Below are 57,671 nucleotides of genomic sequence, written 5' to 3'. Positions count from 1 at the left end.
CCCCCACTGCTCATTCCAGCAAAAACAGCTTCTTCACGGGCCAGACGCCGGGTCATTCCCACGGCATCATCCTGACTGACCTCAATAACCTTGTCCACCCTACTTGCATCAAAAATCTTAGGAAGATAGGCCTGGGGCCATTTTCTAATACCGGGGATACTGGACCCATCCGTGGGCTGACAGCCAACGATCTGAACGTGAGCATTCTGCTCTTTCAAATAGCGGGAAACACCCATAATGGTTCCGGTAGTCCCCATAGAGGACACGAAATGAGTAATCTTCCCCTTGGTGTCTTTCCATATTTCGGGTCCGGTAGTTCCATAATGTGCTTTCCAGTTGTCCTCATTAGCAAACTGATTGAGCATAAAATATCCAGACTCTTCTGCCTTTTGATCGGCATAATCCCGGGATGCTTCTATGGATTCTTTCAAGGTAACTTTGGCGCCAAAAGCCTCCATGGTCAAAACCCGCTCCCGGGTAGAATTTTCTGGCATAACCAGTTCTATGGGGATACGGAAAAGACTGGCGATCATCGCTAGGGCAATCCCTGTATTGCCACTGGTAGCCTCGATAAGGGTAACGCCGGGCTGAAGATCTCCCCGCTCCATAGCTCCTTTGATCATTGCGTAAGCCGCTCTGTCCTTTACACTTCCCCCCGGATTATTCCCCTCCAGCTTACCGTAAATTTTAACATTTGGATTGGGATTGATATGATCCAGATCTACTAAGGGGGTATTGCCTACTAACTGAAGAAGGGATGACATAATGCAGAAATAAATAGAATAAAATTAAAATAATAGTTTAAATAATCAGATTGATCATTTACCAGTAAAAAATAGTAAGGTCCCCAAGAGGAAATCACTGATTGAACTTCCATGGTCACCTTTGGCGATTGGCACTAATTGTACATCCGGTGCACCTAGTTTCACCATGGCGTCATATGCATTTTGAGAATTAAAGAAAAACACCAGTTGATCATTTGTACCATGGTATAGTCTCGTTGGTGTTTTGGGCCTCCAGTTGTAAACGTCATTATCCTGCGTAGCCGCAAAGAAGCCTGTCTCCGTCCCATCTGCAACCGCTTTACGAAAGGATTCTGTTAATATAGAATTGAAACTTACGGAGATAGGATAAGCCACTCCGGAAGCCTTAATACCCGCTGCATAAGGTTCTTTAAAATAGTATTCCATAGGCTTGTTAAGCTTATAAATTCTATCATAAGTGAGCATTACCCAAAGGTAAAGTTTGTTGGAAGAGGCCATTCCGTGAGTATCCTGGTTTACAACATACTTCATAAAGGACGTTTTATCGTAGGCTCCTGCTCCGCAACTGGACGCTACCAAATTAAACTCTCCCGGCGCATTTTCCTCTAGCTCCTTTTGAAGCGACATGGTGGCAAATCCCCCTTCCGAGTAACCCGCCAGAAAAAGTTTCTGATTCCATTTTACGGCCGACTGCTTGGCAATCATTTCTTTTACGGCTCGGAGCATATCGGCAGAAGCAGATGCCAGGCTTGCCCGATGCTCGTATGGGTGGGGCAGGCTGGAAGAAGCTCCATATCCTATATAATCGGGATAGGAAATGATATAGCCTAAGGAGCCAAATAAGGTTCCGAAGGTGGCTGCTTCTGAACCTTCATTAAAGTTAGACGGTGCCTGATCGTCGGACTCTATGGTTCCATGCTGAACACTGAGCATAGAAACATCTTCCGTCGTTTCAGGCAATATCACGGCTCCGGAGGCTGTAATATCCTCTCCATCGGTATTCTTGGTATGATAGGTTAGCCTATATACCTTCACGCCATTTTTGACATAAGCCGCTATCAGCGGTGATAGTTTAGATGCCTCTGCTACGAGTTCTGCCTTGGTAAAACTTTTTATTTCGGTACTTGTTACCAGATACTGATCGCTATCCGGATCGGGCTCATTGCCCTCATTCTTACAAGATTGGAAAATAATTAAGAACCAGAGTACTAAAAAAGAATACTTCAGGATGAAGCGTTTACCCGATCCAAATGGATTCATATCTGACATATTTTCAACTATTTGATTTTAAGGTGATCTGTTAAATAAGTCAAAGATTATATCTTTTGGTTTTGTGACCTGCCATATCTTAAACCTTGCTCATATACCAACGGATCATTCGTGCCGTTGCATCCGGACGCTCGATCATACCCATATGGCCGGCTTCCGCCAAGATAAACGGATAGCATTGTGCGGGGAGGGTTGACAGATCCATACCCGACTCAAAGGGAACAAAATTATCTTCCATACCCAAAATGATGAGCACCGGAACATTTATTGTTTTTAATACTTCCTGCTGATCACTCCGCTCCCGCATTGCGTGAATGCCCGAGACAAGGGCTTCCTCGGGAAGTTTGGCAAAGAAATCAACATGTTCCTGCACCTTATCAGGATGCAAAGACCTATAACGCGTTCCAAATAGATTTGGTGCCGTGTTTTTCATAAATGAAGCCGTACCATAGGTTCTTAATAAGGACACCATTTGGTTTCGTTGATGCTTCTTAGCCTCATCGTCGGCCAAAGCTGTAGAATGAAATAATCCAAATCCCTGCAGCATTTCAGGATATTTTTTGGCAAAGGCAAGGCCTATATAACCTCCCATGGAATGGCCAATTAAGGTGCAGCGTTGAATATTTGCATTGGTAAGTAGCCTATACAGTTCATCCGCATAGTCTTCAACAGTCTGGCAGGAAGTAAGTAAAGATATATTTGGTCTTATAATGGTAAAGGAATCATTTAAAATAGCATCCAGCTGATCCCAGATGCTGTCATCCATTCCATGACCGTGCAACAGAACCAAAGTTTTGCGTTGAAATATCATAGCGTCGAAAAATTAAGTTGAGATATATTTTGAATAAATATACAGAAAGCCCTCCGATTCACGACGAGAACTGGGTTATTCTTAATAAAAAATGCTCAATTTCCAGTACTCAGTTTCATTAGTTCACACAATTACCAATCCTTGAAAAGTGAAATTTCTAACCCAGACTTATTTCCTTCTGTCCTAGATCGGCGCCATGGCTGGGTCTAAAGACGTAGAATATATCCATTCCAAAAAATGGAGCGAATGGTGAAAAGAACAGAAAAAAACCATATTTCTTTTTAAGGAAATATGGTTTGTCTTATGGGCTGGAGCAAGCAATTTTCTTCCACAGCCTATTCAGTAGTTAACTGATTAAGCCTTTCCTCCCCTCAAAAATTGAGAACCAGAACTTATGTCAGGCCTTATTTTCGGATATATCTTTCAGGGCTTCATCCCTTAAACTCCTCCTTAATATTTTCCCTACATTACTTTTGGGTAATTCTTCCCTAAATTCGATTTGTTTAGGACGCTTATAGCCCGTAAAATTCACTTTGCAATAATCATTGATTGCCTGTTCAGTCAACCCATCATCCTTTTTAACAATAAATAACTTTACCGACTCACCGGAATGCTCATCGGGCACACCCACACAGGCCACTTCTAATACACCTGGGCATTGCGCCATGATCTCCTCTATTTCGTTTGGGTATACATTAAACCCTGAAACGAGGATCATATCTTTCTTACGGTCTACTATTTTGAAGAAACCATCGGAATCCTGGATTCCAATATCTCCTGTTTTAAACCATTTTCCCGATTCATCCACATGAAAAACCTTAGCCGTTTCTCCTGGGCGGTTGTAATATCCATCCATAACCTGCGGCCCCTGAGCACAAATTTCACCCCTTTCTCCCACCTCGGCCCAGGTATTGTCATCACGAAGTATCTTCATGTCGGTACTTGGGATAGGTACTCCTATCGTACCAATCCGCTCCTGACCGTTAAGCAGGTTCACCGATAGCACCGGAGAGGTTTCAGATAGACCATAACCTTCTACCAAGTGACAGCCTGTAGTTTTTAACCAGTTTTCGGCGACCACTCTTTGAAGGGCCATCCCCCCGGCAATGGTAATCTTCAGGGAATCGAAGTTCTGTTTTCTAAAGGCTTCATTATTAAGCATGCCATTGAAAAGGGTGTTTAACCCAGGAAATATATGAATCTTATATTTCCCCCACTCTTTCACAAAGGCGGGCATATCTCGTGGATTTGTGATTAATACATTATGTCCGCCCCATTTCAGTGCACATAGTGCATTGACTGTCATGGCAAATACATGATATAATGGCAGCGGGGCTATGAGGGTAATTTGTTCCTTCATTTTTGACAAGCCCTCCGACGACATCATCCACTCATTAATTCCCTCTACATTAGCCAGCAGATTCCGGTGCGTTAGCATAGCCCCTTTAGACACTCCAGTGGTCCCTCCTGTATACTGGATAAAAGCCAGGTCGGAACCCGCCACTTTGGGGCGCTGATAGGGCAAATGAGCTCCCTCTGAAAGGACCTTATTGAAGGATATGGTGTTAGCAATGTGGTAAGCAGGCACCATTTTCTTTATATACTTCACTACTGCATTGACCAGCAGACGCTTCGGAAAACCCAGCAAGTCACCAATCTCAGTGATAATAACATGTTTGATTTGAGTTTGGCCCAGAATTTTCTCGAGATTCACCGCAAAATTAGCGAGAATAACCACGGCCGAAGCCCCGGAATCCTTGAACTGGTGGAGCATCTCCCTGCTAGTGTACAGGGGATTAGTATTTACGATGACCAGACCCGCCCTAATAGCTCCCAGCATGGCCACAGGAAACTGGAGCAAATTGGGCATTTGTATGGCAATCCGATCTCCGGGCACCAACCCTAAGGACTGCAAATAAGCGGCAAAATGCAGACTCAGCCGGTCCAAATCAGCGTAGCTGAGGCTTTTGTCCATATTTGTATAGGCCTTTTTATCGGGATGAGTGGCCACGCTCGTTTCTATCAGCTCTATTAATGAGACGTATGCATCTGGATTAATTTGATGGGGGACACCCGGTGCATAGAATTTATACCATGGGTGCTCTTGCGATTTATTGTCATTCATTTCAATACAAGGTTGGGTGGTAAGATTTCTCGGATTAATTTAATAATATAAATTAATTTTTTGATTATTCCGATCTATTTTGTTTTTAAACCCGTTCGCCTGGCTCAACTACCCTGTACTTTTTTCTGCCATTCTTTTCGGGGAAGTTCCCATAACCACAGTGCTCCTTCATCGGTATCATTCACATCCTGAGTTTGCTGAAACCCCAAATTGTGTAAAAGTTTGGTAGAAGCATTTTCTTCAGCCAGCGTGTGGGCAATAACTTTGTGAACACCTTTACTACCAAAAGCGTGATCCACTAATCCCCGCGCGGTTTCCGTGGCCAACCCCTTCCCCCTTAAGGAGGGCATGATCTCATAGCCTATCTCGACAATACCGCTAGAATCTGGCTCCCCCTTATATCCGCAACTGCCAATAAGCTGGTTGTGTTCCTTGTGGATGGTAAGATATACCCACCATTCACGTACCGGTGGATGTGCTTTCCATCGGTCATAAGAAGGGGAAAAAGTATCTCTAAATTCTGTCCACCTTTTAGGAACATTTGCGCCAATTACCCTGGCCAACACATTATTTCCCATTTTAATGGCATCGAAGAGCGTGTCATCACAGGGCACCAGCCTTAACTTTGGGGTTTCAATCATACCTTTCTATAATTTATATCGTATCTGCTATTAGACTATGTCTTCATCAAAACGGTCGCTAATTATTTTCCGTATGGCCTGATGGGGTCTTAGTCTAGGAGACTTATTAGATCGGGCAAAGACACGATCAGTATCGGTATTGGAGCGGGCCTTGATAGCTAAATTAGCGGAAGAAAGATGCTGGCGGCGCCACTGGGCATACTCCTCCTCCGTCATCACATCTCGGGCCACCTTACCACGGGCATACCCGTCCGCATATTGATTCCCACGGCTATCGCTCCAGGCGATGCGCTGCTCTTTCTCCAAGTACTCAAGCTCTTTTTTTAAGTCAATTTCTTCCGTTCTGATATCCCATAAGGGTTCCAGCATTTTTAATTCATTTTCACAAATACTTTTTTCTGCTCCATGACGTGCCACCATTAAGCGAATCGGTTCGGCCAGTCGTAATAACTTTTTCCTTCGGCGCTGCAACACCCATAAGCGAGGATCTATTTGACACCAACGGAGCCAAAACGCCTGCAGGACAGGCAATGCCATACCCAAAGAAACGGCACCAGCCACAGCGAACAAAACTCCACTTAGCACAAATGATAGCAAAGCCCAAGGACTATTAACCAAAGTGAGGCTCAACTGATCGGACTCCCTTAAAGCGGATTCAATTTTATCGGTAATCTCAGGGCTGTCTATAGGAGTTCCTGTAAGTGGATCTATAGCATTAAGCTGAAGATTCTTAACAGACTTATTAATAGCCTCTTTCAATTTATCTGTCCGATAGGCTTCATATCGAAACCAACCTAAAACGGTAAGTGTCAGAATGGCGAAAATCGACAAAATCAGTTTGAATCGCGCATAACGTTTTTGGGTACCATCGGAACTGATGGCATGATAAGGCCCTTCAATCAGCCGATCGTAAGCAGGCTTCAGTAATACTGATAGCATGGCCAAACCAATCGCAAATGCCCAGGCTTCATTAGGATTTCGGATATTGAGCGCATAGGCAACAATTTCATGGGAGATGATCAGATCGCCAGCTATAAAGGAAATCCCCGCTACTAAGAAGATTAATCCAGCAACCAGGGAATAATGCGGCGCATTTTTTTCTCTACGTTTTTTTAAAATTTCCTGCTCAGCCAGTCCATTATCGAGTGCTAACTCAATTTCGGTAAGTTTTGTTTTATGCGCAAGCAGTGCCGTCTGCTCGCCTTGCAACCGATCGAAGGCTTGCTTCTGTCTGACAGAATTTTCCTGCATGCGCGCCTGCACCTGAGTGAGCCTAATTTTTCTATCAGCAATCTGAGAAGTCAACCATTCATAGTCAGACTGGCTTTTCAGGTACGCTTCATAGGTATGCCGTTCGAGCCCCTCCAACCCATTGGTATATCCCTGACTATAATCGTTATGCTGTAGTTCTGAGTTTGGTTCCATTTACTATTTCATTGCTATTTGATACGGAAGAAAGACTGCCTTCTATTGAAGGGATTCTTACTCCCGACTGTCCTGAATAAAATTCAACTCTTTTCCTGACAACTGCCCTTTCAAACCGCGGGCGAGATAATATTCGCTCTCAAAAATTTTGATCAACATATCGCGTTGGGCCAACAACTCTTCTCTTTGCGCTTCGGCAACACCTTGCTCGCGCAGGGCTTGCCAACGCTTTACTCTCAGCTGACTCATCTCTTCTTCCAAAATCCTTAATTCGTCTATCCACGCTTGCCGAAGCCCTTTAGCCTTCCTTTGCTCCGTCTTCTGTTTTAGCCAGGATTGAATATTCTTATGTATCAGTGTAACGTTGCTTAAAAGGAGTTTCCCTGAGAACAAGAATAGGAAAAGAACAAAGACGAATTGACCCCAGGCCTGCCACACCTGTTGATATTGCAGACTATGCACCAGCACAAAACTGGCTGCGGCAAGAGGTAAGCCTAGTTCTTCGATCAGAACCCGCCATGAAACTTTTTTTTCGGTATCGTGAAAAAATGAAAGGGGACTAAACAAATTGAACATGCCTGCACAAAAAACGCCAAGGGCGATCAGTGGAGTACCCGGATACGATGGCAGCAAAGCATTGTAGATCAAAAAATAATTACTAAAGCACACAACAGTACTCAACAGCAAGCCAAGCAGGGTTCTGGGTAGATAATGATCCTGAGAGAGGCTAGAATGAACCTCCTGTCCTATACATTTTTTCAGATCCTGTATACCTTCGTCCTTTTGTCCGATAAAAAGATTATACTCCTGAATTTCTTCATTCTTCTGTTCAATCTGCCCTCTTAGACCAGCGGAAATTTGGTAAAAATAATGCTGGATAATTTCAGTCTTTTCAGTAGGATCGGACCCCGACAGGCCAAATAAGATACCCTCATCTCTCAGGGTATCCTCATCTGTCAACCAGGTAGGAGCCTGCACAGTTTCCCTGACCCGCTGCATTGGATCTACTGGTTGGCCGGCAACGGAGGGTGTAATCTCCCCCTCTTCGCCCGGTATCGAAAGATCCTGGGATGCTGATGGAGACGCCGAATATGGTTCTTCGGCCTTTGTCGCATTCCGAGTGAACCATGCCAATAATTTATTTTTTATTGCAGTCATACTAATTTAGAGCGTTGAGCTACTATCCATCAAAACAAGTATAGGAGCACCAATATTGTGATGGCGATTGATTAAAAATTGCTATCGGATGGGGGAGCTTAAAGGAATATTCTTTGGAGGGCTTCCCAAAGCTTCCTTTTATTTTCCTTATTTGACTCAATGGCTGGCAGGGGATCGGCGAGCAGAAACCAGACCCCGTCGATAAATTTAGGAATGTATGGAGTAAGCACCACATCGATCTGAAGCCTTATCAGCGGCACCCCAAAGCTAATGAGGTGACTCACTTTATGACCAGAGAGAACCAGACGGGCATCTTTGTTTTGCAAATAGCTATAATTGATGACATCAGACATTTCCTTGGATCGCCCTACCGCCTTTAAAATATTGGTCAGTAAGGTCGTCTCCGAAGCGGACAAGTCCGGACGCTCGGCTACATCTGTCAAAATCAAAAGCGGATGCTTGATCTCAGGAAAGGGCACCTCGGGCGTAACGGGAGCAGAGGATACCCTTTGCTGCGGAGCAGTAGTGGCTGGGCGCGCCGCCACCTGTCCACGGTCTGCATCTGGCTCCTGCGGCTTACCAGTAGTTACAGACCCTGCCGGTTCCTCCATGCGGAAAAGAATTTCATTTTCGTACAAAATCTGATACAGACTCATGGCAGACGCTTAATTTAACCCAATTATTTACCCAAATTTACGGGTTCTAAACTCCATATTCCAATTTTTTGAGACTGGGCCTTCTGTTCTAGCCTATCGTAGTTTTTATCGGACGAGTATTTTTTAAAATGTACCGCCAGTCCCTTTTGAACTAATGTTTTATTTAGAACTTCCCCATTACTGAGAACTACCTCTCCTAAAAGTCGGCCATATCGGTCAAATTTGTTTTCATGTCGGATTTCAACTTTCTGCCGAAAACAACGGTCCGACACATATTGTTTGGCGACTTTGTAATAAGGTTTCCCTCTTTCTGGACAGTTGATATGCAAAAACCGAATGCGCAGAGGTTTTCCCGTTCTCTGTCCGGCACCCTTGCCTGTATACAGAAGTTTGAGTTCAATCGTGTCCCCATCCTGAATGGCGATCACTTCGGCTATCAGCGGTTGAGGCAGCCTGGAGGTGCTGGAAATGGATTGTCCGCAACTGCCGGATGCAAACAAAAAAACGAGAATAATACTGTAAAAAGAAGATTTAAGCAAAGGAGGTAAATGCACTGATAAAAATAGCTTTTATTTAACGAATAAGAAGTTACAGAAATAGCACTTGAAGCATTTCTGGTACGAAGGTAAGACCGTTTGGGCAATTTCTCCTAAAAACAACAGGAATATGGATTTAGCCCTTCACAGCCAGGAGGGAAGTCATTCAATAAACCTACCGGTCCATTCGGGGCGTGGCATTGCACAACTGCCAGATTGCCCCATTAAATGCTGCCGGTTGCGAGCCACCCAATCATAAATACGGTCGCGAAGGCAACGGGGGAGTAATTCCAGCAAAGAAAGTATACGCCAACCTCCTCCAAAATATCGAAATACCCTGAGAATGCCCGTTGATTTTTCAAATAAGACTCCATTTTCCAGATATAGGAAAGTTTCGAAATCTTGGAGCGCCCTACCCTGCGACCTTAGCATCTCCTGTCCAAATGCGGACTGAAGTGAGCTAAAACGGAGGGCGCCTTTACGATCCCACCGAAGTAGCAAAAGCACGAAACGATTACACAGAGCACAATCTCCATCATAAAAAATGATATGATCTGTTGACATAGTTGGTTCGATCATCACGCGTATGTAAAAAATATACAACCAAATTTACGAACTAAAAAATCCCTTCTTTTCTGGCACTTTTATTTTCCTATACCTAAAAAAGAAAACTCCCTCGCGCAGATGGCAGGGAGTTTTTTGTATTTTGGTTTAGTGGTATGCATCAGGAGCCGCAGGCTTCGCATCCTTCGGGATCATCGAGCGAGCACTGCATATCGGCACGGGAATCGCGCACGGGTAAGGGCTTGGCATGTGACTCTGCATAGGCAGCGTAGTTGAGCTCTTTCTCGGCTATTGCTGTGGTAGCGGGTTCCAATTGCCTTTCCGACTGCTTGCCCAGGGTAAACTGTACCGGATCGGAAGCCGCACGGGTACGCAGATAATACATTCCTGTTTTCAGACCTTTCTTCCAAGCATAAAAATGCATGGAGGTAAGCTTGCCAAAATTAGCCTCTTCCATAAATATATTTAAGGACTGGGACTGACAAATAAATGCTCCCCGGTCGGCAGACATATCCAGTAGGCTACGTTGCTTTATTTCCCAGGCGGTTTTATAAAGATCCTTGATATTTTGAGGGATATTAGGAATGGCCTGTACCGACCCACTCGTCCGCACCAGGTTGTTTTTCATTTCTTCATTCCACAATCCTTGCTTCACCAGATCCTTCAGAAGATATTTATTTACTACTACGAACTCTCCCGACAAAACCCTTCTGACATAAATATTGGACGTAAAAGGCTCAAAGCACTCATTATTACCGAGTATCTGACTGGTAGAAGCGGTAGGCATAGGAGCCAACAATAAGGAGTTACGGACCCCATTCTGAATGACTTCCTTGCGGAGTTTTTCCCAATCCCAACGATTGCTGTCAGGGGTAACACCCCACATATCGAACTGGAAAATACCTTGAGAAATAGGGCTTCCTTCCCAGGTCTGATAAGGTCCCTCCTCCTTGGCCAGTTCCATAGAGGCTTCCATCGCGCCAAAATAAATAGTTTCGAAAATATCTTTATTGAGCTGGCGAGCCTCTTCGGAATCAAAGGGCATACGCAACATACAGAAAGAATCCGCTAGTCCCTGAACACCAATTCCGATGGGCCGATGGCGCTTGTTACTACGCTCAGCCTCCGGGATTGGATAGTAATTCAGATCAATAATCCTGTTCAAGTTCCGGGTAATCACCTTCGTGATTTGGTATAACTTTTGGTGATCGAAATGCAAGAATCCATCTGTCCCCTCCTGCACAAACTTAGGCAAAGCAATAGATGCCAGGTTACATACCGCTGTTTCGTCTGGGGCAGTATATTCTATAATTTCCGTACATAGGTTCGATGATTTGATCGTCCCCAAATTTTTCTGGTTAGACTTACTATTGGCGTGGTCCTTATATAGCATATAAGGAGTTCCTGTTTCGATCTGCGACTCCATGATGGCGAACCATAGATCTTGGGCCTTAATAGTCTTACGAGCCTTACCCTCTAGTTCATATTGATGGTAGAGCTTTTCGAAGGCTTCACTATGGCAATCGGAGAGTCCCGGGCATTCATGTGGGTCGAATAGGGACCAGGTATCGTTACTTTCAACCCTTTTCATGAAAAGATCAGGAATCCAAAGGGCGTAAAATAAGTCCCTTGCACGCTGCTCTTCCTTACCATGATTTTTCTTCAGGTCAAGAAAATCGAAGATATCGGCATGCCAAGGTTCCATATAAATAGCAAATGAGCCTTTCCGCTTTCCACCTCCCTGATCCACGTATCTCGCCGTATCATTAAATACCCTTAACATAGGCACGATTCCATTGGAAACTCCATTTGTGCCTTTGATATAGGACCCGGTGGCGCGAATGTCGTGGATACTTAATCCAATGCCACCTGCCGACTGGGATATCATTGCACAATCTTTCAGTGTATCATAAATTCCGCTGATGCTATCCTCTTTGACCGTCAGTAAGAAACAGGAGGACATCTGTGGCTTAGGTGTACCTGCATTAAATAAGGTTGGGGTGGCATGAGTAAACCATTTTTCCGACAACAAATGATAGGTTTCTATGGCCGACTGTACATCAGTCTGGTGGATGCCCACGGCTACCCGCATCAACATATGCTGGGGGCGTTCTACAATTTTGCCTTCCACCTTAAGGAGATAGGATTTCTCCAGGGTCTTATAACCAAAATAGTCGTATCCATAATCCCGGTCATAAATGATAGTAGAGTCGAGTAAGGAGGCGTTTTTCCTGATTACCTCATAAACTTCTTTTGATATAAGGGAGGCATTCTCTCCTGTTTTTTCGTCTATATAAGTATAAAGTCTTTTCATGGTAGCAGAAAAAGACTTTAAGGTATTTTTATGTAAGTTAGATATTGCCACCCGGGCCGCCAGAATGGCATAATCGGGGTGTTTGGTTGTCATAGAAGCAGCCGTTTCCGCCGCCAGATTATCGAGTTCAGCCGTGGTCACGCCATCGTAAATACCGGAAACAACTTTCTTCGCTACTTCTACCGGCTGAACAAAGTTAGGATCCAATCCGTAGCTCAATTTTTCAATCCGAGCCGTCACCTTGTCGAATTTGACAGACTCACGGCGTCCATCACGCTTTATGACATACATTGACATGGTAAAATATTGTTTTATAAGATGTTAGAAATTTCTTTAATACTCAAGCAGGGTCTTTGGCAACGCCAAAAAACATTTGAAATAACAGTAATTTAACGTAAAAACCAATCCATATCAGGTCTCCCCAAAATGGGAATCCGCCAACAAATGTGTTAAGAAATTGTTAAAAATCTAATTTCAAGAAGGTTACCGGCATATTAAGTCATCGGGACTGCCCAAAAAAAAATAAAAAAAAATTATTTACCGGATAGAAAAATAAAAAGTCCACAAAATGGGAAACTTTTTCCCACTACAAAATTTAATAATAGTTGATTTACAAATACTTAAATAGATTTATTTGTAAACTTTTAAAAATCTCGACCATCCAATATGCAATAATATGGAAACACAAACACATTTAATAACCTATTTTTATTCAGGCAAAATTCCCATTCTAACGCTTTTAACCCTGACTACCCTATGGAATCAAATCAGATGAACCGAAGGACTTTTCTTGAGTCGGTAAGCGGAGCAGCCACATATATGGCCTCTCTCCCCTTATTAGCCTCCTTACCCACTTCAAAAATAAATGCCCCTTTTCAAATACCCCTAGGCGTGTTTGCTGCCTACCGCCATGCGGAGTATCTCAGGGGGCTGGGCTGCACCTACATTGAAGAGGCCGTAGGCCGATTCCTGGTTCCGGGCCCCAACGACCCTGACTTTACGATGAATAAGGCTCAGCTAGAAAATTTAAAATTCCCCATCTGGTCTTATGTAGTACTATTACCTGCAGAAATGAAAACGGTGGGCTCCGACCTCAAACATGAAGAAGCTCTGCTCCGAACAGAACTGGCCCTAAAACGCGCTAAAGAATGCGGATCGTCTTACATCGTATTTGGAAGTGGTGGAGCCAGGAATATTCCAGAAGGTTTTGACAGAGCCACGGCACTCAGGCAGCATATAGCCTTATGCCGCCGCATGGCTCCATTGGCCGAAAAGTATGGTGTTACCATCGCTATAGAACCCTTAAACAAAGGAGAAACAAATTTCATCAATAGCCTTGCCGAAGGTGTAGAGATTGTAAAAGCCGTCAATAGCCCCAAAGTAAAGCTACTTTGCGACATTTACCATATGCTTGTTGAGGAAGAGCCGGCCTCGGAAATTATCCGTTTTGGCCAACATATTGTGCACTGCCATATCGCCGAAAAAGAGGCCCGGACCCCTCCAGGAGAGAAAGGCGATAATTTCCGCCCTTACTTGAGCGCCTTAAAACAAATTGGCTATCAGGGAGGTTTGTCAATAGAATGTTTCCATTATGATAATTTCGACAGCCAGATTCGAAAAGGAATATTGGAATTACAAAAGCAGATCAGCGAAGTCTAAAAATAACTGACGCTCAATTTATTAAAATATAACGCAGTATTATTTGCGGAGTCAAATATTAATTTTTACTTTTGCATTCCTTTTTGAGAATTGTATAGAACACAAAATACCATATAACAATGAAAAAAGATATTCATCCCAATTATAGAGAAGTGATTTTCTGGGATCTATCAAGCGATTTCAAATTCATCACTCGCTCGACTATTGAAACGAACGAAACATTGGATTGGGAAGACGGTAAAACATACCCTGTGTACAAGGTCGAGGTTTCATCTAAATCACACCCCTTCTACACCGGTAAAAATGTACTGGTTGATACCGCAGGTCGTGTGGATAAATTCAGAAAACGCTATAACAAATAATAGTTACGGCTATTTTTTTGGTAAAGTATATAAGCAGTCTCTTTGGTTCAGCCAAAAGAGGCTGCTTTCTTATTGGTGGGTAAAAAAAAATCAGCGACCTTTGGCGTATTATTTTCACTACGACCTATGCCAGATATAGTTTTTTTTGACGACCACACACTTCGCTTACAACTTCGTCCCTTTACTTTTACCCGGCCAATAGCTGCCCTGAGATGTGGCATACAAACCATTGCTGAAAAATGGGCGCTACGCATCCAGGGATCTGTTTTTTATCTTACAGAAGACTACCTTCAGGATAAATTTAAGGCCGCCCCCGCTGGGCTCCAGTTGCATATCAATGGCGCCCTCTGCCCCAATGAGGCTTTGGTAGAGGCTATTATCAACCTATCTGCAGGTCAGAAGCTCCATTCTAATGAAGGAGAACTACTCGCTTATTATGCGGATGGGCGGAACGACCTGGCCAACCTAAAAATGATTCCCTATCCTGGACCTTTCACTATGATCAGGCATCCCTGGGAGTTATTTCTCTATAATGGAGCACAAATCGTGGAGGATTATCGATTTCTGATTACCGGACGGCAAAGTTCAGAGATCAATGATCCGTTTACGAGGTGCTATGCGCCTGAGAACATATTCGTTGAGCCAGGGGCCGATATTAAAGCGGCGATATTGAATGCTGAAAACGGACCCATTTATATTGGACGTAACACGCTGGTACAGGAAGGCGCCAGCATCCAGGGCCCTTTTGCCATGGGAGAAGGCAGCACCGTCGCTCAAGGGGCCAAAATCCGCCCTAATACCACGATTGGCCCTTACTGTAAGGTAGGAGGCGAAGTGAGCAATTCGGTAATTTTAGGCTATAGTAACAAGGGCCACGATGGCTATCTGGGCAATTCTGTTTTGGGAGAATGGTGTAATCTAGGGGCCAATACGAATAATTCGAATCTGAAAAATGACCATAGCACTGTCAGTATTTACAGCTACAAATCAGGAGGCCTGGCAGACACAGGTCTGGTCAATTGTGGCCTTATGATGGGCGATTACTCTAAGTCTGGCATTTCGACCATGTTTAATACAGGCACGGTAGTCGGGGTTAATGTGAATGTATTTGGAGCAGGCTTTCAGCCGAAGTATATTCCCTCATTTAGCTGGGGAGGAGGGGCCGAAGGCTTTGCACTTTACCGCCTGCACAAGGCCTTAATTGTTGCCAAGGATACCTGTCAGCGACGAAATGTCATATTTGGGGAACAGGAAGAACAAATATTAACCCGTATATTTGAAATGGCAAGGAGCGAACAGGAGTTAGCTCAGTCGTAAAACCTGTAAATAAAAGCAGAAAGTGCTATTTAATGACATTCCTGGCCTTGATCCCATCAAAGCCACTCTGAAAAGATCGGTAGCCACGAGCCATTTGGCACATGCACTACTCTTCGACAGCACCGTGGGCGGAGCAGGCCTAGCTATGGGACTGGCTTTTGCCACCTACATCAATTGCGAAAATAGATCCGCGGAAGATGCTTGTGGTGTTTGCCCATCCTGCATTAAGATGCAGAAATTGATCCATCCGGACTTTCATTTTATTTTCCCTATTGCTAGCTCAAAAAAAATTGGGGGTAATACCTCAGAAGCGTTTTTACCACTCTGGAGGAGCTTTCTTAGCGAAGGCCCCTACCGTACCCTACCCCAGTGGCTGGATTATATGGGCGCAGAAAATAAGCAGGGCAATATTTCAGTAGAAGAATCGCGGGGAGTGTTGCGTAAATTATCGGTAAAGGCTTATGAAGGAGAATATAAAATCCTAATGATATGGAAGGCCGATATCATGAACGCTTCTTCGGCAAATGCCCTGCTAAAAATATTGGAGGAACCCCCTGAGAAGACTTTATTTCTGATCATTAGTGATCAGTCTGACCGCTTGCTAACGACCATTCTATCCCGGACGCAGCGCATCCACATCCCAGCATTTTCCGACCGCCAAGTAATGGAATATCTGGTACAGCGAGGTTATCCTGAGCCCCTCAGCAAGCAAGCTACCTTTCTTTCTGACGGAAACTTATCGGAGGCACTAACTCTGGTGAAGGAGCAACAAGACGATACTTACGCCCTGTTCGCCGACTGGATGCGGTCATGCTATAAATATGATTTAGCGCGATTGATAGAACTCGCCGACCATTTTGACACCATGAACAAAGAAAGACAGAAGGCCCTGCTAGAATACTCTCTGCGTTTATATAGAGACATGCTGCTGTGGGGACAAGGGGCTGGCGAATTGTTGAGGGTACCAGAAGAAGTACTTACCTTCGTACAAAACTTTTCGAAAGCCGTCTCCTTTGATGCGCTTGGGAAAATGATAGATGAAATAAATAAGGCATATTTGCATATTGAACGAAACGTGCGGGCAAAAATGGTATTTCTGGATTTATCCTTAACCATGGCTCCTTATTTCAAAATTAAATGAAACCAACTCCTGTATTAGAAACCATTGGTGCAACAGACTATGTAGACTTCCCCGAACTGGGTTGGTACTATGCTTCAGCTCGTATTGATTCAGGAGCCACCAGCTCCTCTATTCATTGTTCGAGTGTAAAACTGATTCAGGAAGGTGAAATCACACTACTACGGGTAAAGTTAGATGCCAAACGAGGGGCTCCGGAACATGTATTTACTACCTCCAATTTTAAGGAGACTGTAGTTAAAAACTCCTCCGGCCTGGCCGAGAAGCGTTATGTAATCAAAACGGTGATTGAATTGTTTGGAAAAAAGATAAAAACTGAGTTCTCACTTGCTAACCGTAAAAAAATGCGATTCCCCATCTTATTGGGACGCAAGTTGCTTAAAAACCGCTTTCTGATCGATGTTTCTCAAAAAGACCTTTCTGTAAAAAGAAAGCTTCAACACCATGCCGCTAACCCCTTAACTGGGCAGCAAACCGAATCCTTGCCGCATTCTCTTAAATAGAACTATAAAATGAAAATCGCCGTACTATCTACCAACCCAGAGCTTTACTCAACAAGGAGACTGGTAGAGGCAATTAAACAAAAAGGCCATCAGGCTGTCGTGATCGATCATCTCAAATGTTTTGTTATGATCGAAGGCGGCAACCCTTCCATTATCTATAAGGGAAACCCTGTAGAAGAGCTCGACGCGATCATCCCGCGAATCGGCACCTCAGTCAATACCTTTGGTTGCGCCGTCGTTCGCCAGTTTGAGCTGATGAAGGTTTTCTCGACGGTCAAATCTCAGGCGATACTACGGTCTAGAGATAAGTTGCGCAGCATGCAGGTGTTAGCCAAAGCTGGTATTGATGTACCGAAAACGGTTTTTGCAAAGAATCCTTCACAGGTCAATGAATTGATCAAGCAGGTAGGAGGACCACCCGTCATTATCAAACTGCTGGAAGGTACCCAAGGGGTCGGCGTTGTCTTGGCGGAAAGCACAAAGGCGGCCAAATCCACCATCGAGGCCTTTTATGGTTTGAAGGCAAACTTTCTTATTCAGGAATTTATTGCCGAGTCCAAAGGGGCCGACATCCGTGCACTGGTAATTGGCAACAGAGTAGTAGCAGCCATGAAACGCCAGGGGCATGAAGGCGACTTCCGCTCCAATCTGCATCGGGGGGGTGAAGGCTTAGCCATTACACTAACGCCGGAAGAGGAAGAGGCCGCTGTCTCCGCTGCTCGAGCTTTAGGCATCAAAATAGCGGGGGTAGACCTATTACAATCGGCTAGAGGCCCTCTGGTAATGGAAGTCAATTCTTCTCCCGGATTAAAAGGAATTGAAACCATATCGAACATCGATGTGGCTTCATTAATTATTGAGTACATAGAAGATAAAATTATTACCGACGAAGGTGATACCGTTGGAGTATAAAGTTGGATTAAAATCATGAAGGATATTAAAATCGGAACTAGGGGGAGCAAACTGGCCCTTTGGCAAGCCTATTATATACAAGACCGCCTGCAGGAAAACGGAATTACTTCCGAAATTATAGTGATAGAAACCAAGGGAGATAAAATCCTGGACCGGTCGCTATCGAAAATTGGGAGTAAGGGGGTCTTTACAGAAGAACTGGAAGAAAAGTTGCTTAGTGGAGAAATTGACATAGCAGTTCACAGTGCTAAAGATTTGCAATCTTCCTTAGGCGACAAGTTCGAAATTATAGCTTTTACGCCTCGAGAAACGACCAATGATGTGCTGGTCAGCCACGATAAAACGCTTTCAATGAAATCGGGAAAAGACTTTGTGATCGGAACCTCTTCTACCCGAAGAATAGCAACACTCAAGAGCCTTTACCCACATATTAAAACCGTGGACATGCGGGGTAATTTGCAGACTCGACTTAAGAAGATGGAAGACGGACATTGTGATGCCCTTTTGCTGGCGTATGCCGGGGTTCACCGTATGGAATACGATGATAAGATAGCCGAGCTCTTGCCCTTAGACGAATTCACACCGGCTGTAGGCCAGGGAACGGTGGCCGTAGAATGTGCTAAATCCTTGGATGCAGAGCGAAAGGACAAAATTCGCCAGGCCACTAATGATCCCTTCACCGAGATATGCCTCAAAACAGAGCGAGCCTTTCTGAAGAAGCTCGAAGGGGGCTGCAGCATTCCCGTATTCGGTCTGGCTACCTTAGTGGATGAACAGATTTGGTTCAGAGGAGGTATTATCAATCTGGATGGCACCAAGGTAATACGCAAAGAGACTCGGGGTGCAATGGACCAGGCAGAAGCCTTAGGCTTTGCCTTGGCCGTAGAGTTACTGGAAGCAGGAGCCAAAGAAATATTGGCGGAAATAAAAGGCCAGCTTTAGTTGACTATAGCAGCAGATTTTGGAATGGTATAGAACAAAAAAATGTCCCGAGTTTAGGTTCGGGACATTTTTTTTGTTCTAATAAATTAATTGGTTTTCGTAGCCCCATTGCTCGGGCTGGCCGGAGTGGTCGACACCGCTGGTCGCACTGTAGGCGTAGTGGTAGTGGGAGCAGGGCTTGCCGAAGCGCCCATATCGCTACCACCATCCTTTTGGTCATCGTTATTGATTCCCCTTCTTCTCTTGGTTTTTTGCTCTACGAAATTCATCTTACCCAACCGATACGAGAAATTTACCCGAATACCTCGGTTGTAAAGATAATTATTATTGGTCTGGGTAAAGGTCGAAGTTTCTACACTGGACTTCATATTGAAACGAGGCGCAAGGAAGTTTTCCATAGCAAGCCCTATGCTTCCACGCTTATTGGCGAAGTCTTTCTTGATACCCAGATCATACATACGGAACCCTGTTTCATACCCTTGAAGCTGTACATCCCTTCCTCTTGCAAAGGCTCCAGCCTGAATACCCCACCCTTGGTTGAAAGAGTAGCTAGCCCGCATACGCCCACTGGTTACAAAGCCAGAATTTGAAGATGCCAGGGCAGGGTCAGGACTATTATTGGACAGGTCTGAGTAGTAGGTGTCAAAACCGCCGCTAATCTGTAGTTTTTTGAAGAAGGTTACATTACCAAATACATTCACTCCATAGTTCTTCTTATTTCCGATGTTTCCATAAGTAGAGGTCACAACGCCCTCAGGACTCGTCGTACGGATTTTTTCTATAGAGTTATTGGTAAAACGTGCGAAGGTAGACACATTAATATACATCGAGTTCTTAAAAAAGCTCGTACTTAGTTCCAACTGATCGGTCAATTCTGGATCTAGCTCCGGATTACCCACACTGATATTATTTGGATTGGAAGTATTAACGTTAGGATTCAGGTATTGAATCCCTGGACGTTGCAAGCGACGGTTATAACCCAATTTTATCGTTTGACCTTTTCCGATGGTTTGTGATAAATTAATGCTCGGTACTAGATTGGAATAGGCAGGGATCTTAAGATCGCCTATTTCACCTTGGCTGGCATTGATTCCCGTGTACTCGTATCGCGCCCCTGCCTTAAGAGAAAATTTACTTTTTGTGCTTAAGGTATAAGAAAGATAACCGGCGGCAACATTTTGGTCATAATTAAGATTGCTCGGTGACTGAGGAGTGCTAATGGTATTATAATAATCATAATCACTCACTACCTGACGGAAGATCCCCTTTCCTCCTACCTCAATCATTTGGTTGGTTTTAATAGGCGTCTGATAATCCACCTGAACCGTACTCTCTTGGTTAAAGCTTGCATTATTATTTCCTTCGGAGCCTAACAATTCCTTTAGCTGCGTATTATTCAAGGAGAAAATATTAGCGTCATAATCATTGGTACGGTTGTTGCGGCTGTACTGCGTTGAGATACTGAACTCCTGCTGCGGCTTTGAAAGTGTTTTGTAATAGTCCACATTAACATCCCAGGTACCCGACAGATCTTTCACATCTACATCTCTGTAGCTGGTAGTAGTACTAGCTCCCTGCCGATTCAGGGTGGTCAGTTCCTGCATATTCTTAAAATTTCTCATTCCATAGCGAACGTTGGCAGCAAGCGACGACTTAGAATCCAGGTCATAGTCCCAACCAAGGTTGTAGGACCCAAAAGACATTTTGTTGTCCGTATTGCTGGTCTGAACGATAGAAAAGTCTGAAGTCTTACCTATTTGGGTATTCTCTGACTTACCAGGCATATTATAGTTGAAACGACCAAAACCTCCTAGGCTAAAGCCCATATTGCCAGAACGATAATTTCCGCGTAAACCTACATTGGCGCCCCGGTTACCCACCCCTGTATTGAAGTCCAGGGTTCCTCCTTGAATACGGCTCTTTTTAGTGACAATATTGATAATCCCTGCCGAACCTTCTGCATCATAGCGTGCTGAGGGCGAGGTTATTACTTCTACTGACTTGATCATGTCGGCTGGAATTTGCTTCAGAGCATCTGCCACACTAGTAGCAATAATGGTCGATGGTTTGTTATTGATCAATACCCTTACGTTCGAACTCCCCCGTAACGATACATTACCATCGAGATCTACAGTCAGCATGGGCACTTTTTTCATGATATCGGTAGCATCACCGCCTTTACTCGTAATATCCTTTTCAGCGTTGTATACCAGTCGATCGACTTTCTCTTCGATCATCTGAGCCATGCCCACTACTTCCACCTCTTTCAGTTGTACTACGTCGGGAGCCATAATGATGGTACCCAGATCCAGGTCGGTTTTACGATCTATCTTAACATTATTAATGGTTTTATTTTTATAACCGATAAAGGAAATCAATATTTTGAATTCTCCGCTGGCGACCTTAGACATGGAGAACTCCCCTTTTTCGTCGGTAGTAGTACCGTCAATTGGGCGGTTGGTTTTGATATCGATCAGAGAAAGGGCTGCAAACTCCACCGGACTATTGCTTAATGAGTCTTTTAAGACCCCTTTAATCTTTCCATTTCCTTTGGGTGCATCTTCTGCTGTTCCAGGTATAACGGCTTCCCGACTTCTCAGGCGGCTATCGCCCCCACTGTTTCCGCCTCGCCCACCACCGGGTGGCTGGGCCATCACACTGAAACAGGTTAATAACATAAATAGAATTACGGCTAATAGTCTCGATATTTTCATAATCTCTTTGATAAAGGATTCAACTTACAATTTCAAAGTAAAGACATTAATTATTCATTTTTTTTAATAATAGATATAGCTGTAGTAGCGATAGATCAATTGGGCAAATTCACCGACGAAGCCCTCGGCGCTTGACTTCGTTTCTCGCTTATTTCAAACTTGCCTGGTAATAGATAAAAAGCTACAAGCGGTCGATTTACAACCAATTCTGATCGATTTCTGACTATTTCTTGATAAATAAGCGTTATGATTGTAGTATTATAGCCCTCTATTGGGCCCATACCAATCAGAATACCATGAACGCAACAACGGCCTCAAAAAAATACCCTCCCATACTCTTACACATACTGGGATGGAGCTTCCTGGCCTTTTTAATGACCTGGCAGCCGTTGAGCTGGCAGGTGGAACTTCCCTATACATTCTGGGCTAAAGCATGTGTTCAGTTTTTCTTGCTGATAGCCTTATTTTACTTAAATTATTATCTTCTGTACCCCCGCTTTCTTGCCAAGAACAAGATCCTTCCCTTCATATTATTGAACATACTGGCCGTATTTATCTTAGCGGCGTCCATGGAGCAGGTAAAAGACTTGCTTAAGCATGGGGAGTATATGGAAAAGGCCTTCAAGGCGGCTAGCCAAACTCCAGGCCCTCGAAAGCCTAAGGAGAAAATTGATTACTTCGCCCTGCTAACTGCCTTGATCATTATTGGGGTAAGTACCAGCATAGCAGCCGTACGCAATGCCCAGCTCGACCGGGAATTCAGACAAGAACTGGAGCAACAAAAAATAAATTCAGAGCTAAGCTTCCTAAAGGCACAGATTAATCCGCACTTCTTTTTCAATACCCTTAATAATATTTATGCGCTTACAATTATCGATGTAGAGGCTGCTCAACAGGCCCTTCACAAGCTTTCAAGACTGATGCGTTATGTGCTTTACGATACCCAGCGTGAAACGGTAAGACTCAGTCAAGAAATTGCCTTCGCTCAGGATTATATCCAGCTTATGCAGCTGCGTCTTACCGATAAGGTGCGGGTTACGTTACTTCCCCCTAGCCCATTAGTGGATATCGATATCGCTCCTATGTTATTTTTACCCTTTATCGAAAATGCCTTTAAGCATGGGGTAAGTGCGACAGACCCTAGTGAAATTAACATAACCATTAGCCAAGACCAACAACACTTGCATGTGGAGGTTATCAATACTTTATTTGTAAAAAAGTCTAGCTCTATCGATCAAAGTAATGGTATTGGGCTGGTCAACACCCAACGACGACTGGACTTGCTCTATCCGGGAAAGTATCAGCTGGAAGTAAAGGAAGATCTTGCCAACAGAGCTTATGAAGTAAGGCTAGACCTAGAAACTGTATGAACCGAGTTACCTGTATAGCCGTCGACGACGAACCCCTGGCCTTGGGCCTTGTCAGCTCTTTTGTAGATAAAACACCCTTTCTTGAACTGAAGGGCCGCTTCAGTAGTGCCGTGGAAGCCTTGGAGGCCATTCATAGTCTGGATATAGATTTGATTTTTCTGGATATCCAAATGCCTGACCTTACAGGAATAGAACTGGCAAGGGTCATTGATAAAACAGAGGGAAGAACCCCGAAGATCATCTTCACCACCGCTTTCAATCATTTCGCTTTAGAGGGATATAAAGTCGATGCACTGGACTACCTTTTAAAACCTTTTAATTACGAGGAGTTTCTAAGGGCAGCTACCAAGGCCCAGACCTATATGGAGCTGGTTCATAAGGCCGCACAACCTATGGTTACCTCTGAACAGCGTGAAGATTTCTTATTTTTGAAAGTAGAATATCAAATGTACCGGGTTCTATACAATGATATTTTATATATGGAAGGACTCAAAGATTACGTGAAGGTACATCTAAAGCACGATCCTAAGCCCTTGCTATCACTCATTAGTCTTAAAGCTTTGGAGGACAAGCTTCCGGCAAACAAGTTTATGAGGGTGCATCGCTCTTACATCGTCAATCTGGATCAGATTAGTGCCATCTCTAAGAACAGCATTCAGATTGAAGGTCAACAGATTCCGGTTAGCGATCAATATAAACCTGCCTTCAACCAGTTTTTGAGCAAATGGCTCTAACCAATTCGAAAGGAATATGGTAAAAAAATGGAAACTGACTTTGTCCGTTCTGATCAACATTCTATTGCTGGCAGCCATCTTTGGCTTAGGCTTTGTTTATCGTGACAAGCTTTATCAGCGTTATGTTCAGGTTCAAGGAGAATATACCATTATAATGTATGGAAACTCCATTACGGCACAAGGAAAATGGGTGGAACTACTCGGACGTACCGACGTACTGAACGCTGCCCTTCCAGGCCAGGCAACTTACCACTTCTTAGAATCCTTGGAGCGACAAGTCATTTCTAAAAAGCCCAAGATATGTTTTATCATGGGAGGCATAAACGATATTACGATTGGAGTTTCTCAAAAGAATATCCAGCGTCATTATACCGCTATTCTCGAGCGGCTGCTGGCAGAAGGAATAGTACCCGTAGTTTCGCTTACGCTTTACGAACAGGATAATGCTTACAGCAGAGCTCAGGTAGATCTTCTGAATGGATTCTTGGTGCAGTACTGTGAAAAACATAGTATCCGTTATCTGAATCCAAACCAATATCTATCGGACTCCCGGGGCCTGCTGGCGCGCTATGCGGTAGACCAAACCCACCTAAATGAAGCCGCTTACAAACTATGGGGCGCAGAGATAAACCGGGTACTCCAAGAATTGGCAATTTAGACCGAAAAAAAGCCGGTCCTCCTCAGGAAGACCGGCTTTTTTATTATATTATTCCTGAAAGGAAGACTAGGCATTCACCTGGTTCATAACCTCGGTTTGCTTACGGATCGACTCCATATGTACAAGCTTGAAAAGCTCGTCCACTAGGTTAGGATATAAGTTAAGGCTTTTACCCCAGCCAGCACGCGTTTCCAATACTTCGCGGAAGCGGTCTACCTGATAAGCGGCAACATTATTATCACGCTTGTACTCCGCCAGTTTTTCAACCAAGGACATACGAGCAGCAAGATTTTCCAGTAATTCGCGATCAAGGTTATCTATTTTGCCACGAACAACTTCCAATTGCGTTTGGTAGTCGCTACCATAAGATTCTTTTCTTACGTGAAGCTCATGAAGCATTTCGCCAAGGGCGGCTGGTGTCAACTGCTGAGCAGCATCCGACCATGCTTTCTCTGGCTCGCGGTGCGATTCAATGATCAAACCGTCGTAGTTCAAATCTAATGCACGCTGTGCAATTTCAAAAAGATAGGCACGCTTACCTGCCATATGGCTAGGATCGCCTATTACAGGTAGCTCAGGGAACAAAGTTTTCAACTCAATGGCGATATTCCACATCGGAGAGTTTCTGAACTTAGTCTCTTGTGCATTGGAGAACCCACGGTGGATCGCCCCCAGTTTCTTCACGCCAGCTTGATTAAGACGCTCTAAGGCTCCTACCCATAATTGAAGATCTGGATTTACAGGGTTTTTCACCAAGACAGGTACGTCAACTCCTTTCAGAGCATCGGCAAGTTCTTGCACATTAAAAGGGTTGACGGTAGTACGTGCGCCCACCCAAAGGATGTCTACACCATACTTCAGGGCAAGTTCAATATGCTGCGGATTAGCCACCTCTACGGCTACAGGCATGCCAGTTTCTTTCTTCACTTGCTGTAACCAAGGCAATGCTGCCTCACCCATGCCCTCAAAGCTACCCGGACGTGTACGTGGTTTCCATACACCGGCACGGATTACGTGCGCAAATCCTTCCTTCTTGATCTGGCTTGCGGTTTCTAACATTTGTTCCTCGGTCTCTGCACTGCAAGGCCCGGCAATCACCAAGGGCTTACCCTCGGTATTAATCCAACTGCTTAGCGGTAGGATGTCTAAAGAAGCATTCATATTCAAAAACTTGTCCTTAGGATAAATAGAAAATTGTAATTATTCGATTCTACATTATGCACATTTCGGAGATTGGTGTACATTTGAAGCCACAAATCATCTCACATCCGAATATGCATCAAAACTTTACTCTGCTCAGTTCATGGAACTTGGATTTAGTCATTTTTAAATATAGTATTTAAAAGATGGATCATCCTGCTCAAAAAAATCATCCCCCCGTATCCTTCGAAGACATTTCGGTTGCATTCTCCTCAAAATCAGACGGTCAGCTTCGTAAAACCTATTGGCTGTTCAAAGTCATGAACCAGAGTAGAGCGGTAAATTTAGGCACTTTTTTTCTAAAGCTTGCACTAAAACTTCACTTACCGATAAAAAATCTTATTCGTAGCACCATTTTTGAACAATTCTGTGGTGGTGAGACCATTAGCCAATGCGACTCCACGATAGCCCGCTTGGGGCAGGCTGGCATTGGCACCATATTAGACTATTCGGTAGAGGGAGAAGAAACCGAGGAGAGCTTCGCCCACACCATGGATGAACTGTTAAAATCCATTGACAAGGCCGCCGATAATGCCCATATCCCCTTTTGTGTCTTTAAAATAAGTGGGATTGCCTCTTCGGACTTATTAGAGAAAGTACAGCGCGCTCAGACCCTGAGCCAGGAAGAGGAAGAAGCATTTGCCAGGGTGAAGCAGCGGGTAGAAACCCTGTGCCAAAGTGCATTCCAGAAAGATGTCCGCCTGTTTGTCGATGCTGAGGAAAGTTGGATTCAGGACATAATCGATCTGCTGGCTTATGAGATGATGGAAAAATACAATCAAGAAAAAGCCATCATTTTTAATACTTACCAGCTTTACCGCCATGAGACATTCGAAGCTCTGAAAGCCGCCTATCTCAAGGCCAGGGAGAAAGGTTATCATATTGGTGCTAAGCTCGTAAGAGGTGCGTATATGGAAAAAGAACGGCTTAGAGCCAGAGAAAACAACTATTCTAGCCCTATCCACACCAGCAAGGAGGCCGTTGACCAAGATTATAATGCGGCTATAGACTTTTGTTTAGAACATTTGCAATTCATTGCCATATGCCTTGGAACGCATAATGAATATAGTAGCCAATACTGTGCTTGCAGAATGCAGCGGATAGGCCTTGCCAATGACGACCCTCGCATCTGGTTTGCGCAATTGTTGGGAATGAGCGATAACATTAGCTTCAACCTGGCCAAGGCCGGTTATAATACAGCCAAATATGTGCCTTATGGCCCGATTGCCTCTGTTATGCCCTACCTCATCAGGCGAGCACAAGAAAATACCGCCATGTCCGGACAAAGCAGTAGAGAGTACAAGTTGATAAAAAATGAATTGGACAGAAGAGGAATCGGTAGTTTGTAATGAATCTTCCTTAATTTAGCATCCTAATCAAAAGATTCCAGGTCGTTACCCGAATGAAGCATTATAAGAATCCTACGCCATATTTACTGTTTAGTCTGTTATTAATCCTTATCGATCAGGCATCCAAGATGCTGGTGCATCAGTATATGGAGCCAGGCTTCTCTGGACAAATCCCATTGATAGGAGACTGGTTAAAATTGCATTATGTCCTAAACCCGGGTATGGCCTTCGGTATGCAGCTAGGACATGAATATGGCAAGTTATTTCTCACGCTATTCCGTCTTTTGGCTATGGTAGGTATTGGCTGGTATTTGATCCATCTGGCCCGCACAGGAGCACCAAAGTCTTTGCTCTGGGCTTTATCATTGATCCTGGCTGGTGCGGTAGGAAACGTCATCGATAGCACTTTCTACGGCGTATTATTAGGCAATGCCCCCTATGGCTCTCCTACTCCATGGTTTCATGGACAGGTAATAGACATGATATTTGTTGATTTCTGGGAAGGGTTTATTCCCGACTGGGTGCCCATCTGGGGAGGGCAATATTATTCTACCCCCATATTCAATATTGCAGATTCCTGTATTTTCATTGGCGTTTGCAGCGTCCTTATATTTCAGAATCAGATGCAACCGCAGCAGGAGCCTTCCTCTACCCTATCAGATCAGGACAATCCAGAGGAAGTGTCCACACAACTGACAGAAACAGATGTTAGCGGGGAAGGCCCTAGTACCGATATCAGGACGCCGGATCTGGAAGGCCATACAGATATCAACAAAGAGGAGGACAACCCCTCAAAACAAACGCCCAGTCAAGGATAAACCTGCCTGGGCGTTTGCCTGTATTCTAATTATAAAACTATTGGTTTTCGAGATCTAAGGGCAAGAAGTCCTTGAAGGTACGCTTAATAGCCGCATCGGTGGCTTCCTTTTTGTTTTCCCAATTGGCGTCCAGCTCTAAGGCTACCAAACCACTAAGATTCATCAAGGCCTTAAATTCGTCTAGTTTCTTGATAAAATCGTTCTGACGTCGAGCCGACTTCTGTGCATATTCCCGAGCAAAAACATCTCCTTTATTCTGGAGTTCATTTTTCTTTTGCATCACATAGTTAAACCGATCCAAAAGCCCATTGACAGACTTACCAATCACCTCTGTGGCTTCCAAAGTACCTACCGTGGCAACGGTGGTGCCTCCAATGGTGGTAATATAACTTCTTAAGTTAGGATCAGACTTGGCAATTACGGAAGACAAACCGGTGGTAACACCCAGTGAAGCATTCAATAAGGAACGGCTCTTCTTCCCTTTCTTCGCCTTAGCATACGCACGCTTTAATTCCCCTTCCCGTTCTTTCATTTGCTCCAAAAGACCCCAGGCATTTACCAGCGCTCCCTTATATAGATTGAACAAGTAGGTATCCCGAACACTTTCATCTACCGTATTTTTGATCACGAAATGAATCGTCCGCTCGCGTTTATTATGAGCCTTGTCCATCACATAAAATACCACATCGAAAGCCAGGGTATCGAAGGGGTCATTAACAAAATCGTAGCCAGGCTCCCAGATAAACTCATAGCTGGTGGCCGTATTTTTCACCAAGGCTGATGCGGGTACCCGTTTATTTTCCGATATAAAATTAAAGGTTGAAATATCATCCTCTCCATTCGGGTCCGACAGGCTGAATCGAAGGTTAATCCGGTTATTCTCCAGACTTTTCACAACGGTAGTCTGAGGAATGATGGTAAAGTCAGGGGCGAGGTCCATTTGCGTTATTTCCAGCCTGAGCTTCCCTTTAGTCCGTTCTTTGGCAGGTTGATCTTCCACATAAAACTCCATATATCTAGGGGCTTCCCTGAGGATATTGAACTGTTTGATAGAGGGCTCCCAAATGACTTCTCCACTCGCCGTCAGGCGCATCCCTTCAGGCATTCCTCCGTCCAAAATTGGTATAAATACGACCGGGTCTCCATCCGGATCCCGAACAGAATTCATATCGATCTGATAAGTATTCTGTGTTTTATACTGTACATAAAAAGGTTTGAGCTCATCGACAACTGGCGGGCGGTTAACATGGACCACCTTAAAAAGAACCTCTTTGGCCACCGACTCTCCGAGACTAGACTGGGCTTCGAAAACAACGGAGACGGTTTTAACCGTATTAATCCGATCGGCTACTTCGAAGCCAGGAGTCCATACAAAATGTCCTAAAGAATCGAAATACATCTCCTTCCTTAGCCCACTCGTAATACTATATTGAAGGCTGTCGCCTTTCTGGCCTCTTGCCTGAAGATGAAAGTTAATTTCCTTCCCTTCTTCAACTACATTCCAATCGGCATCGTTAGGAAAAACCAGTTGAAAAGGTTGCCCCGTCTGCTCCTGAGCAGTGGCTACCGTACTCGCTAAAGCCAATAAAACGAATAGAAATATTCTAAAAACATTTGTGAAAACCATAGGGCAAGAATATGAATAATTTTATGAAGCAGTCACTAATTTAATGTTAACGCAAATTTCGTAAATACCGTACAATGGACAAGCGATAATAGAATCAAATTCCAATTACAGATTCGAACTCCTACTACTGCTACCGCTTTTTGTACTATTTCCACATTACCTTAACACAGCCCAATCTGGTAAAATTCCTGAGGTTGGTAAAACATAAAAACCGGGGAACGGCCATTTTCAGACTATTCCCCGGTATAGGTCCCGCAACAGCGGGAGAATTATTTTTTCTTAGGTGCAGGTGCCGGCGTTGTAGTAGCAGGCTTAGCAGGTGCAGCAGCAGGAGTTACTTCTGCTTCTACTTTGTCAGGATCTACGCCCAACTTCTTCAAAATCAAATCCGTTGCATTATTTTCTTCTGATGCAGCAAACAGGATGATCGGGGTCGTACCCTGACCAGCGTCCATATTCAGGATATAAAGAAATCCATTTTCCTTACCTACGGCCTGAATTGCATCATTAACTTTTGTCAAAATTGGCTCCAAAAGTTGTTGTTGCTTATTCTGCAGAGATGTCTGAGCATTGTTCTGCATTTCCTGCACGCGGGTCTGAAGACTCTGCAATTCCTTTTCCTTGTCGGCACGAATCACATCAGTCATATTGGCCCCGTTCTTTTGGTAGGCCTCATACTTGTCTTGAAACTCTTTATAAGTTTCTCCTATTGCCTTATCGAGTTGCGCTTTAGTTACTTCCAGTTCATTTTGCATTTTTTTAGCTTCTGGCAACCTAGCGATCACGAAATCTACATTGGTATATCCGATCTTGGTAAGAGGCGTTTGAGCTACCAGCGATGTACTGAAGATGGTCATTACGACCATAAAAGCCATTAATTTTTGTTTCATTGCGTTGTTACTTATTTACGTTTATTGGTTGTACTTTTTTGTTTGGGGTTACTTTCTTCGGTTTTACTATTGTCTACTGCACTTTTAATGTCTGTCGTATTTTTGGCGGCTACCCCTTCATTTTTTTCATTGAGGCCAAGCTCTTCGATTATATAATCGGAATAGTCGTGACGGGGGTTGGTATAAAGCATGCCCATGTCACTTGACTTATCGAACATAAAATCGATTCTCCGTTGGCTACAGACTTTATTGACTGCCCTTTGTACTCGTTCCAGAACGGGTTTCATCAATTCCTTTTTCTTCTGGAACATCAATCCATCCATTCCAAAAATCTTACTGTTGTATTCCCTGGCTTCAATCTCCTTACTTTGAATTTCTGCCTGACGCTTGCGCTTCAAATCTTCCGTGAGCAGCACTTCCTCTGCCATATATGCACGCTGAAGCCGATCTACTTCACCGAATTTATCCTGTATTTCCTTAGCCCATTTTTCCGAAAATTTTTTCATTTCCGCTTGGGCCATCTGATATTCAGGCATTTTGCTGGTAATATACTCCATATCGGTATACCCGATTTTCTGGGCTACGACAGTTGAAGTCGATATTACAGACAAAACTAGTAAAATAAAAATCTTCTTCATGCCAAGATCATAATAAAATGCAACCAACTAACGAAATCGTTGAGTTTATATTATCTGATTTGCTGTCCAATGGTAAAATGGAACTGAGCTCCAGAACGTTTGGATTGGCCGTCCAGAGGATCAAATCCGTAGCCCCAGTCTATACCCAGAAGGCCGAATGCTGGCATAAAGATTCTGGCGCCGACTCCGGCCGACCTTTTCAAGTCGAATGGATTAAATTTCTGGTAGGATCCCCAGTTATTTCCTCCCTCGGCAAAGCCCAATATAAATATAGTTGCCTGGGGATTGAGCGAAACAGGATAGCGCAATTCCATGACGTACTTATTATAAACGATACCTCCCCCATCGGCAGGCCGATTGTTGACAATAGGTCCTACCAACTGATCTTGGTACCCCCTTAGGCCAATAATATCCTGATCGGCAAGTGAGAACGCCCCCTGCCCTGCTAATCCGGATCCTCCCAGAACGAATCGGCCAAAAGGACTAAAGCCCGCTTTGTCACCATAGCGCCCAAGATACCCCATATGGGTTCGGGCCGAAAGAACCAATTTTCCCGTGATGGTAGCGTAATAACTCGCATCAAACATATACTTATGGTATTCTACCCAACGATATCGTTCAGCATTATCGCTGTAATCTGTTTTCCTGAATGCCGAATAGGGCGGTGTCAGGGTCGCACTGAGCGAGATATTGCTACCAGATCTAGGAAACTGCAAGTCGCTCAGTGTGTTTCTTGAGATCGTGGTATTAAAGGCAATATTATTAGAAACTCCTGTATTATAATTACCGCCAAAGATATTAATGGAATCGAGACGATAGCGGTTATAAGAAAGGGAGTGCGTCAATACAAGGTTACGATCAGGCTCGCGAAGGCGACGCCCCAATGAAACGGTCACCCCATTATTGAAATACCCACCCCGATATTTGATACCTCCGGAAGAACCTCCCGTACCATAGCCATACAGTGAGTTATAATCAGTTTGGCGATACACCGTTCTTTGGAGTGACACACCGAAGTTGATGGGTTTCTTTCCTCCTAGCCAAGGCTCACTAAAGCCCAGTGAATAAGTCTGATACTGCTTACCATTGGCTTGAAAGCGGACAGAAAGTTTCTGACCATCTCCGGAAGGCAGAGGTTTCCAGGTCTCTCTGTTGGGAATATTTTTGATCGAAAAGTTATTAAATACCAATCCAAGGGTACCCACAAAACCTATATAACCTCCCCAACCACCAGACAGCTCAATCTGATCCGAAGGTTTTTCCTCAACTGTATATTCAATATCTACAGTACCATCCGCCTGATTGGGTATGGGTTGGATCTGAATTTTCTCTGGATCAAAATATCCCATTTGGGACAATTGTCGCTGGGTATTGATAATTTCCGTTTTGCTGAATTTCTGGCCCGGAAGGGTAAAGAGCTCACGAAGGACTACCCGGTCACTCGTCTTTGTATTACCATTCAGTAATATCCGGTTGATAGTAGCTTGTTTTCCTTCGAACATACGAAGCTCCATATCAATAGAATCTCCCTGAACGGCTTTTTCTACGGGGTCAATTCGGAAATAAAGATATCCGTCATCCATGTAGATTGAACTCACATCTGCTCCTGGAATGCCATTGATTTTCTTATCCAACTCTTCAGGGTTATAAACATCCCCTTTCTTGATGCCTAAGCGCTCGCTCAAATATTTGGAGGTGTATAAGTAATTACCTGTCCAGCTAATATCCCGGTAGTAATACTTCTTACCTTCATCAATTTTCATATTAATGCTTATCGTCTCTCCGTTATTGGTAACCGAATCGAAATCGATGGTGGCATCCCGGTATCCATTTTTGCGATAATAGGCTATTAACTTTTCCTTGTCTTCGTCGAATTTTTTAGGAATGTATTTGGAAGGGTTAAAGAGGCGGCCAAACATCTTTTCTTTGGTTCCTTTCAACTTCCTTTTCAAGGTACGGTCACTGATCTCTTCATTGCCTTCTATGTTGATTTCCTCAATCTTCACCTTTTTGTTTTTAGTTACGGTGAAGTTAAGCGTAGCTTGCCCACGAGACGAATCTGGTATCTGTAACACCTTTACTTTGGTATTATAGTACCCCTTATCCATATAATATTTTTTAATAATGAGCTGGGTGTTTTTGATCACAGTTGGCGTTATCACCCGGCCCTTTATCAGTTTAACTTTATCATTAAGCGTCTCCCGCTCTCCTTTTCGTATGCCTGAAAAGGTAACACTATATAGCCTGGGGCGCTCTTTAATATGAATATTGAGCCAAATCTTTTCTCCATCTACTTTGGTGGCGAGTATTTCCACATCGTCGAGGGTACCAAAATCCATCATTTTCTTGATAGCACCTGTTACGGACGGTCCCGGAACCCTGATCTTATCCCCTGGCTTGAGGCCAGAAATAGAAACCATAGAGTTGGGATCCAAAAATTGAGTGCCAGATACGGTTACTTCGGCAATGGTATATTCCTTTGGGTTGGCAGGATCAATGCCCATATTAGCCAGAGGGGCAACAGGCTTTGGGCTGGCTCCTAAACCCACACGCTGAGCTTTGGAAACAACACTACATATTAACATGATCAATAACACGCCTCTTAAATGTGCTAATGGCTTCATCAAGTATTTCACTAGGTTCATATAATTCTACTTAGCACTGTTTTCTTTTATCTGATCGCCCGTTTTTCCAAATCTTCTTTCTCGTTTCTGGTAGGAAAGAATAGCTTCGAACAAATGTTCTCGGCGAAAATCTGGCCAATAAAGATCTTCATAAAAATATAATTCGGAGTAAGCGAGCTGCCAAAGCAGAAAGTTGCTGATGCGGTGATCTCCTCCGGTCCTTAACATCAGGTCTACCGGAGGTCTTTCCTCCGTAGCCAGATAGGAATTAATCGTATGTTCGGTAATATCGGCAGGGTTCAACAAGCCATCTTTGGCCTCCTGAGCCATGCGTTTTGTAGCCTGTAATATGTCCCATTTCCCACTATATCCCAAAGCCAGAATGAGATTCAATCCCGTGTTATTTTCAGTCGTTTCACAAGCCTGCTTCAAAGTTTTCTGGCAGCCTGCTGGCAAACTGGCTATATCGCCAATAGTACTCAACTTCACATTATTCTTCATCATGGTAGGCAGTTCATTGCCGATGGACTGAACGAGTAGCTCCATCAGTGCACGAACTTCGTACTCGGGTCTCCCCCAGTTTTCGGTAGAAAAAGCATATAGTGTTAGATAAGAAACGCCTATTTCGACACTCCCCTCGGTCACCTCTCTCACCGCCTTGATAGCGTTTCTATGCCCAAAAATACGTGCTGCACCCTGGTTTTGCGCCCATCTGCCGTTGCCATCCATGATAACGGCTATATGTTTGGGCAGATTGCTCAACTCGATGAGTTCCTTCATTGTAACTGAACCCTTTTAACCTTTTTTAACAAAATGTAAAATCACGCCTTATGATTTTCCGTTTCAAAATAATTCAATGACCGAGATATGTTCTGAAGCAGCAGTAGGGCAGCCCGTTTTCCTATACGCAGTAAATGCTCAGTTTGTGATATTACCCGACAAATTTACCGCATTTAACGACCACATCCTATACAAGCTACTGATTCTCAACTTTATAAACCCCGATTCATTTTCCATAATTTGAACAAGGTCGCAATTTAGGAATAAGTAAGGGGTCTACAAAATCATTATTTCATTACCCAAATAGAAGTCCAGGAGATTAATTATCAACGAGATGCCAAATAGGGCTCCATATTGCGCATCGATTGGCTATTATAAATGTATTTTTTTACATTTCATAATCGGTAAATAGGCCTATCATTTATTTGGTTTTAGGAGCCGTTACCCCTATAAGATTCCACTATTTTTATAAATAAAAAAGAATCTACGCTCTACATTTTTAGTATTATTTGGCGATTTATTAGTTTTTTACTTTTAGAACTTTAATTCTAGTAAGTTTGTATTACAGAAGATCATAAAATTACTAACAGACTCAAAATCAACAATTTAACTAAATAGAATATGTCATACATTGAACCGGCTCCCATTAAGGACAAGGAGAACCCCTTGGAATCGATGATGCAACGCTTCGATAAAGCGGTGGAGCTACTCGGCATTACCGAAGAAATGTACCAAATATTGAAGGTTCCTCGTAAGCAGGTAATCGTAGGATTGCCTGTGACTATGGATTCGGGTGAGATCAAGACCTTTGAAGGATACCGGGTTATCCATTCCACAATATTAGGCCCCAGTAAAGGAGGAATCAGGTTTGACCCTGATGTTAATCTTGACGAAGTGCGGGCCCTGGCTGCCTGGATGACGTGGAAATGCGCAGTGGTAGACATTCCTTATGGCGGAGCCAAGGGAGGGGTAGCCTGCAACCCCCGCGAGATGTCGGCGGGGGAAATGGAGCGACTCATGCGCGCCTATACAACGGCCATGCTGGATGTCTTCGGGCCCGATCAGGATATTCCAGCACCCGATATGGGCACTGGCCCCCGCGAAATGGCCTGGCTAATGGACGAATACAGCAAGTCTAAGGGGATGACCATACAGGCCGTGGTGACTGGCAAACCCCTGGTACTCGGAGGCTCCTTAGGCCGCACCGAAGCTACAGGAAGAGGTGTGATGGTGTCGGCTCTGGCAGGCATGGAGAAGCTCCGTATTAACCCTTACCGGGCGACGGCTGTGGTCCAAGGATTTGGAAATGTGGGAAGCCATGCCGCCCGACTTCTTCGGGAACGAGGCGTGGCCATCCATGCCATTAGTGACATTTCAGGCGCCTATTATAACGACCAAGGCATCGATATCGATGCAGCCATCGCCTACAGGGATAGCAATAGAGGCTCCTTGGAGGGCTTTAGTGGTGCAGAAACTTTCAATCCCGACGAACTTTTCACCATTCCTGTCGACGTGCTCGTTCCTGCAGCAAAGGAGGATGTTATTACCAAAATCAATGCCGGGGCCATTAAGGCGCGCATGATTGTAGAGGGTGCTAACGGACCAACCTCCTCCAAAGCCGACGATATCATCCATGAAAAAGGGATTATGGTAGTACCCGATATTCTGGCCAATGCCGGTGGAGTTACCGTTTCTTACTTTGAATGGGTACAAAACCGGATAGGTTACAAATGGACCTTGGAAAGAGTGAATCGCCGGACCGATCGGATTATGAAAGATTCGTTCGACAAGGTTTACCAAACCTCCTTGAAATACAAAGTCTCCCTCCGGATCGCCGCCTATATAGTAGCCATCGAGAAGGTATCGAGCACCTATACCTACCGCGGCGGCTTCTAGAGCCCCGCTACGATCAACGAAACAGGAACCTCCGAAATACGGTTCCTGTTTTTTTTATATCCTGTTTTTCATGTCAAAAGGATATTATTAAAATGTTATGATATTCATTTATTATTCCTCCCTGCTTAACTTTATGGGATATTTATACCTTTATAGCAAAATTAATCCCCGGTAGTAATTCCGAATTCATCCGATTACCCCTCATGTCCGTAAGTCCTCGTTTCATTGCCTTTGTGCTTGCCTTAATTATCTCCACGATTACCACCGCCTTTCTTTCGTTCGTAGTGGGGGTCAATAGAAGCATGCAATTCGTCACCTTTATGTCCTGCTTTCTAAGCTCTTTCTTTTTGGTGTTATATGCGGTCGATATTCTGGTTTTCAGAGAAGTAAATAAGATGTATCGCACGATCCATAAACTAAAGATGAAAGACTTTAATATGACCCCACGCAAAAGGTTGATTAAGGAATCGAACCCCCTGAAGACCGTAAATGATGAGATTTTCGTTTATGTAACCAAAAAGCAAAAAGAAATTGATGAACTCAGAAAGCTAGAGCTATTTCGCAGAGAATTTCTGGCTGATGTATCCCACGAGTTCAAGACGCCCATTTTTGCTGCCCAGGGTTTTATTCATACCTTATTGGATGGAGCGATGGATGACGAGAAGGTTCGGGAGCGCTTTCTGAAAAAAGCAGCGAAAAACCTGGATAGCTTGGACATACTAGTGAAAGATTTACTGGTTCTATCTCAAATGGAAACTGGAGATATCAAAATGAACATGGCTCCAGTGGATATGCTCCAGATGACCTTAAATATATTCGGAAGACTGGAAAACATAGCTTCAGATAGGAAAGTAAGCCTCAAAGTAAAGCCAGATGAGCTCAGTGCCGTCTGGGTCATGGCCGATCAGGACCGCATCGAACAGGTGATGCTCAACCTCATTGAAAACGCTATTAAATATGGAAATGACCATGGCAAAGTGATTGTTCACTTTAGCGAAAGTAAGAAACATATTGAAATTTCCGTTCGGGACAACGGACCTGGCATCCCTCAGGAGCATTTGGTTCGCATCTTCGAAAGGTTTTATAGAGTCGACAAAAGTCGATCCAAGGATCGGGGAGGAACCGGTTTGGGACTGGCCATTGTGAAACATATTATCAACGCTCATGACACCAAGATTGCGGTCATGTCTAAGCCCGACAAAGGAACTACTTTCTCATTCAAGTTAGAAAAAGTTGTATCTGCCACCCTTCCGAACCAGGGCCCAAGAGACATTTAAATAAGTTTATTCATTTATAATTCTATAACACCATGTTTATTCACAACGTATTTTTTTGGTTAAAAGACAAGTCCAGTGAAACAGATCGCGCAGCCCTTCTTAAAGGTATAGAAAGCTTGAAAGGCATAGAGTCGATTCATGCGGCATATATAGGACCTCCTGCTGCTACCCGCCGGCCTGTTATTGACGCCACTTACGACTTTGCAGAAGTCCTGATATTCGAAGATGAGGCAGCTCATGACGTATACCAAATTCATCCCCTTCACACCAAATTCGTAGAAGAATGCGCCCACTTATGGGAGAAAGTCGTGATCTACGATGTAGAAGCCTAAATCCGGATTTTCAACTTATCCACAACTCTACGCACACAGGCTGTGGATAAATGTGGATAAGTTGTTAATTAATTGAATATCAATTAATTGAAATGTGGAAAGAAAGTAAAAGGCTGTGGATAACTTCTATACTAACTTTTCCGAGGCGCTTTTACACTATAAATCCGAACCGTTGAGAGTGGTCCGGATTATAGAGTAAAATCTCCTGTGTATCTTGGTTAAAATATAGGAATAACTCGTCCTTCTTCATTACTCTTCAGAGCGGCTTCCAATACCCGCATGGTGTTGATACCATCCCTTCCGGTTACTGGCTCTGGCGTTCCGTTAATGATAGACTGGTAGATTCCTTCGTAATAATCCAGGTAATTTCCCTTCTCAGTAGGAACTGTTTCCCTGATCACCTCACCATTTCGAAGGGTATGCAAAATGCCCTCCATTCCCTCGGCCTCTCCTGACCAGTTCTGCGCATCGGGCTTTTCACCGGCTACCAATCTATCTTCCTGCAGATCTCCTCGTTTTTTCAAAAAGGAGCCAAGTTGCCCATGTAAAATGTAAGCAGGTGCCATCTCTCGGCAAATAAAACTTCCCTTAACCCGCACCCGCAGGTCTGGGTAGTACAGTAACATATCGAAATAGTCGTTGACTTGAGAACCCCTTCGAACGATGCGAAGATCGGCAAATACAGCATCGGGCATTCCAAATAATGACAGGGCTTGATCTGTGACATGCGAACCACGGTCTCTCAACAAACCTGCACCAGGAGAAGGGGTTTCCAGATGCGCCTTGGTATTAAGATCAGGAAGATGTTGCTCATAAGCAAAGGTTACCTCTACCAGATCTCCTAACAGACCTTGTTCAAATACTTTTTTAACCGTTTTAAAATCACTATCCCAGCGTCGATTCTGAAATACTGACAATTTTACCCGCTTTTCACGAGCTATGGCGTCCAACTCTATAGCCTCGGCCGCTGTCACCGTAAAAGCCTTTTCGACCACAGCATGCTTCCCCGCAAGAAGAACCGCCTTGGTATATTCGAAATGGGTATTGATGGGCGTATTGACAATGACCAGCTCAATACTTTTATCTTCGAGGATAGCTTCCAGACTCGGATAGCTTATGGCCTGAGGATACTCCTTTTGAATTAGTTTTTTACTTCGTTCCCACGATCCCAAAAGCTCGAAACCAGGGTGCAGTGCTAAAAAAGGGGCATGAAAGATTTTACCTGACATCCCAAAGGATAGCAGGGCAGTACGGATGGTTTTCATTATTTATCGAATTTTTGAAAAATTATAATTAAAAAATCAGATGGTGATCCTAGAAAGACTAAAGTACTCAGGACTTACTAAAAATGACAAATTACAGGGCAAATAAACGCTCTTTTCCTCCACTAAAGTTCTAGATAGCGCCTGGCCTAGCAATTATCCCGAACCTCTATCTTCAGCTACCAGTTACGAACTCAGCCGTTTAGCTATTTAAAAAGTCAATTATCTTTGATACGTTCTTCCCTGAAAGCGATTCTAAAAATCAAGATCCCTGAAAGTTGCTTCAGAGGGCTACTGAACGACTTAAATCTGCGGAGTTGAGGTCACTTTACTACTTTTCTTTATGATCAAAAATTATATTAAGATAGGGTTTCGAAATCTGATCAGAAACAAGTCCTATGTGATTCTGAATGTGATCGGATTAAGTCTGGGGATGACTGCGGCCATACTTATATATTGCATCGTGCGCTACCATGAAAGTTTCGATATCTTCCATCAGCACGCCAATCGCATCTACAGGGTAGTTACCGAAATGCGTCGGGATAGGATAGACTACACCTCTGCCGTACCTGCTGGGCTGGCACCTACCATTAGATCACAAGAAACCTTCGCCGAACAGGTGGCACGCATAGCCTCCTTTGAAAATACACAGGTACGTTTTGAAAGTCAGGGCCAGATAATCAAACTTAAAGAACCTGCAGGTATGGCTTTTTCAGATGTAGCATATTTTAAAATATTCGACTTTCCACTATTAACCGGTAGTCCTTCCAGCCTTGAGGAGCCTAATACCGCTTGGATCACTGAGCGACTTGTGAAAAAATACTTTAATGGTAGGGAGGCCCTTGGAAAAACCCTTCGTATAGACAACCGTATTGATGTAACAATTTCTGGTATTTTAAAAGATCTACCCCTGCATACGGATCAAAAAACGGAAATATTCATTTCCTACCCTACCCTCAAACAGTACGATGAATGGCTGGGCACAGATGATAATTGGTCTGGAATCCATACCGCACTTCATTGCTTCGTATTATTAAATCCAAATGTTACTGCGGAAAGAGCCGAGCAAGCAATGGCCTCCTACCCCAAAACCTACCGACCTTTAAGCAAAAACATCCACCGATACAGGCTTCAGCCATTAAAAGAAGTTCATTTTGATCATAATTATGGAGGGGTTATTCCTCACTCCCATTTGGACATTCTCCTGTTGATCGGCCTATTTTTGGTAAGCACGGCCTCCTTGAATTTTATCAATCTAGCCACGGCGCAATCCCTGAAAAGATCTAAAGAAGTAGGAATCAGAAAGGTATTGGGTAGTAAAAGAGGGCAATTATTTTGGCAGTTTATCTTGCAAACCGGTTTATTAACAAGCTTTTCATTTTTGATGGCGATCATCCTGAGCTGCCTGCTATTTTCCGGTCTAAACCAGCTCTTCAACATCCAGGTCTCGTTCCGCTCGTTATTAAACTTCCCATTTTTCCTTTATGGAGGCGGATTAGTACTAGTGGTAACCTTAATTTCTGGAAGCTACCCGGCCTATCTACTTTCGGGCTTTCAACCTATAAAAGCCCTACAAGGACGTTTTAACAAAATGGAATTAGGAGGATTTAATACCCGCCGCTCTTTGATTGTGGTTCAATTGATCATTTCTCAGCTGCTGATTTTGGGTATGATCGTCATCACCAGACAAATGAACTATTCCAGCCGGCAACAAATGGGATTTGACAGGGACGCAGTGGTTATGCTGAATATTCCCCGAGGAGACCTGAACGGGAAAGCCCTTAAAAATGAAATTAAAGGAATAACTGGTGTCCGACAGGCTGCTCAATGTTTTTCTGCACCCGCCTCCCATTTGGTTTGGGGAAGCACTCCCCGATACAATAATAAAACCGAGGATGAGCCCTTCCGCCTCTTACTCAAATCGGTGGATCAAGATTATTTATCCACTTTTGGTTTAGAATTATTGGCTGGCAGAAATGTTTTGCCCTCAGACTCTGCACATGAATCAATGGTCAATGAAGCCATGGCCAGAAAGCTCAATCTGGAGGATCCAGAGCAAATGTTGGGTAAGCAGCTCAATTTTGCAAATGAAAAGACAACGATCGTAGGGATCATCAAGGATTTTCATCACCAATCATTTCACAACGGAATAGAGGCCGTCGCCTTGTTTACAGGGCCGATCCACCATGAACAACTTGCTGTCAAATTAAACCCCAGTCAACTTTCTGAGGGGCTTGTGGCTATAGAAAATATTTGGAATAAAATATTCCCGGATCTGGTCTTCGAGTACAGCTTTCTGGATGAATCCATTGCTTCCTTTTACCAGCAAGAAATGCTAATGCTTAATATGGTTAAGATATTTTCCTTTACGGCCCTTCTCATAGCCAGCCTGGGATTGTATGGGCTTGTGAGTTATATGATTTCCCAAAAAACGAAAGAGATTGGGATTCGAAAAGTTTTAGGCAGTAACGTGCTGCAAGTAGTCTGGATTTTCGGCAGGGAAATTGTAATGCTGGTTGTTATAGCTTTTTCTATAGCCGCCCCCTTGGGTTGGATGGTCATGGACGATTGGCTGCAAAACTTTGAATACCACCCTTCCATAGATTTTCCGGTATATTTTTTTACTCTAACCTTTACTTTACTGGCGGCCTTCACCATAGTTAGCTACCAGACCATCAAAGCTTCATTAGCAAATCCTATCCATTCACTTCGTTCGGAATAACCAATTTCATACAGCCTTAAGAAAAAATTATGGCTACCCGTGCGATACGGGTAGCCTCATTAAGGGTTTAGGTATGGGTGATGCTTACCAGCCAGGATTTTGCTGAAGTTTTTTATTCCGATCTATTTCAGATTGAGGCATTGGAAAAAAATAAAATGCTTTTTTAAAAACCCTAGTTTCATAAACGGTACGCTTATAAAAGTCAGGATCATTTACTGAGTTGCCAGCATCAACGTTCATTCCATAAAAGGGACCTGCATCTGTCTGTTCGGCGATTTTCCAGCGTCGTGTGTCAAAATATCGATGATATTCAAATGCCAATTCGACCTGTCTTTCATTTCGAATTTCTTGACGCATAATATCCTGGGAAAGTCCCTTTTTTAATCCAGGTATGCCCCCCCTTTCCCTAATCATGTTTAGGTACAATAAAATATCCGGATTTCCGGGATCTACTTCATTTAGGGCTTCTACATAATTCAAATACATCTCCCCTAATCTGAAATATACAAGTGGTCGTCGAGAGAAACGATTAATACGGGGATTAGAGTTAGGATCGACATTCTTGCGAACCAAATAACCAGTAGCAGAATGATCGTAGGAACCTGACTTCCCAGTATTTCCTTTATTGAATAGTTCGACGGTTTTTATGCCATCGGATGTATTCATCCATTGACTTCCATTATAAACTACGCCTACGTAGAACCTAGGCTCTCTATTGGTCCACATATTATAAGTCTTTTCTTTAGTATATTTTCCTGCCTTTTCAGAGAAACCTTCCTCTATATATCCCGATTCGGGATCCTCTATATTTTTTCCATTCGCCATATGATAGGCATCCACCATATTTTGGGTTACACCTATACCGGACCATCCCCCCCCGAAACGTGGTGCCGCATGACGCTCGAAATCCTGGAGACCATTTTCTACTCGAGCAAATAAAATTTCCTTGTTCCAAGGCGTCAGCAAGACATTTTGACAAGAAAGAAAAGGGTCTAGATTACCTGTTTCGTCATTTTGACGAAACAGCCCAAATCTACCATTATCTATTAATACCTTAGCTGCTGAGGCGGCCTGTTTCCATTTATTAGGGTCGTAGCTTTGATTTATTAACACTTTACCATCTGAATTCTTAAAATCAGCATAGTCGGTATTGCCATTAAATAGTGGACTAGCCGCATAAAGCAAAATTCGAGCCTTTACGGATTGAGTAAAAACCTTTGTTAGTCTTCCATATTCACGATCTTGGCCATACCAGTCCGGCAAATCCTTTTCTGCTAGTTCCAACTCAGAAACAATATAAGCAACACATTCGTCAAATGAATTTCGCGGTAATTGTATGTCATTCAAAGCTAAATCCGGAGGTATAACTTCTTCACCATTAAGAATAATTGCTGGACCGTACTGGCGAATAATGCAGAAATAAAAATAAGCCCGTAATGCCCGTGCTTCGGCTACATATTGAGTAATAAGTTGCCGACCTTCTGGCAATCGAAGAATTTCTTCATTTTCTCCTATTCTTTGCATGAAATATGTGGCAGTGCGAATTCCTTGATAATAATGAGTCCAGAAATTAAAAAAGCCCGATGTGGCATCCCAACTGCCTATATTCATAAAATAAGAATTATATCCTCCTCTGGCCCAAGTCATATCTGCCTCGTCAGATCCGCCCATCCATGGATTGGAGTTCCATTGGTTGGACTCATCTCTTATATAAGAATAAACGCCATACAAATACCTTTCGGATTCTTCACGTCTCTGGAAAACCTGGTCAATTGTCAATCGATCATTGGGGACCTGATTTAAAAAGTCTTCACTACAGGAACTGATGCCTAAAGAGACTGTGAGTAGAAATATATATATAAACTTTTTCATGTGATATTCTAGTTAAGTCAGAAATTAAAGTCCATTCCAATATTAAAACTGGTAAGATTCGGATAAGCTGCACCTCGCCCATCTCCTAATTCAGCATCCCACATCTTGAACTTGCTGAAAGTTAGCACATTATACCCCAAAAGATATATACGAGAATTTTTCACGCCAATACCACTAAACCAATTTTCAGGGATTTTATAAGCCAATTCCAAACTTTTCAAGCGCAAATACCGACCATTTTGAACCCAGTGACTACTGGTCCGATAATTCATATTTTCATTACCAAATGTAAGTCTGGGGTAAAATGCATCGGGATTAGGATTTTCGGGTGTCCATCTATCCGTTATTTGAGACAATAGGTTTCCTCTGTTCCCACCTTGCTGGAATGGAACAAAACCTTCTCCACTTAATAAAATATCTACGTTTCCTATCCCTTGAAAGAAGGAAGCAAGGGTAAAATTCTTGTATCCTACGGTGAGTCCAAAGCCATATACAATTTCAGGAATTGCCCCGAATCCAATTGGCATTTCATCGAAAGCATCTATTTGTCCATCTTCATTAATATCTTTAAACTTGATATCACCGGGAAGAACGCTACCAACCTGACTGGCATGACTTTTAATCTCTTCTTCCGATTCGAATAACCCTTCTGAGATCAAGCCAAAACGCTGGCCTATCTTGCGTCCCTTGCGTTCGAGCCATGGATATTTCCAAGATGGCAGGTCATCCTCTATTACCTTATTCTTGGCATAGGTAAATGTCCCTCTAAGGCCTAAATCCCAATGACCAACATGCTTATTATACTCAAGAGTACCATCTATTCCATGGTTCTCTGTTCTTCCAAGGTTTCCATAAGGATTATTTCTCAAACCTAAATAGGCTGGCAAGGATGATCTTCTAAGAAATATTCCCTTTCTATCTTCCTTAAAATAATCTAGCTGTAAATAAAGTGCTCCAGACAAGGTTCTCAAATCTAAGCCTAGATTTGTTTTGGTACTAACCTCCCAGCTAACACCAGAAGCGTACTCCGCTATATCCAGACCTGTTTTATAATCGTCGTATGATTTCCCAAAGGTGTAATTATTTGTATTACCAACAGTTGCTATATACCCAAATCTTCTATTATTATTAGGATCTATATTACTATTGCCTGACTGCCCGTGTGAGAATCTAAATTTAAATAACTGCAAGGACCCTTTCAGTGGTTCAAAGAATTTCTCCTCTGACATTACCCACCCTAGTCCTATAGAAGGAAAAAAACCATATCTTTTGGATGGTTCAAAATTTTCTGAACCATTATAGCCAAAATTAAATTCCATTAGGTATTTATCATCATAAGAATACGTACCTCTACCCGCTAATCCTCTATTCCTGAATGGAAGAGATAAGATAAAATCATCTGCGAAGCCAGGTACTTTATCCGTCTGATTATATAATACCATTAATCCTAGCCCATGCTTGTCAAAACTACGATTATAATTAAAAGCACTTTCAGTGTAAAACTGACGATCTCCTCCATTCGACCTAGAGTAGTTCAAATATTCACTCCCAATTCTAGTCTGATTATAGATGAGATTACCATCTTCATCCCTTCCTGTTGCAAGCCAATTGTCTGATGACTTGGTTCTTCTAATATTATGTTGATTATAAGCATCAAATGAAAATAGAGAGGTAAATGTCAAGCCCTTTACCAAAAAATTCAAATCTTGTGTCAACCTTATGTTAGAAAACAATTGATTCCGCCATTCAGTGGCATATCCAGACTGCGTAAGTTGATCGTATGGATTTTGAACCGCCGAACCAGCTTGTAAACCAGAAATCCTCCCATCGGGATAAGTCACTGGGTAAACTACTGGCGGTGCCTGCATGGCTGATCCAAATATTGTACTAGTGCCATTTCCAGGAAAATTACCATTCAAAATATATCCTTGTATCCCTAATCCCAATTTTGTTGTTTTGGTGACATTCAAATTAACATTTGAAGTAAAATTGTATCTTTCCGTTTTTATTGCGGAATTGTAATTTGAAAGCCCATCTGTTTTAAACAACCCTTTTTCACTAAAATAAGAGGTTGATATATAATAATCAGCATTATCCGATCCACCAGTAATATTAAAATTGGCTTTGGTATTTCTTCCCGACCGATTAAAAATTTCTTTCATCCAATCTACATTAGGATACAAGTAAGGGTCAGCTCCAGACCTTGTCATATCAATGGCTTCTTGTGTATATTGAGGGGAATTACCTCGTGTTGTTTTTGCTTCATTAACCATTTCCATATAAGTAGGTCCATCCACAAATTTTGGTAGTTTGGTAAATTGAGTTATACCTTGATTAAAGCTGGCACTAATTTGTGGAGTACCGGGTTTTCCTTTTTTTGTATTAATTAAAATAACACCGTTGGCTCCCCGCACCCCATAAACTGCCGTGGCTGAGGCATCTTTTAAAATCGAAAAACTTTCAATATCGTCTGGATTTATATTTGCGAAATCACGTTGAATTCCATCTACCAAAACCAATGGACTGGTACCCGTAAATGTAGATACGCCTCTTATCCATAAAGAAGCATTGTCATATCCAGGCTCTCCACTCCGTTGCACAGAAATTACTCCAGAAATCCTTCCCGCCAATACCGTAGATAAGTTTCGGACAGGCTGCTTTAGGTCAGCTACTGAAACCGTAGACTGAGCACCAATCGTGGTTATCTTCCTTTGTGTCCCGAAACCTACTACAACTACCTCTTCTAGTCCTGCAATATCATCCTGTAACTGAATAAATAATTCAGTTCTACTTCCAACTATTACTTCTTGGGCCAGATAGCCTATGTACGACACAACCAATGTATCCGTAGGTTGAGCCTCGATCTTAAACTCCCCTTTGATATCTGTAGTGGTACCCTTATTAGAACCTTTAACAGTGACAGCCGCTCCTGGTAATTGTACACCATTCTTGTCGGAAACAATTCCTACAATTTGTAACAATGAACTATATACGACAGGCTTTAATTGACTTTCTTTTTTTATTTGCTTAGGGACATTGCTAATTGTTCGCTCTAAAACAATAATCTGTTTATTATTAACCTGGTATTTAAGATTAGTATTTAAAAATACTCTGTCCAGAATTTCGGAAACTCTAACTTTATTTAATTCTAAATTCAGCTTTTTTTTCTGGTGTGTTGCCAGCACCTCATCTTTATAAAAGATTCGATATTCCGAATTCTTTTGAATTTGGTCGAAGAGTTGAAGAAGACTCCCTTCTTTTAAATTTACATCTATACGATTCTTTTGGGAAAAACCGTTAGCCTGCACCCCTAAAACCCCTACCAAAATGAGAAGTAGTGTAATTTTCATAATCCTAAACAGTTTGTGTGGACAGACCTGTCCTAACAGACCATAGTTCTTTTGGTCAAATTTTTTCATAAATTTGAAATGACTTTTGTTAAACATGAGTTAAAATAGCCTTTGCTTGCCGGCAAAGGAACCTTAACCGGTAGGCGCTCCAACGCCTTCCGGTTTTTTTAATTGTAATGCTTTTTGTCCAGTAAAAACCCCCTTTCTGTTTTATGAAATGTTGTACCCGTGGTGGTGGTGATAACTTGCATGACCTGCTCCACAGAATCGGCAAGATCAAGAGTCCCTGAAAATGTCTGTCCAGACAAACTGGAGTCATTTACCTCGATCTCCACTTTATAGTATCGAGCAAGCTTCCTTAATATCTCGGCTAATTGTGCCTTATTCAATATCAAAAATCCATCTTTCCAAGAAATACATTCTGCAACATTCACCTCCATACTGGTTAACTTGTCTGTATGGGCGTCGTATCGCACCTGGGTTCCAGGCCTTAAGGTCTTGGTGCTTCGTCCTAAAAGATCGGAATTCTGAAGTGAAAGAACTATACTCCCCTCAGCTAAAGTAGCCCGGGCTTCAGTCTCATCCCCATAGGCACTTACATCGAACTCAGTGCCTAAAACCTTGATTTGAAGTTCTCGCGTATGAACATAAAAGGGCTTGCCCTCCCGATGGGAAACATCAAAATATGCCTGACCTTCTAAATAAACGGTCCGAGAATCTGCGCCGAAATGTTCAGGATAAACCAATTTGGATCCTGAGTTAAGCCATATTTTACTCCCATCTTCCAAAGTGATTACTGAGCGCTTTCCATAAGGAACTACCAATCGGTTAAATCCTTGAGATGCTACCGGACTAACGGAATTATTATATAGGGATTTGTCAACTTTGATTTGTTGACCATCTTTTTGATGTTCTATTTCCGAATGTTGCCGTTCAAGGGTAATTACCCTGCTATCGGCTAATATTAAAGCCGCTTGCCCCGTATCTACCACCATACCCTCTGCTAAGTTTTGCATCTGTGAAATATTTACAGATCGCATCCCTAAAAATTGGAAGCCTGTCCATAGCAACAGCAACAGTGATGCCGCAACCAAGGTCCAGCGTAGCCCTAATTGTCTCCTCCTTTTTCTGTCGATCCGGGCAGCAATATCATCCCAAAGTTGTGCTTTTCCTTCTCCTGACAACCGAATAGGTGTTAATGATTTCATTAATGAAACCAAATTCTTCAAACCCGATTGTTCATTATCTCTCTTCATTCGTTTTCTATAGTTCAAATTATAGAGCATAAAAATGCCTTCACCATTAAAGAGAGATGTTCAGAGCTTTTATAGACACTGAAAAGAAAAAAATAATTAAAAACTTAGGCTGAATTTTATAAATCGCAGATTAACAAGAGAATAGCAGAATATTCTAAATTAGTTCTAAGCAACTTAAGAGCTCTATAAATAAAAGTTCGACAAGTGGCAACCGAGATATCCATCATCGCGGCAATCTCCTCGTATTCCAAACTATGGGTATACCGTAAATAAAGAATCTCCCGTTGCCGATCAGGAAGGCGGTTTACCTCCTCGGCTAGTGATTGAAGTCTGCGCCTCTGCTCCTCATCTTCGATCATCTGATCCTCTATGCTAAAACAAAAGCTTTGTAGTACCAAGTCGCTGGGCACTACACTATGCAATCTAAAGCGTTCCGAACGTCTTTTAATCTCTATAAGCTTTCGCTTATATGATTTTATAAGGTAAAAGTTTACGTTAACGTCTTTAGCCAGGTTCTTTTGGTAGGTGTGCAAATCAAGAAATAAATCATGGATAGCATCCCGGGACAGCTCCGAATCAGCGGTATAACGCATTCCAAAATCATATAGAAAATCTGCATAGATATCGTAGAGTTGTTGGAATGCCAAGGGGTTTCCTTTCTCCACAAAACTCATCCATATAGCTCTATTTGAATCTACTGTCTTCATGCCTCATCTCTAGGATGAAAATAAATTAATATTTTTACTAAGAATAATACCTAAATCTACTTACTTTATTTTTATAAATGTATATTACTTTTCCCATTTTAAGCATTTAATTTAAAAAAACGACTCTACTTGGCTGTAAAACCATAAAAAGTGAACTGCCAAAAGGGGCACGATTCAAGAGGTTATTCTCTAGTTGCATAACTTTCCATAGGGAGGCGTTCACGATATCTCCCGGATAGCTCACATCCGATACGGGAGGTTCCGACAAGTCCGCTGATATATGTAGCCGATATTTTTGCCATTGTCGTACCATCAATATCGGAAGTGAGAGTAAAAAGGGCCAATAGGTACGGTATAAAACCGCTAAGCCTGCCTGCTGGGTATATTCATGAAAATCTTTCCAGGTATAGCGCCGCGTACTCCCTATTGCCACATCGTGACTCCCCGCAAACGCTTCAAAAGCATGAATATTAATGAGTAAGAGTCCACCAGGATTCAGCCTTTCTTTCATATTTTTCAAAAAAGCAATGATTTCCTCATCGGTTAAAAAGTATAAAGCATCGTTGCAACAGATAACATCGAAGGATAGTCCTGCTCTGTATTGGGTAGACTGACGCAGATCGCCTACTGACACATCCAGACCCGACTCCTGTGCCAGTTGAACGGCAGTAGTGGAAAGATCGAAGCCACTAGCATGCTCGTATCCTGCATTTTTCAGAGCCAATAACAACCCCCCTGTACCGCAGGCTGCATCAAGGATCCGAATGGTCTTCTTTTCTTTTTGTATATAAGTTTCAATCTGAGAGAGAACTCTACGGTGGAGACTTCTATACCACCATAGTTTTTGTTCCACTTCCTGCATTCTTTGATATTCCTCAGGATTGTCGATCATAGGAATGATGTTTATTATGTTTAATCACATACTGAGGCTGCCCACTTTGTGCCATAAAACCTTTCCCTATATATTCGCCTAATATGCTTAGGATAGTACATTGCAGACCACCTAAAAATATCAGTGTCGCCGTAACCACCTGCCATTGTTTGGGGTCGGGACCCATCACCCATTGCCCCGTCAGGAATAGTAGCAAAAGGAGGCCAATTCCCAGCAACCCCAGACTAATTGGCATAAATACCCGTATGGGCAAGGAGGAATAGCAAAATAAAATATTAAACAGCAGGGTAATTAATTTGGAAAAGGTGTAATTGGAAGCACCTTCTTCCCGTTTAGAGTGCCTCACCTGAACCCTTCCAATATTACGGGTTGTTCTAAATATCAGTCCATCAATGTAGGGATAGGGACCTGTATATTTTACTATCTCCTGGACCACCTCTCTCCGAATCAGTTTAAAACTGGAGAGGTACAAATCTTTAGGCTTGTTCAGTAAATAGCTTGTAAGGTAATTGACCCCTGTACTTCCCCAGTTTCTATGACGGGCATGTTCTTTTTTTGCATAATAGGTGTAAACCACATCGTAATCTCCTTCTTCTGCCAACTCCAAAAGTTGAATGATTTCTTCTGGAGGATTCTGAAAATCATCGTCTATCATCACGGAAAATTGGCCACGGGCCCAATTCAAACCACACATCACTGCATTGAACTCTCCAAAGTTGCGTCGGAGTGAAATAAATCGTAGGTTTTCGTAAGTGTTGGCAAGCTGCATACATATCCATTCCGATTGGTCGGGACTACCATCATTTACCAGAATCACTTCAAAATCTATTGATGCCAGGGAGACGTACAGCTCTGCAACCAACGGGGCTATGCTATTTTCACTTTTATAGACGGGAATAATTACCGATAGTTTCATGATACTAAAGAGGGATGGAATTGACGGCTTCTATAACCTGATTTACTTGTTGGCGGGTCAACTGGGGGTGAAGTGGGATGCTGATAACCTGTTGATGAATCGCTTCTGTAATTGGTAGTGTTAGGCTACTTAACGACTTATAGGCCTGCTGCCGGTGAATGGCAGTGGGATAATGCACTTGAGTTTCCACTCCCTGCGCCGTCAAATGAGCCAAAGCTCTGGGGCGGTCGGGATGTCTCAGCACAAATAAATGCCAGGAATCTTCCTGGTGCGTATCTGAAGGCGGTAGGATTACTTCGGGCTGCCTAATTCCCTCTAAATATGCTTCCGCGATCTGGCGTCGAGCCTGGTTATCCCGATCGAGCCATGGAAGTTTTACCCCCAAGACAGCCGCTTGTATTTCGTCCATTCTGCTATTATGGCCTTGCAAATCATTCTGGTATCTTATTTCAGAGCCATAATTCCGTAAAGACTTTAGTTTTCGAGCTAATTGCGGATCGTTGGTCGTAATGGCCCCGGCATCCCCTAGGGCCCCAAGATTTTTGGTAGGATAAAAACTAAAAGCAGTAGCATCGGCTATGCTCCCTACTTTTCTACCCTTAAACTTCGCTCCATGAGCCTGAGCAGCATCGGTGATCACTTTAAGGTGATGACGCGAAGCCAATTCCTGAATAGCCTCCATATCGCAACTTTTCCCGTAGAGATCCACCGTCAAGATCGCCCTAGTATCTGGGCTGATCACTTTTTCTATTTGGGAAACGTCCAGCAACATGGTGCGAGGGTCCGGTTCTACCAGTATGGGCTTTAAAGATAAAAAAGAAACGGGAAGTATAGAGGCAATATAGGTATTGGCTGGAACAATAATTTCCGACCCTACTTCGAAATTGTAAGCTTTCAAAATTAAAGTTAGCGCATCCAGGCCATTCCCTACCCCTATGGCATAACTTGCTTGGCTATAGTTCGCAAATGCTTCTTCGAAGGATTGCAACTCTTTACCCAAAATATACCATCCAGAACGAACCACGCGAAGCACTGCCGCCTCTATTTCGCTTTGATAAGGAGCGTTTATTTGATTAAGGTCCAGAAAGGGTATCATACAGCGGTTAATCAACACAGAAACTTTACCTTCTGTGTCCGAGTGAGCGAATACAAAACTATTCAAGATGGTCTGTTAAGGGGTAATAATTCCTGTAAGACGAACCGGAACAGCTTCAAAAAAAATTGAGTTGTTTTTTACTAAGCCCCCACGGCCCTGAAGGCTAAAGGTACGGGCAGGGATAGGGTATCCTCCCCAGTTCCAGGCCACCAATCAGGGCCAGCAAGGGCAGACATTCCAGGATAGGGAGCATCAATATAATCCTGCACACTGTAAAATTCGTTGGAAAGAACCAATAGTATGGCATCCTCGCTAAACCTGTCCATGATATGCCAGTCTTCTGGAACTACCACTAAACAGGAATTGGGCTGATTGAGCCAAAATTCTTCTTCCCTAACTCCATTATGGCAATACACCCGGCAACTTCCTTGAATACAGATAAGCGCATTCCATGCTTTGTGGTGCCTATGCCCTCCTCTGGAGCAATCCCCGGCAGAATAAATATAAAATACCCGCTTAATATTTCCGGGGATAATTTTTTCAAAAACGGTCAGATTGCCATCATTCGCTTGAAATGAATCCAGTTGTATAAGTTTTGCCATTCTGCTGTATGTTAGGGGGGTATCATTGCAAGCAATACCTGCAATACTTCCTCAAATATGGCAAAAAGACCAACAAATTGTATTTAAATAACTAAAAAAAATTGAAATAAAATCACCATATATTTCAAAATAGGCTACCAGTAACATGAGAGGGGGTTTTGACCTTCAGACAAATATTCCCCAACCCAAGTAGCGACTCAAAAATATGAGAGCTTTGATGGGTAGAGGCTCTACCCAAACGATCACATTATATCCCATTGTAAATACCTGAAGCTGAGCAACACATACGTTCATGCAAAAAAATAGGATAAGCTGAAGAGGTACACGGTCGGTACAGTATTTTAATATGACAAGACTTAGGAGAATAAAGGGGAAGCCGTAACCAAAGGCACGGTCCACATCATGCACATATAGTCCTGTGGTAAGGAGCACCAAAAAGCCCGATAGAAAGAAGAGTGATATCCATCGCTTGCTTTGCAGCCATAAAACAGTGAATGCTGCTATCAATACGAGCCAAAGACCCTCAAATACCGACCAAAGACTACTCCCAAGTCCACTCCGGTGTTGATTTTCCAGCATAACAGGCATACCAACAGCAGAATAATGGTGCTGTTGAAAATAATTTAGTTTAATATATAACCGAACAGATAGGTAAACAACCCAAGCTAACCAAACTGCCGTGCTTCTTCCCGTAAACACCGTTTTAATTAAGGATTTAAAATCTGCTCTGCCACGGGCAAGAGCCTCAGATACGGCCCAGAAGATAAGTACATATCCTCCGGCTACGACTGCCCGTTCATCGGTAAAGTAGGCACCCAGCATAGCCAGAAAAATCAGAATCCAATTTCGACTCGTAATGGCCCATAGAAGTAAAAAGTATGCAATGATATCGCCATACCCATGTATATCGGCAAACCCCCAGACTCCTACAAAAGTATTGGAAATCGAGAACAATATGAGTGCCGTTATCACCTTGTCTTGGAACAGTGTATAAGCAAATGAACCAACCCGGTATAGGAAACCTACTGCAAGCCCGAATTGCAGGAAGAGGATGAGTATTAAATTCTCTCCGAATAGGCGATAAAGGCCGGGTAATACCCAACGAAAAACCATGGCCTCCCGGCGTACCCCTATCGAGAAATCGGCAGGATGTAACAGATCTTGGGCTTGGTTATGAATGAAGGTCCATGCATCCAATTTGGCTCCTTGGGCGCTAAAATGTTGAAAAAGTAGGGAATAAGGGGGGAAGGCTAAAAACAATGTTAAGACCACACAGCACCCTACCAATTTCCATAACCAAAAATTTGTATCTAGGGCTCGTTCTATTTTTAAAATAAAACGATTGTAAATTTCCTCAAGCTTCATGACTATAGTGTTGTACACCGTCTAGCGAGATATTCTCCGGAAGAATTCCTCGCTAGACAAGTTTATTAAATGGTTACAATACAAATCTTAAAAGGAGGGGTACGCCTTATTGATGCACTTTAATCAAGGAACAGGGCCACAGCAGGCCCAGTTACATTAAAAATAATTCCTGGTAACACCCCCAGCAAAACGGCTAATATTGCCAAAGGCACCAGCATACCATACTCTCTATTCGTTAGGTCTTCAAAGGGTTGTGGCGCATTGCGATACCAAAATTCTCCAAAAAACATGCGCTGATAGGTCCATAGGAAATATGCAGCGGCTAACACTATACCTAATGTAGATAGCGCAGGAATCCAAACCGGCATCTCCTCGGCCTGGAAGGCCCCCATCAAGGTAAATAATTCCCCTACGAAACCTGAAAATCCGGGCAAACCCAATGATGCAAAATAGGCGACTCCCGTAAGAATCGTAAATTTCGGCATAACTTGAATTAATCCTCGATAATTTTCAATGGATCGGTCGTGAGTACGGTCATAAAGTACCCCTGTCAGCAGGAAAAGCATGGAAGACAAGACACCATGACTTACCATTTGATAAATGGCCCCGTTAAAACCTTCTGCAGTAAATGCAGCAATACCCAAGAGTACAAATCCCATGTGAGAGACCGATGAGTAGGCAATCATTTTTTTCAAATCTTTTTGACCTAATGCATTAAACCCTCCATAGACGATAGATATCATAGCCAATAGGCCTAACGGAAGTATATTATACTGCGCCTCATAGGGAAAGAAACCATCCACAATACGTATAAAACCATAACCTCCTATTTTTAGTAATATTCCCGCGAGAACTACTGAAATAGGAGTTGGTGCCTCAACATGGGCATCGGGAAGCCATGTGTGAAAAGGAACCACCGGGAGTTTCACGGCGAAGCCTAGGAACATAAACCAAAAGGCCAGCATCCGAATGGGCATGTTGAGTATATACCGACCCGTTTCCATATTTAAGATGGAACCAGGAATGTAATTTCCGGGATCGGCCAGATATTCGAAACGGAAGCTATGAACCAACTGATCAGCAGAAAGACTCCCTTCAGCAAGTAGTCGCTGAATCATGAGTGCGACCTCTCCTGCCTGCGCATGGGCAGGAGTGGCAAGTCCTATATAACGCGCAGTCTCCAATGGATCGATAACAGAGAGATATAGACCTATCATAACCACTAAGATGAGAAGGGAACCCACAAAAGTGTAAATAAAGAATTTTATCGCCGCATATTCCCTTCTAGGTCCTCCCCAAAGTCCAATCAGGAAATACATGGGAAGTAGCATAAATTCGAAAAACAGGTAGAACAAAAATAAATCCTGAGCCATAAAGCATCCTAGAATGCTGGCTGAAAGCAAAAGATATAGGGAAAAATAGGCCTTAGCCTTGTCAATGACGTTCCAAGAACTTATCACACCCAGCAAGAGCACTAATATTCCTAACACGACCAATGGAATGCTGATCCCATCTACTGCCAGGCTGTAGTCGATAGATACTACTCCCAAACTCCCTAAGGGGAGCGTGATCCAGTCGATATTTTCAGCGAGTTGCAGGCCTGCTTCCAGCTTTTGATAGTTCATGAACAGTGGAAGAAGCAAAAGAGCGTCTGCCAACAAAGCTCCAAGGGCTATCCATCGCAATTGCTGCCTGAACTGATCGGGCAAAAAGGCAATAACCAGTGCTCCTAGCAGGGGGATCAGGATCAGTAAGGAAAGTATATGATCAATCATCAATTATGGATTCGAAATAGATTTATAATAAAAAAAACAGCCAGATAAACAGCAATAGCATACCAGCGGCAGTTACCAGAAAATAAGATTGAATCCTGCCATTTTGAAGACTCCTTACTCCTTTTCCCAAACTTTTGGCACTGCCAACAATAGCAGCCACGACACCATCTACAATATTCCGATCCACCCAAGCCAACAGATGTCCCGATACTACAGTAGTTTGAGCTATGAGATTCACAAACGCATCGATCAAATACCTTTCTAATACTGCAGTAAATTTAAATATACCCTCGAAGGGTTTGATAAAATAAGCGTTTGGGGCGTAGTCCCGGAGCCAGCTGGGCCAGGCCTTGTCGGACTGTATCGCCTGAGGGTGATATAGGCCAAAAGGCTTGTTGGCTCGAGACTGCCAATAGCCAGCTCCCAGAGCCAAAGCCGTTACCAGTCCTGCCACTAGAGGTACCCAAGACAAATGAGAGGTTTCGGAGACCCCTAAATAGGCAAGGAACCACCCTTGCCCCGCATTGAATGGATTGAAGGAAAACCACCAAAAACCAGATAATAATGCTAAAATGGCCATCGGTATCCACATACTTCCCGGAGACTCGTGCGGATCTATTCCAGAAGTCGAATAACGTGATTCCCCAAAAAATATGAGCCATACCTGGCGGAACATATAATAAGCGGTGAGACCCGCACCCAATAGGATGGCAATAGGAAACACAAGCCCAAAATTCCCCCACGCCGACAAGTTGACAAATCCTTCGGTAATGATGGCGTCTTTAGACAAAAACCCAGAGAAAAAGGGAAGTCCAGCCAGTGCAGAGGCACAGACTAAATAGCATATGAAGGTAATAGGTAATGGTTTTCGTAAACCGCCCATATTACGCATGTCCTGGGCATCGAAAGAATCGTCGCCATGCAAAGCGTGAATAACAGAACCTGCTGAAAGAAAGAGACCAGCTTTGAAAAACGCATGGGTAACCAAATGAAAAATGGCCATTTGCCAGCTACCTATGCCTACAGCTGTTACCATTAACCCCAGTTGCGACATGGTGGAAAATGCAAGAACGCGCTTAATATCCCAGGCACTCATGGCTTGAAAGGCCCCTAACAACATGGTTACGGTGCCAATAATAGCTATAAAGAGCTGGGCCTCCGGAGTCAGCAAGAAAACAATGCGAGCAAGTAGAAATATTCCTGCGGCCACCATAGTAGCGGCATGAATCAACGCCGAAACAGGAGTAGGCCCCTCCATGGCATCAGGTAGCCAACCCGAAAGGGGAAACTGCGCAGACTTACCCATACAACCACCAAAAAGACAAATACCAATAAACGTTAGCATTCCAGGCGAAATGGAAGCTATGGAATAGGTCAAAGCCTCTAAGTCGGTAGATCCAGTATAGTATATCAATAGTAAAATCCCTGTTAGGAAGGCAGCATCACCAATTCTATTGAGTACAAAGGCCTTTTGAGCCGCCCAAACAGGCCGTTTCTTTTGGTACCAAAATCCAATTAACAGATAAGAAGAGAGCCCAACCAGCTCCCAAAACACATACATAATCAGCAGATTTCCCGACAAGACTATGCCTAGCATTGAAAATAAAAAGAGTTGAATAAAGGCAAAATATCGGTGTAGATTGGGGTCCCCTTTAAGATATGCCGTGGAGTATAACTGAACGAGCAGGGCTACAAAATGTACAACTGCAAGCATCAGATAACTAAGACCGTCCAATCGAAAATCTAGGGTAATGCTACGTTCGCCGATCTGCGTCCATGCAAAGCTGAACACCTGCACCTTATCAGGATTAGGTATCCATAGGCTTATCACCAATCCTACGAAAGTGGCCAAG

47 protein-coding genes (2 of these 47 cut by a window edge) are annotated in these 57,671 nt (G+C 43.2%); 17 read left to right on the top strand and 30 right to left on the bottom strand.

Features of this window, described 5'->3' with window-relative positions; translation table 11 throughout:
• The 11 genes from cysM to X939_RS0109675 form a co-directional block, all read right to left on the bottom strand.
• Nucleotides 1-764: the 5' portion of a cysteine synthase CysM gene (cysM, locus tag X939_RS0109725; RefSeq protein ID WP_025763068.1), read on the bottom strand. 109 nt of this gene lie to the left of the window's left edge; the window shows 764 of its 873 coding nt (coding positions 1-764); its start codon is at nt 762-764; its stop codon lies off the left edge, out of view.
• A gap of 54 nt (nt 765-818) precedes the next feature.
• Nucleotides 819-2,033: an alpha/beta hydrolase family protein gene (locus X939_RS0109720; protein ID WP_025763067.1), complete on the bottom strand. Its 1,215-nt coding sequence runs from the start codon at nt 2,031-2,033 to the stop codon at nt 819-821.
• A 79-nt stretch (nt 2,034-2,112) separates the two neighbouring features.
• On the bottom strand, nt 2,113-2,844 hold the full coding sequence (locus tag X939_RS0109715) for an alpha/beta fold hydrolase (RefSeq protein ID WP_025763066.1): 732 nt from the start codon (nt 2,842-2,844) through the stop codon (nt 2,113-2,115).
• A gap of 397 nt (nt 2,845-3,241) precedes the next feature.
• Entirely contained in the window at nt 3,242-4,969 is a 1,728-nt protein-coding gene (locus tag X939_RS0109710) for an AMP-binding protein (RefSeq protein ID WP_025763064.1), read from the bottom strand.
• 104 nt (nt 4,970-5,073) lie between these two features.
• Nucleotides 5,074-5,610, bottom strand: a complete 537-nt coding sequence (locus X939_RS0109705; RefSeq protein WP_025763063.1) for a GNAT family N-acetyltransferase — start codon at nt 5,608-5,610, stop codon at nt 5,074-5,076.
• A 30-nt stretch (nt 5,611-5,640) separates the two neighbouring features.
• Entirely contained in the window at nt 5,641-7,035 is a 1,395-nt protein-coding gene (locus X939_RS0109700) for a hypothetical protein (RefSeq protein ID WP_025763062.1), read from the bottom strand.
• A 57-nt stretch (nt 7,036-7,092) separates the two neighbouring features.
• Complete coding sequence (locus X939_RS0109695; protein WP_025763061.1) at nt 7,093-8,193, bottom strand: hypothetical protein; 1,101 nt, start codon at nt 8,191-8,193, stop codon at nt 7,093-7,095.
• 98 nt (nt 8,194-8,291) lie between these two features.
• Nucleotides 8,292-8,849 carry a hypothetical protein gene (locus tag X939_RS0109690; protein WP_025763060.1) on the bottom strand — a complete coding sequence of 186 codons (558 nt, stop codon included), beginning with the start codon at nt 8,847-8,849 and terminating at the stop codon, nt 8,292-8,294.
• Between the two features lie 23 nt (nt 8,850-8,872).
• Complete coding sequence (locus X939_RS0109685) at nt 8,873-9,349, bottom strand: thermonuclease family protein (RefSeq protein ID WP_025763059.1); 477 nt, start codon at nt 9,347-9,349, stop codon at nt 8,873-8,875.
• A 198-nt stretch (nt 9,350-9,547) separates the two neighbouring features.
• Nucleotides 9,548-9,964 (bottom strand): thiol-disulfide oxidoreductase DCC family protein, encoded by a 417-nt coding sequence (locus tag X939_RS0109680; protein ID WP_025763058.1) that lies wholly within the window; start codon nt 9,962-9,964, stop codon nt 9,548-9,550.
• A 145-nt stretch (nt 9,965-10,109) separates the two neighbouring features.
• Nucleotides 10,110-12,554, bottom strand: a complete 2,445-nt coding sequence (locus tag X939_RS0109675; protein ID WP_025763057.1) for a ribonucleoside-diphosphate reductase subunit alpha — start codon at nt 12,552-12,554, stop codon at nt 10,110-10,112.
• Nucleotides 12,555-13,019: 465 nt separating this feature from the next.
• Here X939_RS0109675 and X939_RS0109670 point away from each other — a divergent pair, with 465 nt between their 5' ends.
• The 7 genes from X939_RS0109670 (at nt 13,020) to hemC (ending at nt 19,096) form a co-directional block, all read left to right on the top strand.
• Nucleotides 13,020-13,922, top strand: coding sequence for a sugar phosphate isomerase/epimerase family protein (locus X939_RS0109670; RefSeq protein ID WP_025763056.1), 903 nt, complete (start codon nt 13,020-13,022; stop codon nt 13,920-13,922).
• A gap of 119 nt (nt 13,923-14,041) precedes the next feature.
• A complete protein-coding gene (locus X939_RS0109665) occupies nt 14,042-14,284 on the top strand; it encodes a type B 50S ribosomal protein L31 (protein WP_025763055.1) in 243 nt (80 codons plus the stop codon).
• Between the two features lie 126 nt (nt 14,285-14,410).
• On the top strand, nt 14,411-15,601 hold the full coding sequence (locus X939_RS0109660) for a putative sugar nucleotidyl transferase (protein WP_025763054.1): 1,191 nt from the start codon (nt 14,411-14,413) through the stop codon (nt 15,599-15,601).
• Between the two features lie 22 nt (nt 15,602-15,623).
• Complete coding sequence (locus tag X939_RS0109655; RefSeq protein ID WP_025763053.1) at nt 15,624-16,742, top strand: DNA polymerase III subunit; 1,119 nt, start codon at nt 15,624-15,626, stop codon at nt 16,740-16,742.
• Nucleotides 16,739-17,242, top strand: coding sequence for an ATP-dependent zinc protease family protein (locus X939_RS0109650; RefSeq protein ID WP_025763052.1), 504 nt, complete (start codon nt 16,739-16,741; stop codon nt 17,240-17,242). Before X939_RS0109655 ends, X939_RS0109650 begins: the two co-directional genes overlap by 4 nt.
• A 9-nt stretch (nt 17,243-17,251) precedes the next feature.
• On the top strand, nt 17,252-18,154 hold the full coding sequence (gene rimK / locus X939_RS0109645; protein ID WP_025763051.1) for a 30S ribosomal protein S6--L-glutamate ligase: 903 nt from the start codon (nt 17,252-17,254) through the stop codon (nt 18,152-18,154).
• A gap of 15 nt (nt 18,155-18,169) precedes the next feature.
• On the top strand, nt 18,170-19,096 hold the full coding sequence (gene hemC / locus X939_RS0109640; RefSeq protein WP_025763050.1) for a hydroxymethylbilane synthase: 927 nt from the start codon (nt 18,170-18,172) through the stop codon (nt 19,094-19,096).
• Nucleotides 19,097-19,182: 86 nt separating this feature from the next.
• Here the strand turns inward: hemC and X939_RS0109635 are convergent, their stop codons facing one another.
• Nucleotides 19,183-21,810 (bottom strand): TonB-dependent receptor, encoded by a 2,628-nt coding sequence (locus X939_RS0109635; protein ID WP_084299400.1) that lies wholly within the window; start codon nt 21,808-21,810, stop codon nt 19,183-19,185.
• A gap of 296 nt (nt 21,811-22,106) precedes the next feature.
• Between X939_RS0109635 and X939_RS0109630 the strand changes: the two genes are divergently transcribed.
• Genes X939_RS0109630 through X939_RS0109620 form a run of 3 tightly spaced genes read left to right on the top strand, consistent with a single transcriptional unit; the run spans nt 22,107 to nt 24,572 of the window.
• Nucleotides 22,107-23,180: a sensor histidine kinase gene (locus X939_RS0109630; RefSeq protein ID WP_025763048.1), complete on the top strand. Its 1,074-nt coding sequence runs from the start codon at nt 22,107-22,109 to the stop codon at nt 23,178-23,180.
• Nucleotides 23,177-23,914: a LytR/AlgR family response regulator transcription factor gene (locus X939_RS0109625; protein WP_025763047.1), complete on the top strand. Its 738-nt coding sequence runs from the start codon at nt 23,177-23,179 to the stop codon at nt 23,912-23,914. Before X939_RS0109630 ends, X939_RS0109625 begins: the two co-directional genes overlap by 4 nt.
• Nucleotides 23,915-23,930: 16 nt before the next feature.
• Nucleotides 23,931-24,572 (top strand): SGNH/GDSL hydrolase family protein, encoded by a 642-nt coding sequence (locus X939_RS0109620; RefSeq protein ID WP_025763046.1) that lies wholly within the window; start codon nt 23,931-23,933, stop codon nt 24,570-24,572.
• A gap of 66 nt (nt 24,573-24,638) precedes the next feature.
• Here the strand turns inward: X939_RS0109620 and X939_RS0109615 are convergent, their stop codons facing one another.
• Nucleotides 24,639-25,733: a chorismate mutase gene (locus tag X939_RS0109615; protein WP_025763045.1), complete on the bottom strand. Its 1,095-nt coding sequence runs from the start codon at nt 25,731-25,733 to the stop codon at nt 24,639-24,641.
• A 185-nt stretch (nt 25,734-25,918) separates the two neighbouring features.
• Between X939_RS0109615 and X939_RS0109610 the strand changes: the two genes are divergently transcribed.
• Complete coding sequence (locus X939_RS0109610; protein ID WP_025763044.1) at nt 25,919-27,121, top strand: proline dehydrogenase family protein; 1,203 nt, start codon at nt 25,919-25,921, stop codon at nt 27,119-27,121.
• A 53-nt stretch (nt 27,122-27,174) separates the two neighbouring features.
• Nucleotides 27,175-27,939, top strand: a complete 765-nt coding sequence (locus X939_RS22280) for a lipoprotein signal peptidase (protein ID WP_025763043.1) — start codon at nt 27,175-27,177, stop codon at nt 27,937-27,939.
• 37 nt (nt 27,940-27,976) lie between these two features.
• On the opposite strand, the gene X939_RS0109600 is transcribed toward X939_RS22280, so the two are convergent.
• From X939_RS0109600 to uppS, 5 genes are all read right to left on the bottom strand, one after another.
• Complete coding sequence (locus X939_RS0109600) at nt 27,977-29,566, bottom strand: hypothetical protein (RefSeq protein WP_025763042.1); 1,590 nt, start codon at nt 29,564-29,566, stop codon at nt 27,977-27,979.
• Between the two features lie 269 nt (nt 29,567-29,835).
• Entirely contained in the window at nt 29,836-30,456 is a 621-nt protein-coding gene (locus X939_RS0109595; RefSeq protein ID WP_025763041.1) for an OmpH/Skp family outer membrane protein, read from the bottom strand.
• 11 nt (nt 30,457-30,467) lie between these two features.
• Nucleotides 30,468-31,094, bottom strand: a complete 627-nt coding sequence (locus X939_RS0109590; protein WP_025763040.1) for an OmpH/Skp family outer membrane protein — start codon at nt 31,092-31,094, stop codon at nt 30,468-30,470.
• A gap of 50 nt (nt 31,095-31,144) precedes the next feature.
• Nucleotides 31,145-33,739 (bottom strand): outer membrane protein assembly factor BamA, encoded by a 2,595-nt coding sequence (bamA, locus tag X939_RS0109585; protein ID WP_025763039.1) that lies wholly within the window; start codon nt 33,737-33,739, stop codon nt 31,145-31,147.
• A gap of 6 nt (nt 33,740-33,745) precedes the next feature.
• Nucleotides 33,746-34,498 carry an undecaprenyl pyrophosphate synthase gene (gene uppS, locus X939_RS0109580; RefSeq protein ID WP_025763038.1) on the bottom strand — a complete coding sequence of 251 codons (753 nt, stop codon included), beginning with the start codon at nt 34,496-34,498 and terminating at the stop codon, nt 33,746-33,748.
• 76 nt (nt 34,499-34,574) lie between these two features.
• Here uppS and X939_RS23620 point away from each other — a divergent pair, with 76 nt between their 5' ends.
• The 4 genes from X939_RS23620 to X939_RS0109560 all read left to right on the top strand — a co-directional run bounded on the left by X939_RS23620 (nt 34,575) and on the right by X939_RS0109560 (nt 38,003).
• Complete coding sequence (locus X939_RS23620) at nt 34,575-34,742, top strand: hypothetical protein (RefSeq protein ID WP_157493019.1); 168 nt, start codon at nt 34,575-34,577, stop codon at nt 34,740-34,742.
• A 377-nt stretch (nt 34,743-35,119) separates the two neighbouring features.
• Nucleotides 35,120-36,394 carry a Glu/Leu/Phe/Val family dehydrogenase gene (locus X939_RS0109570; RefSeq protein ID WP_025763037.1) on the top strand — a complete coding sequence of 425 codons (1,275 nt, stop codon included), beginning with the start codon at nt 35,120-35,122 and terminating at the stop codon, nt 36,392-36,394.
• 203 nt (nt 36,395-36,597) lie between these two features.
• Nucleotides 36,598-37,671 (top strand): sensor histidine kinase, encoded by a 1,074-nt coding sequence (locus X939_RS0109565; RefSeq protein ID WP_025763036.1) that lies wholly within the window; start codon nt 36,598-36,600, stop codon nt 37,669-37,671.
• A gap of 32 nt (nt 37,672-37,703) precedes the next feature.
• On the top strand, nt 37,704-38,003 hold the full coding sequence (locus X939_RS0109560; RefSeq protein ID WP_025763035.1) for a Dabb family protein: 300 nt from the start codon (nt 37,704-37,706) through the stop codon (nt 38,001-38,003).
• A 218-nt stretch (nt 38,004-38,221) separates the two neighbouring features.
• On the opposite strand, the gene X939_RS0109555 is transcribed toward X939_RS0109560, so the two are convergent.
• Complete coding sequence (locus tag X939_RS0109555) at nt 38,222-39,268, bottom strand: Gfo/Idh/MocA family oxidoreductase (protein WP_025763034.1); 1,047 nt, start codon at nt 39,266-39,268, stop codon at nt 38,222-38,224.
• Nucleotides 39,269-39,608: 340 nt separating this feature from the next.
• Here X939_RS0109555 and X939_RS0109550 point away from each other — a divergent pair, with 340 nt between their 5' ends.
• A complete protein-coding gene (locus tag X939_RS0109550; protein ID WP_025763033.1) occupies nt 39,609-41,987 on the top strand; it encodes an ABC transporter permease in 2,379 nt (792 codons plus the stop codon).
• A gap of 84 nt (nt 41,988-42,071) precedes the next feature.
• Here X939_RS0109550 and X939_RS0109545 read toward each other — a convergent pair whose 3' ends face one another.
• From X939_RS0109545 to nuoL, 11 genes are all read right to left on the bottom strand, one after another.
• Nucleotides 42,072-43,859 carry a RagB/SusD family nutrient uptake outer membrane protein gene (locus X939_RS0109545; RefSeq protein WP_025763032.1) on the bottom strand — a complete coding sequence of 596 codons (1,788 nt, stop codon included), beginning with the start codon at nt 43,857-43,859 and terminating at the stop codon, nt 42,072-42,074.
• 17 nt (nt 43,860-43,876) lie between these two features.
• Nucleotides 43,877-47,209, bottom strand: coding sequence for a TonB-dependent receptor (locus X939_RS0109540; protein ID WP_044199082.1), 3,333 nt, complete (start codon nt 47,207-47,209; stop codon nt 43,877-43,879).
• 167 nt (nt 47,210-47,376) lie between these two features.
• Complete coding sequence (locus X939_RS0109535; protein ID WP_025763030.1) at nt 47,377-48,465, bottom strand: FecR family protein; 1,089 nt, start codon at nt 48,463-48,465, stop codon at nt 47,377-47,379.
• A 116-nt stretch (nt 48,466-48,581) separates the two neighbouring features.
• Nucleotides 48,582-49,172, bottom strand: a complete 591-nt coding sequence (locus X939_RS0109530; protein ID WP_025763029.1) for an RNA polymerase sigma factor — start codon at nt 49,170-49,172, stop codon at nt 48,582-48,584.
• Between the two features lie 106 nt (nt 49,173-49,278).
• Nucleotides 49,279-50,064: a class I SAM-dependent methyltransferase gene (locus X939_RS0109525; RefSeq protein WP_025763028.1), complete on the bottom strand. Its 786-nt coding sequence runs from the start codon at nt 50,062-50,064 to the stop codon at nt 49,279-49,281.
• Complete coding sequence (locus X939_RS0109520; RefSeq protein WP_025763027.1) at nt 50,048-50,980, bottom strand: glycosyltransferase family 2 protein; 933 nt, start codon at nt 50,978-50,980, stop codon at nt 50,048-50,050. Before X939_RS0109520 ends, X939_RS0109525 begins: the two co-directional genes overlap by 17 nt.
• Before the next feature lie 4 nt (nt 50,981-50,984).
• The gene (locus X939_RS0109515) at nt 50,985-52,142 is read right to left on the bottom strand and encodes a DegT/DnrJ/EryC1/StrS family aminotransferase (protein WP_310588045.1); all 1,158 of its coding nucleotides are present in this window, start codon (nt 52,140-52,142) and stop codon (nt 50,985-50,987) included.
• 74 nt (nt 52,143-52,216) lie between these two features.
• Nucleotides 52,217-52,678: a sugar 3,4-ketoisomerase gene (locus tag X939_RS22275; protein ID WP_025763025.1), complete on the bottom strand. Its 462-nt coding sequence runs from the start codon at nt 52,676-52,678 to the stop codon at nt 52,217-52,219.
• 165 nt (nt 52,679-52,843) lie between these two features.
• Nucleotides 52,844-54,043 carry a hypothetical protein gene (locus X939_RS0109505; protein ID WP_025763024.1) on the bottom strand — a complete coding sequence of 400 codons (1,200 nt, stop codon included), beginning with the start codon at nt 54,041-54,043 and terminating at the stop codon, nt 52,844-52,846.
• 119 nt (nt 54,044-54,162) lie between these two features.
• Nucleotides 54,163-55,818 (bottom strand): complex I subunit 4 family protein, encoded by a 1,656-nt coding sequence (locus tag X939_RS0109500; RefSeq protein ID WP_044198884.1) that lies wholly within the window; start codon nt 55,816-55,818, stop codon nt 54,163-54,165.
• A 22-nt stretch (nt 55,819-55,840) separates the two neighbouring features.
• Nucleotides 55,841-57,671, bottom strand: partial view of an NADH-quinone oxidoreductase subunit L gene (gene nuoL, locus X939_RS0109495; protein WP_025763022.1) — the 3' portion only. Its footprint extends 119 nt past the window's final position; the window shows 1,831 of its 1,950 coding nt (coding positions 120-1,950); the start codon falls outside the window, past its right edge; the stop codon is at nt 55,841-55,843.

This window comes from Dyadobacter tibetensis Y620-1 (assembly GCF_000566685.1).
Taxonomy (GTDB): Bacteria; Bacteroidota; Bacteroidia; order Cytophagales; family Spirosomataceae; genus Dyadobacter; species Dyadobacter tibetensis.
This window is presented reverse-complemented; position numbering and strand designations above follow the sequence as displayed.

What these genes read in the sequence shown, in the direction of transcription:
- X939_RS0109720 (WP_025763067.1), bottom strand. Translation starts at nt 2,033, where the DNA reads ATGTCAGATATGAATCCATTTGGATCGGGTAAACGCTTCATCCTGAAG.
- X939_RS0109715 (WP_025763066.1), bottom strand. Translation starts at nt 2,844, where the DNA reads ATGATATTTCAACGCAAAACTTTGGTTCTGTTGCACGGTCATGGAATG.
- X939_RS0109710 (WP_025763064.1), bottom strand. Translation starts at nt 4,969, where the DNA reads ATGAATGACAATAAATCGCAAGAGCACCCATGGTATAAATTCTATGCA.
- X939_RS0109705 (WP_025763063.1), bottom strand. Translation starts at nt 5,610, where the DNA reads ATGATTGAAACCCCAAAGTTAAGGCTGGTGCCCTGTGATGACACGCTC.
- X939_RS0109700 (WP_025763062.1), bottom strand. Translation starts at nt 7,035, where the DNA reads ATGGAACCAAACTCAGAACTACAGCATAACGATTATAGTCAGGGATAT.
- X939_RS0109695 (WP_025763061.1), bottom strand. Translation starts at nt 8,193, where the DNA reads ATGACTGCAATAAAAAATAAATTATTGGCATGGTTCACTCGGAATGCG.
- X939_RS0109690 (WP_025763060.1), bottom strand. Translation starts at nt 8,849, where the DNA reads ATGAGTCTGTATCAGATTTTGTACGAAAATGAAATTCTTTTCCGCATG.
- X939_RS0109680 (WP_025763058.1), bottom strand. Translation starts at nt 9,964, where the DNA reads ATGATCGAACCAACTATGTCAACAGATCATATCATTTTTTATGATGGA.
- X939_RS0109675 (WP_025763057.1), bottom strand. Translation starts at nt 12,554, where the DNA reads ATGTATGTCATAAAGCGTGATGGACGCCGTGAGTCTGTCAAATTCGAC.
- X939_RS0109670 (WP_025763056.1), top strand. Translation starts at nt 13,020, where the DNA reads ATGGAATCAAATCAGATGAACCGAAGGACTTTTCTTGAGTCGGTAAGC.
- X939_RS0109665 (WP_025763055.1), top strand. Translation starts at nt 14,042, where the DNA reads ATGAAAAAAGATATTCATCCCAATTATAGAGAAGTGATTTTCTGGGAT.
- X939_RS0109660 (WP_025763054.1), top strand. Translation starts at nt 14,411, where the DNA reads ATGCCAGATATAGTTTTTTTTGACGACCACACACTTCGCTTACAACTT.
- X939_RS0109650 (WP_025763052.1), top strand. Translation starts at nt 16,739, where the DNA reads ATGAAACCAACTCCTGTATTAGAAACCATTGGTGCAACAGACTATGTA.
- rimK (WP_025763051.1), top strand. Translation starts at nt 17,252, where the DNA reads ATGAAAATCGCCGTACTATCTACCAACCCAGAGCTTTACTCAACAAGG.
- hemC (WP_025763050.1), top strand. Translation starts at nt 18,170, where the DNA reads ATGAAGGATATTAAAATCGGAACTAGGGGGAGCAAACTGGCCCTTTGG.
- X939_RS0109635 (WP_084299400.1), bottom strand. Translation starts at nt 21,810, where the DNA reads ATGAAAATATCGAGACTATTAGCCGTAATTCTATTTATGTTATTAACC.
- X939_RS0109630 (WP_025763048.1), top strand. Translation starts at nt 22,107, where the DNA reads ATGAACGCAACAACGGCCTCAAAAAAATACCCTCCCATACTCTTACAC.
- X939_RS0109625 (WP_025763047.1), top strand. Translation starts at nt 23,177, where the DNA reads ATGAACCGAGTTACCTGTATAGCCGTCGACGACGAACCCCTGGCCTTG.
- X939_RS0109620 (WP_025763046.1), top strand. Translation starts at nt 23,931, where the DNA reads ATGGTAAAAAAATGGAAACTGACTTTGTCCGTTCTGATCAACATTCTA.
- X939_RS0109615 (WP_025763045.1), bottom strand. Translation starts at nt 25,733, where the DNA reads ATGAATGCTTCTTTAGACATCCTACCGCTAAGCAGTTGGATTAATACC.
- X939_RS0109610 (WP_025763044.1), top strand. Translation starts at nt 25,919, where the DNA reads ATGGATCATCCTGCTCAAAAAAATCATCCCCCCGTATCCTTCGAAGAC.
- X939_RS22280 (WP_025763043.1), top strand. Translation starts at nt 27,175, where the DNA reads ATGAAGCATTATAAGAATCCTACGCCATATTTACTGTTTAGTCTGTTA.
- X939_RS0109600 (WP_025763042.1), bottom strand. Translation starts at nt 29,566, where the DNA reads ATGGTTTTCACAAATGTTTTTAGAATATTTCTATTCGTTTTATTGGCT.
- X939_RS0109595 (WP_025763041.1), bottom strand. Translation starts at nt 30,456, where the DNA reads ATGAAACAAAAATTAATGGCTTTTATGGTCGTAATGACCATCTTCAGT.
- X939_RS0109590 (WP_025763040.1), bottom strand. Translation starts at nt 31,094, where the DNA reads ATGAAGAAGATTTTTATTTTACTAGTTTTGTCTGTAATATCGACTTCA.
- bamA (WP_025763039.1), bottom strand. Translation starts at nt 33,739, where the DNA reads ATGAACCTAGTGAAATACTTGATGAAGCCATTAGCACATTTAAGAGGC.
- uppS (WP_025763038.1), bottom strand. Translation starts at nt 34,498, where the DNA reads ATGAAGGAACTCATCGAGTTGAGCAATCTGCCCAAACATATAGCCGTT.
- X939_RS23620 (WP_157493019.1), top strand. Translation starts at nt 34,575, where the DNA reads ATGACCGAGATATGTTCTGAAGCAGCAGTAGGGCAGCCCGTTTTCCTA.
- X939_RS0109570 (WP_025763037.1), top strand. Translation starts at nt 35,120, where the DNA reads ATGTCATACATTGAACCGGCTCCCATTAAGGACAAGGAGAACCCCTTG.
- X939_RS0109565 (WP_025763036.1), top strand. Translation starts at nt 36,598, where the DNA reads ATGTCCGTAAGTCCTCGTTTCATTGCCTTTGTGCTTGCCTTAATTATC.
- X939_RS0109560 (WP_025763035.1), top strand. Translation starts at nt 37,704, where the DNA reads ATGTTTATTCACAACGTATTTTTTTGGTTAAAAGACAAGTCCAGTGAA.
- X939_RS0109555 (WP_025763034.1), bottom strand. Translation starts at nt 39,268, where the DNA reads ATGAAAACCATCCGTACTGCCCTGCTATCCTTTGGGATGTCAGGTAAA.
- X939_RS0109550 (WP_025763033.1), top strand. Translation starts at nt 39,609, where the DNA reads ATGATCAAAAATTATATTAAGATAGGGTTTCGAAATCTGATCAGAAAC.
- X939_RS0109545 (WP_025763032.1), bottom strand. Translation starts at nt 43,859, where the DNA reads ATGAAAAAGTTTATATATATATTTCTACTCACAGTCTCTTTAGGCATC.
- X939_RS0109540 (WP_044199082.1), bottom strand. Translation starts at nt 47,209, where the DNA reads ATGAAAATTACACTACTTCTCATTTTGGTAGGGGTTTTAGGGGTGCAG.
- X939_RS0109535 (WP_025763030.1), bottom strand. Translation starts at nt 48,465, where the DNA reads ATGAAGAGAGATAATGAACAATCGGGTTTGAAGAATTTGGTTTCATTA.
- X939_RS0109530 (WP_025763029.1), bottom strand. Translation starts at nt 49,172, where the DNA reads ATGAAGACAGTAGATTCAAATAGAGCTATATGGATGAGTTTTGTGGAG.
- X939_RS0109525 (WP_025763028.1), bottom strand. Translation starts at nt 50,064, where the DNA reads ATGATCGACAATCCTGAGGAATATCAAAGAATGCAGGAAGTGGAACAA.
- X939_RS0109520 (WP_025763027.1), bottom strand. Translation starts at nt 50,980, where the DNA reads ATGAAACTATCGGTAATTATTCCCGTCTATAAAAGTGAAAATAGCATA.
- X939_RS22275 (WP_025763025.1), bottom strand. Translation starts at nt 52,678, where the DNA reads ATGGCAAAACTTATACAACTGGATTCATTTCAAGCGAATGATGGCAAT.
- X939_RS0109505 (WP_025763024.1), bottom strand. Translation starts at nt 54,043, where the DNA reads ATGAAGCTTGAGGAAATTTACAATCGTTTTATTTTAAAAATAGAACGA.
- X939_RS0109500 (WP_044198884.1), bottom strand. Translation starts at nt 55,818, where the DNA reads ATGATTGATCATATACTTTCCTTACTGATCCTGATCCCCCTGCTAGGA.